Source organism: Sinomonas humi (assembly GCF_000802235.1).
GTDB lineage: Bacteria > Actinomycetota > Actinomycetes > Actinomycetales > Micrococcaceae > Sinomonas > Sinomonas humi.
In genome coordinates, this window is the sequence record NZ_JTDL01000002.1 from 1 (window position 1) to 57,503 (window position 57,503).

48 protein-coding genes and 2 pseudogenes (1 of these 50 running past the window's edge) are annotated in these 57,503 nt (G+C 68.8%); 14 read left to right on the top strand and 36 right to left on the bottom strand.

Features of this window, described 5'->3' with window-relative positions:
- A pseudogene (locus LK10_RS00170) lies at positions 1-227 on the bottom strand (FAD/NAD(P)-binding protein); the annotation flags it as partial.
- A 62-nt stretch (positions 228-289) separates the two neighbouring features.
- Here LK10_RS00170 and LK10_RS00175 point away from each other — a divergent pair.
- On the top strand, positions 290-1,039 hold the full coding sequence (locus LK10_RS00175) for an ABC transporter permease (RefSeq protein ID WP_043119214.1): 750 nt from the start codon (positions 290-292) through the stop codon (positions 1,037-1,039).
- A gap of 30 nt (positions 1,040-1,069) precedes the next feature.
- The gene (gene rarD / locus LK10_RS00180) at positions 1,070-2,119 is read left to right on the top strand and encodes an EamA family transporter RarD (RefSeq protein WP_197061818.1); all 1,050 of its coding nucleotides are present in this window, start codon (positions 1,070-1,072) and stop codon (positions 2,117-2,119) included.
- Between the two features lie 293 nt (positions 2,120-2,412).
- Here the strand turns inward: rarD and LK10_RS00185 are convergent, their stop codons facing one another.
- The 5 genes from LK10_RS00185 to LK10_RS00205 form a co-directional block, all read right to left on the bottom strand.
- Positions 2,413-3,378, bottom strand: a complete 966-nt coding sequence (locus LK10_RS00185) for a type IV toxin-antitoxin system AbiEi family antitoxin domain-containing protein (protein WP_081998166.1) — start codon at positions 3,376-3,378, stop codon at positions 2,413-2,415.
- 232 nt (positions 3,379-3,610) lie between these two features.
- A complete protein-coding gene (locus tag LK10_RS20645; RefSeq protein WP_052206755.1) occupies positions 3,611-4,087 on the bottom strand; it encodes an OsmC family protein in 477 nt (158 codons plus the stop codon).
- Positions 4,088-4,121: 34 nt separating this feature from the next.
- Positions 4,122-5,006 carry a universal stress protein gene (locus tag LK10_RS00195; protein ID WP_043119216.1) on the bottom strand — a complete coding sequence of 295 codons (885 nt, stop codon included), beginning with the start codon at positions 5,004-5,006 and terminating at the stop codon, positions 4,122-4,124.
- 98 nt (positions 5,007-5,104) lie between these two features.
- Positions 5,105-6,463 carry a 4-aminobutyrate--2-oxoglutarate transaminase gene (gabT, locus tag LK10_RS00200; RefSeq protein ID WP_043119217.1) on the bottom strand — a complete coding sequence of 453 codons (1,359 nt, stop codon included), beginning with the start codon at positions 6,461-6,463 and terminating at the stop codon, positions 5,105-5,107.
- A gap of 54 nt (positions 6,464-6,517) precedes the next feature.
- Positions 6,518-7,948: a gamma-aminobutyraldehyde dehydrogenase gene (locus LK10_RS00205; protein ID WP_043119218.1), complete on the bottom strand. Its 1,431-nt coding sequence runs from the start codon at positions 7,946-7,948 to the stop codon at positions 6,518-6,520.
- A gap of 150 nt (positions 7,949-8,098) precedes the next feature.
- Here LK10_RS00205 and LK10_RS00210 point away from each other — a divergent pair, with 150 nt between their 5' ends.
- Complete coding sequence (locus LK10_RS00210; RefSeq protein ID WP_043119219.1) at positions 8,099-9,532, top strand: PucR family transcriptional regulator; 1,434 nt, start codon at positions 8,099-8,101, stop codon at positions 9,530-9,532.
- A gap of 137 nt (positions 9,533-9,669) precedes the next feature.
- Here LK10_RS00210 and LK10_RS00215 read toward each other — a convergent pair whose 3' ends face one another.
- The 10 genes from LK10_RS00215 to LK10_RS00260 form a co-directional block, all read right to left on the bottom strand.
- Positions 9,670-11,145: an FAD-dependent oxidoreductase gene (locus LK10_RS00215; RefSeq protein ID WP_043119220.1), complete on the bottom strand. Its 1,476-nt coding sequence runs from the start codon at positions 11,143-11,145 to the stop codon at positions 9,670-9,672.
- Between the two features lie 26 nt (positions 11,146-11,171).
- Positions 11,172-12,440: a uroporphyrinogen-III C-methyltransferase gene (gene cobA, locus LK10_RS00220; RefSeq protein WP_043119222.1), complete on the bottom strand. Its 1,269-nt coding sequence runs from the start codon at positions 12,438-12,440 to the stop codon at positions 11,172-11,174.
- A complete protein-coding gene (locus LK10_RS00225; RefSeq protein ID WP_043119223.1) occupies positions 12,437-13,345 on the bottom strand; it encodes an ABC transporter permease in 909 nt (302 codons plus the stop codon). Before LK10_RS00225 ends, cobA begins: the two co-directional genes overlap by 4 nt.
- Entirely contained in the window at positions 13,335-14,060 is a 726-nt protein-coding gene (locus LK10_RS00230; protein WP_043119225.1) for an ABC transporter ATP-binding protein, read from the bottom strand. The genes LK10_RS00225 and LK10_RS00230 overlap by 11 nt, the downstream gene beginning before the upstream one ends.
- Before the next feature lie 9 nt (positions 14,061-14,069).
- The gene (locus tag LK10_RS00235; protein ID WP_052206757.1) at positions 14,070-15,266 is read right to left on the bottom strand and encodes an ABC transporter substrate-binding protein; all 1,197 of its coding nucleotides are present in this window, start codon (positions 15,264-15,266) and stop codon (positions 14,070-14,072) included.
- Positions 15,267-15,640: 374 nt separating this feature from the next.
- Complete coding sequence (locus LK10_RS00240; protein ID WP_043119226.1) at positions 15,641-17,011, bottom strand: sulfate adenylyltransferase subunit 1; 1,371 nt, start codon at positions 17,009-17,011, stop codon at positions 15,641-15,643.
- The gene (cysD, locus tag LK10_RS00245) at positions 17,011-17,955 is read right to left on the bottom strand and encodes a sulfate adenylyltransferase subunit CysD (RefSeq protein WP_043119227.1); all 945 of its coding nucleotides are present in this window, start codon (positions 17,953-17,955) and stop codon (positions 17,011-17,013) included. The genes LK10_RS00240 and cysD overlap by 1 nt, the downstream gene beginning before the upstream one ends.
- Positions 17,952-18,656 (bottom strand): phosphoadenylyl-sulfate reductase, encoded by a 705-nt coding sequence (locus tag LK10_RS00250; protein WP_043119228.1) that lies wholly within the window; start codon positions 18,654-18,656, stop codon positions 17,952-17,954. The genes cysD and LK10_RS00250 overlap by 4 nt, the downstream gene beginning before the upstream one ends.
- Positions 18,653-20,380, bottom strand: coding sequence for a nitrite/sulfite reductase (locus tag LK10_RS00255; protein WP_043119229.1), 1,728 nt, complete (start codon positions 20,378-20,380; stop codon positions 18,653-18,655). The genes LK10_RS00250 and LK10_RS00255 overlap by 4 nt, the downstream gene beginning before the upstream one ends.
- 85 nt (positions 20,381-20,465) lie before the next feature.
- A complete protein-coding gene (locus LK10_RS00260; protein WP_043119230.1) occupies positions 20,466-21,185 on the bottom strand; it encodes a sirohydrochlorin chelatase in 720 nt (239 codons plus the stop codon).
- 57 nt (positions 21,186-21,242) lie between these two features.
- Between LK10_RS00260 and LK10_RS00265 the strand changes: the two genes are divergently transcribed.
- A complete protein-coding gene (locus LK10_RS00265) occupies positions 21,243-21,683 on the top strand; it encodes a hypothetical protein (RefSeq protein WP_043119231.1) in 441 nt (146 codons plus the stop codon).
- A gap of 1,433 nt (positions 21,684-23,116) precedes the next feature.
- On the opposite strand, the gene LK10_RS00270 is transcribed toward LK10_RS00265, so the two are convergent.
- The 4 genes from LK10_RS00270 to LK10_RS00285 all read right to left on the bottom strand — a co-directional run bounded on the left by LK10_RS00270 (position 23,117) and on the right by LK10_RS00285 (position 27,377).
- Positions 23,117-24,217, bottom strand: a complete 1,101-nt coding sequence (locus LK10_RS00270; RefSeq protein ID WP_043119232.1) for a polyprenyl synthetase family protein — start codon at positions 24,215-24,217, stop codon at positions 23,117-23,119.
- 13 nt (positions 24,218-24,230) lie between these two features.
- Complete coding sequence (locus tag LK10_RS00275; protein WP_052206761.1) at positions 24,231-25,526, bottom strand: geranylgeranyl reductase family protein; 1,296 nt, start codon at positions 25,524-25,526, stop codon at positions 24,231-24,233.
- 7 nt (positions 25,527-25,533) lie between these two features.
- Positions 25,534-26,298, bottom strand: a complete 765-nt coding sequence (locus LK10_RS00280; protein ID WP_269429475.1) for a demethylmenaquinone methyltransferase — start codon at positions 26,296-26,298, stop codon at positions 25,534-25,536.
- Between the two features lie 62 nt (positions 26,299-26,360).
- Positions 26,361-27,377 carry an L-idonate 5-dehydrogenase gene (locus LK10_RS00285; RefSeq protein ID WP_043119234.1) on the bottom strand — a complete coding sequence of 339 codons (1,017 nt, stop codon included), beginning with the start codon at positions 27,375-27,377 and terminating at the stop codon, positions 26,361-26,363.
- Positions 27,378-27,490: 113 nt separating this feature from the next.
- Here LK10_RS00285 and LK10_RS00290 point away from each other — a divergent pair, with 113 nt between their 5' ends.
- From LK10_RS00290 to LK10_RS00310, 5 genes are all read left to right on the top strand, one after another.
- Positions 27,491-28,249 carry a GntR family transcriptional regulator gene (locus LK10_RS00290; RefSeq protein WP_052206763.1) on the top strand — a complete coding sequence of 253 codons (759 nt, stop codon included), beginning with the start codon at positions 27,491-27,493 and terminating at the stop codon, positions 28,247-28,249.
- Positions 28,246-29,547 (top strand): isochorismate synthase, encoded by a 1,302-nt coding sequence (locus tag LK10_RS00295; protein ID WP_043119235.1) that lies wholly within the window; start codon positions 28,246-28,248, stop codon positions 29,545-29,547. The genes LK10_RS00290 and LK10_RS00295 overlap by 4 nt, the downstream gene beginning before the upstream one ends.
- A 181-nt stretch (positions 29,548-29,728) precedes the next feature.
- Positions 29,729-30,670, top strand: a complete 942-nt coding sequence (locus tag LK10_RS00300) for an ABC transporter substrate-binding protein (protein WP_043119236.1) — start codon at positions 29,729-29,731, stop codon at positions 30,668-30,670.
- 5 nt (positions 30,671-30,675) lie between these two features.
- Complete coding sequence (locus LK10_RS00305; protein ID WP_156143964.1) at positions 30,676-31,695, top strand: amino acid ABC transporter permease; 1,020 nt, start codon at positions 30,676-30,678, stop codon at positions 31,693-31,695.
- A complete protein-coding gene (locus tag LK10_RS00310) occupies positions 31,692-32,519 on the top strand; it encodes an amino acid ABC transporter ATP-binding protein (protein WP_081998172.1) in 828 nt (275 codons plus the stop codon). The genes LK10_RS00305 and LK10_RS00310 overlap by 4 nt, the downstream gene beginning before the upstream one ends.
- 288 nt (positions 32,520-32,807) lie before the next feature.
- Here the strand turns inward: LK10_RS00310 and menD are convergent, their stop codons facing one another.
- Both menD and LK10_RS00320 read right to left on the bottom strand, forming a co-directional pair.
- On the bottom strand, positions 32,808-34,511 hold the full coding sequence (gene menD / locus LK10_RS00315) for a 2-succinyl-5-enolpyruvyl-6-hydroxy-3-cyclohexene-1-carboxylic-acid synthase (RefSeq protein ID WP_043119237.1): 1,704 nt from the start codon (positions 34,509-34,511) through the stop codon (positions 32,808-32,810).
- The gene (locus LK10_RS00320) at positions 34,508-35,092 is read right to left on the bottom strand and encodes a DUF488 domain-containing protein (protein WP_043119238.1); all 585 of its coding nucleotides are present in this window, start codon (positions 35,090-35,092) and stop codon (positions 34,508-34,510) included. The genes menD and LK10_RS00320 overlap by 4 nt, the downstream gene beginning before the upstream one ends.
- 27 nt (positions 35,093-35,119) lie before the next feature.
- On the opposite strand from LK10_RS00320, the gene LK10_RS00325 reads away from it, so the two are divergent.
- The gene (locus LK10_RS00325; protein ID WP_231567528.1) at positions 35,120-35,872 is read left to right on the top strand and encodes a uracil-DNA glycosylase; all 753 of its coding nucleotides are present in this window, start codon (positions 35,120-35,122) and stop codon (positions 35,870-35,872) included.
- A 9-nt stretch (positions 35,873-35,881) separates the two neighbouring features.
- Here LK10_RS00325 and LK10_RS00330 read toward each other — a convergent pair.
- Positions 35,882-37,997 (bottom strand): annotated as a pseudogene (locus tag LK10_RS00330) (PhoX family protein).
- A 103-nt stretch (positions 37,998-38,100) separates the two neighbouring features.
- On the opposite strand from LK10_RS00330, the gene LK10_RS00335 reads away from it, so the two are divergent.
- Positions 38,101-40,794: an MGH1-like glycoside hydrolase domain-containing protein gene (locus LK10_RS00335; RefSeq protein ID WP_043119286.1), complete on the top strand. Its 2,694-nt coding sequence runs from the start codon at positions 38,101-38,103 to the stop codon at positions 40,792-40,794.
- Between the two features lie 86 nt (positions 40,795-40,880).
- On the opposite strand, the gene LK10_RS00340 is transcribed toward LK10_RS00335, so the two are convergent.
- Entirely contained in the window at positions 40,881-41,894 is a 1,014-nt protein-coding gene (locus LK10_RS00340; protein ID WP_043119240.1) for an o-succinylbenzoate synthase, read from the bottom strand.
- Positions 41,891-42,607 (bottom strand): M50 family metallopeptidase, encoded by a 717-nt coding sequence (locus LK10_RS00345; protein ID WP_043119241.1) that lies wholly within the window; start codon positions 42,605-42,607, stop codon positions 41,891-41,893. The genes LK10_RS00340 and LK10_RS00345 overlap by 4 nt, the downstream gene beginning before the upstream one ends.
- A gap of 67 nt (positions 42,608-42,674) precedes the next feature.
- Between LK10_RS00345 and LK10_RS00350 the strand changes: the two genes are divergently transcribed.
- Positions 42,675-43,598, top strand: coding sequence for a phosphatase PAP2 family protein (locus LK10_RS00350; RefSeq protein ID WP_043119242.1), 924 nt, complete (start codon positions 42,675-42,677; stop codon positions 43,596-43,598).
- A gap of 175 nt (positions 43,599-43,773) precedes the next feature.
- Here the strand turns inward: LK10_RS00350 and LK10_RS22475 are convergent, their stop codons facing one another.
- The 5 genes from LK10_RS22475 to pdhA form a co-directional block, all read right to left on the bottom strand.
- A complete protein-coding gene (locus LK10_RS22475; protein WP_231567529.1) occupies positions 43,774-45,198 on the bottom strand; it encodes a MinD/ParA family ATP-binding protein in 1,425 nt (474 codons plus the stop codon).
- 33 nt (positions 45,199-45,231) lie between these two features.
- Positions 45,232-46,062, bottom strand: a complete 831-nt coding sequence (locus LK10_RS00365) for an MBL fold metallo-hydrolase (protein WP_052206764.1) — start codon at positions 46,060-46,062, stop codon at positions 45,232-45,234.
- Positions 46,063-46,143: 81 nt separating this feature from the next.
- Entirely contained in the window at positions 46,144-47,727 is a 1,584-nt protein-coding gene (locus LK10_RS00370; RefSeq protein ID WP_043119244.1) for a dihydrolipoamide acetyltransferase family protein, read from the bottom strand.
- Positions 47,727-48,815: an alpha-ketoacid dehydrogenase subunit beta gene (locus LK10_RS00375; RefSeq protein WP_043119245.1), complete on the bottom strand. Its 1,089-nt coding sequence runs from the start codon at positions 48,813-48,815 to the stop codon at positions 47,727-47,729. Before LK10_RS00375 ends, LK10_RS00370 begins: the two co-directional genes overlap by 1 nt.
- Positions 48,815-49,984: a pyruvate dehydrogenase (acetyl-transferring) E1 component subunit alpha gene (gene pdhA, locus LK10_RS00380; protein WP_043119246.1), complete on the bottom strand. Its 1,170-nt coding sequence runs from the start codon at positions 49,982-49,984 to the stop codon at positions 48,815-48,817. Before pdhA ends, LK10_RS00375 begins: the two co-directional genes overlap by 1 nt.
- 141 nt (positions 49,985-50,125) lie before the next feature.
- On the opposite strand from pdhA, the gene LK10_RS00385 reads away from it, so the two are divergent.
- Both LK10_RS00385 and LK10_RS22110 read left to right on the top strand, forming a co-directional pair.
- The gene (locus tag LK10_RS00385) at positions 50,126-50,578 is read left to right on the top strand and encodes an Lrp/AsnC family transcriptional regulator (RefSeq protein WP_043119247.1); all 453 of its coding nucleotides are present in this window, start codon (positions 50,126-50,128) and stop codon (positions 50,576-50,578) included.
- The gene (locus LK10_RS22110) at positions 50,575-50,772 is read left to right on the top strand and encodes a hypothetical protein (RefSeq protein WP_043119249.1); all 198 of its coding nucleotides are present in this window, start codon (positions 50,575-50,577) and stop codon (positions 50,770-50,772) included. Before LK10_RS00385 ends, LK10_RS22110 begins: the two co-directional genes overlap by 4 nt.
- On the opposite strand, the gene LK10_RS20650 is transcribed toward LK10_RS22110, so the two are convergent.
- The 6 genes from LK10_RS20650 to paaC form a co-directional block, all read right to left on the bottom strand.
- A complete protein-coding gene (locus LK10_RS20650; RefSeq protein ID WP_081998168.1) occupies positions 50,760-52,613 on the bottom strand; it encodes an HNH endonuclease signature motif containing protein in 1,854 nt (617 codons plus the stop codon). The genes LK10_RS22110 and LK10_RS20650 overlap by 13 nt on opposite strands.
- A gap of 106 nt (positions 52,614-52,719) precedes the next feature.
- Positions 52,720-54,138 (bottom strand): glutamate decarboxylase, encoded by a 1,419-nt coding sequence (locus LK10_RS00400; protein WP_043119251.1) that lies wholly within the window; start codon positions 54,136-54,138, stop codon positions 52,720-52,722.
- A 25-nt stretch (positions 54,139-54,163) separates the two neighbouring features.
- Complete coding sequence (locus tag LK10_RS00405) at positions 54,164-54,946, bottom strand: enoyl-CoA hydratase/isomerase family protein (protein ID WP_043119252.1); 783 nt, start codon at positions 54,944-54,946, stop codon at positions 54,164-54,166.
- A gap of 50 nt (positions 54,947-54,996) precedes the next feature.
- Positions 54,997-56,178 (bottom strand): 1,2-phenylacetyl-CoA epoxidase subunit PaaE, encoded by a 1,182-nt coding sequence (gene paaE / locus LK10_RS00410; protein ID WP_043119253.1) that lies wholly within the window; start codon positions 56,176-56,178, stop codon positions 54,997-54,999.
- A 20-nt stretch (positions 56,179-56,198) separates the two neighbouring features.
- Positions 56,199-56,684, bottom strand: coding sequence for a 1,2-phenylacetyl-CoA epoxidase subunit PaaD (gene paaD, locus LK10_RS00415; RefSeq protein ID WP_043119254.1), 486 nt, complete (start codon positions 56,682-56,684; stop codon positions 56,199-56,201).
- Positions 56,685-56,695: 11 nt separating this feature from the next.
- On the bottom strand, positions 56,696-57,503 hold the 3' portion of the coding sequence (paaC, locus tag LK10_RS00420; RefSeq protein ID WP_043119255.1) for a 1,2-phenylacetyl-CoA epoxidase subunit PaaC. It continues 62 nt past the right edge of the window; only the last 808 of its 870 coding nucleotides appear in the window; the start codon falls outside the window, past its right edge; it ends in the stop codon at positions 56,696-56,698.

Here is a 57,503-nt window from a genome sequence, read left to right on the forward strand (position 1 = left end):
ACCTTGTGCAGCGCGTTCACGATCCCCTTGATCCGCGGATGGTCCGGCGCCACCCCGTACCGGATCAGCCCGTACGGGGCCGGATACTGGTCGAACAGGTCGATGCTCACCACCAGCCCCGCATCCCTGACCTCATTCGACTTCGTCAGGATGTCCGCCGCATACACCCCCGCCGGCCCGGCACCGATCACAGCCACCCGCAGAGGACGGACAGAGGCGTTGGTCACGAGAGCATCCTTCCGGCAGCGAGCGCACCCGGATGGGCACGCAGCCTCTTATTGTAGTTCGGGTGCAGAGTTCGACGCTTCTAGGCCTCGGGCCCGGGGTCGTCGTCGCCGTCGTCCTCCTTACCGCCCTCGCCGCTGCAGTACACCATTGGGCACTCGGCGGCGGCTGGCGCCCACCCATCACGGCGAGCCTTCGCGCCGTCGGCCAGCTCGCCGTCGTCGCCCTCCTCGTCTCGCAGCTCGGCCGGAACCCGGTGCTCGCATTGGCCTTCGCGTTCGCGATGTTCGCTGTGGCTGTCGCGACCTCGGGAAGGCGAGTCGATCCCCACCGGTGGTGGTGGGCCGCCGTGCCAATTGCGGCGGGCGTCCTGCCCGCGGCGCTCATCCTGCTCGTGACGGGAGTGCTGCCGTTCGACGGGCTCGCGCTGATTGCCCTCCTCGGGCAGCAGGTCGGCGGCGCGATGACGACGACGAGCCTCGCTGGGCGGCGCATCTTGGCCGAGCTCGAGGTGCGGCGCGGAGAGGTCGAGGCAGCTGTCGCGCTCGGGTTCGAATGGCGGCCTGCGCGGCTGCTCGTCGCCCAGCACACGGCGAGGGAAGGGCTCCTGCCCATCCTGGACCAGACTCGGACGGTGGGCACTGTGACGCTTCCCGGCGCGTTCGTTGGGATGGTGCTGGGTGGGGCGAGCCCGGTGGAGGCCGCGATCGTGCAACTCGTGGTGCTCGTCTCGCTCGTTGCCGTGGGCGCGATCGCGGCTGCCGTCGCACTCCGCCTCTGCGCGGCCGGGGCTTGGGGGCGCCGGAATACCTGACAGGAGCAATGCCGTTGTACGGTCGTGACCGTGAAGCCGCCCGCCCAGAACGACGCAAGCCCCACGAACCCCTCTCGGGATAACCCTGCACACACTGACGGCCCTGCGCACACTGACGGCCCTGCGCACACTGACGCAGCCCAGGCTCGCCGGACTTCTACCGGTCTCCTGTACGGCCTCGGCGCCTACGGTCTTTGGGGTCTTCTGCCTCTGTACTTCGTCACCTTGGCTCCGGCAGGGCCCGTCGAGATCGTGTCCGACCGGGTCCTCTTCTCGGTTGTCGTCTGCCTCGTGCTCATCGCCGTGACGAAGGCTTGGGGATCGCTCGCCGCGGTGTTCCACTCCGGCCGCGGGTTCGGCATCCTGGCGATTGCCGCAGTCCTCATCGCCATCAACTGGCTCACCTACACGTACGCCGTCCTCAGCGGGCAGGCCATCGAAGCATCACTCGGCTACTTCATCAACCCGCTTGTGAGTGTGCTTCTGGGTGTCATCGTGCTCAAGGAGCGGCTGCGCCCACTCCAGTGGGCCGCGGTCGGCACCGGTTTCGTGGCCGTGCTCGTGCTCGCCTTCGCTTACGGTCGCGTGCCGTGGATCGCCCTCATCCTCGCGTTCAGCTTCGGCCTCTACGGCCTCGTCAAGAACCGCGTCGGCGCAACCGTCGACGCCGTGACGAGCCTGACCATCGAGACGGTCGTGCTCACGCCGCTCGCCCTTGCCGCCGTTACATGGCTCGGCTCGGTTGGCACGCTCACGCTCACGGGCAATGGAGCTGGCCACTTCTGGCTCTTGGCGGCGAGCGGCGTAGTCACGGCCACTCCCCTGCTGTTCTTCGGCGCTTCCGCCCGCCGCCTCCCCATGACGACGATCGGCATGCTCCAATACATGACCCCGCTGCTGCAGTTCATCATCGCGGTCACGATCCTCGGCGAACGGATGGGCCCCGAGCGATGGGCCGGGTTCGGGATCGTCTGGCTCGCTCTCGTGGTGCTCACCGTGGACATGCTCATCGCGGCTCGGCGCCGCCGCTCAGCCCGGGTGGCGCGAGCGCGGGGCGCTGCGGCGTCGCGCGCGGCCTAGCCAGCCGGGTCGCCGCCGCCCCTCGGAGGCACGGCCGCCCCTCGCAGGCACGGCCGCCTCACCTACACCACCGTCCCTCGGAGGCGCGCGGCCGCCTCACCTACACCGCCGTCCCTCACCCCAACAGTCGTCCCTCGGCTCCACAGTCGTCCCTCCGAGGCATAACCGTCCGGCATGCGCGGCGGTTATGCCTTGGAGGGACGGTCATGTCGCCACCGCACGGTCATGTCCACACCACACGGTCAGGTCCACACCGCACGATCGCCTTACCGCAGCACCGTCGAGACGATCAGTCAGGCGGCGAGCTTCCGCGCACGATCGAACGCCGCGAGGACTTTGGCAGGAATCGTCCCCGGAACCGACAACTCTGCCCAGCGCGCCCGGACAAGGGTCCAGCCTTCCGCGATCAGAGCGCTCTCACGACGACGTTCCTCGAGAAGCACTGCCGGAGTGGGGCGGTAGTCGAAGTACTTGGCCTCGCCGTCGAACTCAAGAATGACCATCACGTCCGGCCATGCGAAGTCGGCTCGAAAGAGACCCTCGGCCGTCGGGATCTCGAACTGGAGCTGTGGGGTCGGGAGGCCGGCGGCCGCCAGAGCTAGCCGAGTCCGCGTCTCGCCCGGCGACTCCGCGCGCGAATCGAGCAGCGGCAGTAGTCGCTCGATACGGCGGCTCCCGCGGACAGCGCCCGTACGCTCCGCGGCTGCTCGTATCCCCTCAACAGAAGCACCGATGCGGAGTGCATGGTCGCCGATCACCGCAGCCCGCTCGAGGTCGAGAATCCGGGCGCAGTCTGCAACGGTCCGATGGATGCTCGTTGTCCGCGCCCGGCGACCTGAACTGAGGGCAGCGTCGACGAGATCCCCCTCTGGAAGCACCAGGCGGTGAGGCTTGACGCCTGGGCTGTGACTGGATGTGGAGGCCGAATAGGAGACCGTGAGATGCACCTCCGACCCGCTGTCCCACACAGTGCAACCCAATAGGCGTGCCGCAGAGACATGGCTGTACACCGACCTGCCACCTGTTGCGAGCCAATGGGCTTCGACCTGGAGATGGTCGCGCTCCCACGAACTCATCCCCTGCCACACGTCGCGCCGCACATACACCCCGCGACGTACGCGTACGAGAATCCCGGCACGCACGGCAGCAGTCACCGCGCGATGGTCCAGACCCGCGACCTCTAGCTGAGTGTTCGACACAAGTTGTGGTCCGGGCCACCGGGCCGAAACCGTCCGGGCGAGATTCGTGGAGCTCGTCATGCAAAGAAGTCTCACCGAATGGTGGCTGCCCGCAGGGTGTTCGCGCACGCTATGTGGATAACGCAAACGAGGCCGAGGGGTTCCGTCGGCTTTTCGCGGAGGCACATGACCGTCCGTCAGCCCCTTGAGCGTCCTTCCGAGGCAAAACCGTCGCTGGTGCCCACCGATCGTGCCTCTAACGGACGGTTGTGCCGCTAAGCGACGGTCGTGCCGCTAACGGACGGTCGAGCCGCTAACCGACGGTCGAGCCACCAAGCGGCCTCGCCGCCGTCGTCGGAGGCGGCGTCGCCGTCGTCGTCCGAGTGACGATCTCGGCGATCTCGACGCTCGTGCCCCGCCGCAGGACGCACGCGACGGTAGAGACATCAAAGGTCTCGAGGACAAGCGTCCGCAGTTCGTCCGCGGCCGCCTCGCCGCTGATCTCCACCGACACCCGGATGCCGGTCGAGGCAGTCATGGTGTCGTCGAAGCCGCCGTCGGCACGCACGGAGACTGGACCGAGCCGCAGCCCCCGCTGGGCCGCGGCGGTGTGCAGGTCATTGAAGAGGCAGGTCGCCGCCGCCAGATGGAGCACGTGGCCACCCGTCGGCAGTCCGATGGAGACGTGGGCGGCGCCCGTCTTGTGATGTCGGATGAGGAGGCTTGAGGTCTCCGCGGGCGCACGGTCTCCGCCCGCTTCGGCCGTGGCGATACTGGCCGCGAAGTCCATGGAACTATCATGACGCGGCCCGCGTTCAAAAGCGCTACCCCAGCGGGCGGGACTCCGCACGCTCGTACTCGAGGGGCACGACGACGAGCGGCACCGGGAGCACCCGCAAGACCTTGTTCGCGATGGACCCCAGGAACAGCCGCCGCTTCTGGGCGAGCCGGCTCGAACCGATGATCACGAGTTCGCCCGGGAGCCAGTCGACGCTCTCGACCGCCTCCTCGAACGTGCGCCCGCGCACCACCTCGACGCTCGTTTCGTGGCCCTTGGGCAGGCGCCCCACCGCGTCGCCGAGGACCGTGTCCGCATGCCGATTGGCTGCGTCGACGCTCCGGCCATGGTCGCCCCGCTCGTCGAGCTCGACGAGGGAGACGAAGCGGAGGGGGACGTCGCGACGCGCCGAGGCGACGAGCGCGACGTCGACCGCGGCATCCGCGCCCGGCCCCTGGCCGATGAAGGCGGTGAGCCGCTCGATCGGATCGCTGCGCTTGTAGCCCCTCGGCGCGAGGGCGACAGGCACGGGGGACGCGTGGAGGAGCGCGTTAGCAACCGTGCCGACCGTGTAGCGCTTGAACAGGCCGTTGCTCGCTGCGCCGACGACGATGAGAGCCGCCTCGAACTCGACGGCGGTCTCGATGAGGACGGCTGCGGGGGAACTGCCCTCGCGTACGTGGAACTCGACCTCGACATCCTTGGGAACCAATGCGAGGGCCCTCTGCTGCGCCGTCAGGATCTGCCGCTCTTCGGCGTCGACGCGCCTTCCCGGATGATCCGCCTCGCTGCTCGGGCCCACATAAGGGGCGTCTTCCCCGAGGACGAGCATGATGTCGAGCTTGGCACCCTGAGCCCTCGCAATCGCGACGGCGACGGCGACGGCGTCCCCTCCGCGTTCGTCCGATTGGTAGCCGACCACATACCGCATGATTCCGACTCTATGCCATGAAAACGAAGGGCCGAGGTGGCGTCGTCGCCGCGCGCGTGGTCCTCGCGCGCGGCGACGACGGGTAGGGGGAGCTGCAGTCAGGAATTGGCTCGGATGGCGGCCTCGAGGACATCGAGACCGTCCGCCAGGAGCTCATCGCTGATCACGAGCGGCGGGAGCAGGCGGATCACATTGCCGTACGTGCCGCACGTCAGGATGATGACACCCTCATTGAGGCAGTACTCGGCGATCTTCTTCGTCACCTCGCCGTCGGGCTGCTTTGTGGTTGAAGCGCTGCCCTTCTTCACGAACTCGATCGCGAGCATCGCGCCACGGCCGCGGATGTCACCGATGATGCCGTCACCGAGCTCATCGCGCAGGTCCCCGAGGCGGCGCTTGACGGTCGTCTCGATCTGGTGCGCGCGGCCCCTGAGATCCTGGGCGTCCATTGTCTCGATGGCCGCGAGCGCGGCCGCGCACGCAACGGGGTTGCCGCCATAGGTGCCGCCGAGGCCTCCCCCGTGCACGGCGTCGAGCAGCTCGGCGCGGCCCGTCACAGCGGAGAGGGGCATGCCGCCCGCGATGCCCTTCGCCGTCGTAATGAGGTCCGGCACGACGCCCTCGTGCTGCACCGCGAACCACTCGCCCGTGCGGCAGAAGCCCGACTGGACCTCGTCAGCGATGAAGACGATCCGGTTCTCCTTCGCGAACTCGGCAATGCGCGGAAGGAACCCGTCCGCGGGGACGATGAACCCGCCCTCGCCCTGGATGGGCTCGATGATGATCGCCGCGACCTGGTCGGCGCCGATCTGCTTCTGGATCATGAGGATGGCGCGCTCGGCGGCCTCCTTGCCCGTGATCTGCGGGTTCTCCTCACGGAACGGGTAGCTCATCGGCGCGCGGTAGATCTCGCCGGCGAACGGACCGAAGCCGGTCTTGTAAGGCATGGCCTTCGCGGTGAGGCCCATCGTGAGGTTCGTGCGGCCGTGGTAGGCGTGGTCGAAGGCGACGACGGCGTTGCGGCCCGTGGCGACGCGGGCGATCTTGACAGCGTTCTCGACCGCCTCCGCGCCGGAGTTGAACAGGACCGTCCGCTTCTCGTGCTCGCCCGGCGTCAGCTGGTTGAGCTTCTCGGCGACGGCCACGTAGCCCTCATACGGGGAGACCATGAAGCACGTGTGCGTGAAATGCTCCACCTGCTCCTTGACAGCGCCGACGACGGCGGGATCCGAGGCTCCTACGGTCGTCACCGCGATGCCCGAGCCGAGATCGATGAACGAGTTGCCGTCGACGTCGTGGATCACTCCGCCGTCGGCGTCGGCGACGTAAACGGGCACGGAGGAGGCGACGCCCTTCGCGACGCTCGCGGCGCGGCGGGCGGCAAGCTCGAGGGACTTGGGGCCGGGGAACTCCCCGAGGACCTTGCGCTTCTGCTCGAGGCGGTAGGTGATGTCCATTGAATTGTTCCTTTCTAAAAGCGTGGTGCGTCCCGACGGTGAGGTGGGCCGGCCTTACGCGTCCAGGTTGCTCATGACGTGCTTGACGCGCGTGTAGTCCTCGACGGAGTACATCGAGAGGTCCTTGCCGTAGCCGGACTGCTTGAAGCCTCCGTGGGGCATTTCAGCGGTGAGCAGGATGTGGGTGTTGATCCAGACGGCGCCGAAGTCGAGGTCGCGGGCAAGTCGCATCGCGCGGCCGTGGTTGGACGTCCACACGCTCGAGGCGAGCGCGTACTCGACGTCGTTCGCGAGTTCGACCGCCTCGGCCTCGGTCGTGAACTTCTGCACGGTGAGGACCGGCCCGAAGGTCTCCTTCTGGACCACGTCGTCGTCTTGGTGCACGCCCGTGACGATGGTGGGCTCGAAGAAGAAGCCCTTCTCCCCTGCCCGGTGGCCGCCAGTCTCGACGCGCGCGTACTCGGGCAGCGACTCAACTACCCGGCTCACCGCATTGAAGTGGTTGACGTTGTTGAGCGGGCCGAAGTAGTTCTCTTCGTCGTTCTCGTGCCCGGTCTCAAGCGTCTTCGTGTGCTCGACCATGAGCCGCACGAACTCGTCGTGTGCCTCGTCCTCGACCAGCACGCGCGTGATGGCCGTGCAGTCCTGGCCCGCGTTGAAGAAGGCGAACTCCGCGATCGCGGCCGCGGACTTCTTCAGGTCCGCATCCGCGAAGACGACGGCGGGCGCCTTGCCGCCCAGCTCGAGGTGCGAGCGCTTGAGGCCCTTCGCCGCCCCGGTCGCGACCGCGACGCCGGCCCGGACCGAGCCAGTGATGGAGACGAGGCCGGGGACCGGGTGCTCGACCATGAGCGAGCCCGTGGCCGCGTTGCCGAGGACGACGTTGACGACGCCGGCCGGGAAGATGCCCTGGATGAGCTTGGCGAGGACGAGCGTCGACTCGGGAGTGGTGTCCGAGGGCTTGAGGACGACCGTGTTCCCCGCCGCGAGGGCGGGCCCGATCTTCCAGATGGCCATGAGGAACGGGTAGTTCCAGGGCGCGACCTGGGCGACGACGCCGATCGGCTCGCGGCGGACGAACGAGGTGTGCCCTTCGAAGTACTCCCCCGCGGACTTGCCCTCGAGCAGCCGTGCCGCACCCGCGAAGAACCGCAGCTGGTCCGCCCCGGCCGCGACCTCCTCCGACGCGATGAGCGAACGCACCTGGCCTGTGTTGCGGTGCTGCGCCTCGACGAGCTCCTCGCTCGCGGCCTCGACCGCATCCGCAAGGCGGAGCAGGAGGCGCTGGCGCTCACCCGGCGTCGTGCGCTTCCACGTCCGGAAGGCCTGCTCCGCCGCGGACATCGCGGAATCGACGTCCTCCTTCACGGAGACGGGCGCCTGTGCGACGACTTCCCCGTTCGCGGGGTTGACGATGTCGAGCACCTCGGTGCCCGCAGGCGCGACGAACTCGCCGCCGATGAAGTTCTGCAAGGTCTGGACCACGGTGTCTTTCCTCGTTCGCTGGGATTCTCGAAGCCCTTTGGCTACCCAACGAGACTAGGCGACCTACGCCACAGCGAGTATGGCCGATTGCACTGGGCAGGAGGTCGATCGTCGTGCAAAAGACCAGCGCTCTACGCCTATAGTTATCGCATGGCTCTGACCCTCTCAGCACTGCTCGACGCCCGCGGCCTGGGGCTCACTCTCGTGGGCTCGGCGACGTCGACCCTGCACCGTGAGATCGCATGGGTCGCGGTCACCGAGCAGGAGAATCCGTCGATGTTCCTGAGCGGCGGGGAGCTCGTGCTCACCACTGGGGTCCGCCAGCGATCAGCCGAGGAGCAGCGCCGCTTCGTCCGCGTCCTGCAACGCGCGGGCGCCGTGGGCATTGGGTTCGGAGTCGGCCTCGGACACGACGACGTCCCGCCGGCCCTCGTCGCGGAGGCGAACCGCTGGGGCCTGCCCGTCCTCGAGGTCCCCTACAGGACACCGTTCATGGCGATCAGCCGCCTCGTCGCGGACTCCCACTCCGCCGACCACTACGCCAAGCTCGAGAAGCTCATCGGGGACCATCAGGTCCTCGCGCGTTCGCTCCTGACCGGGGGCGGACTGGCCGAGCTCCTCAAACACCTCGGCGGGATGCTCGGCACGGACCTCGTGCTGACCCAGTTCACGGCCGAGCTCTATTCGAGCAGCAAGGACGCCGGGGCGCCCACCATGGACCGCTGGGTCCCGTTCCCCGTGCCGACCGGTCGTCGCGACGCCTGCACGCTCTGGGCGAGAAAGCCGTTCGACGACACGGGCATCATCGGCTACGCGCAGAACCTCATCAGTGTCGAGCTCAACAACCTCACGAAGCAGCGCCAGGCCCAGCGAGCGCTGGCCGGGCAGGTGATGGCCGACGTCGTCCGTGGTTCCCTCGACACCGATGAGGCTTCGCGCCGCCTCGCCGGGGTGGGGGTCAACTCGACCAGGCGGAACGTCGTCCTGCTCGCCGAGTCGGCGGCGCACCACAAGAACCTCCGCGGCACCACGCTGCCGGCCGCGCTCGACAGAGCGGTGAGCGCGATAGTCGACCGTGACCTCGTCATCGTGATCGAGGACGACGGCGCCGGCGCGCCGAAGCTTGCGAGGAGCCTTGCCGACCATCTCCTCGAGGCAGGCATCCACGCGACGATCGGCATCGGCGGCAGCTACACGAAACCCAACGGGCTCCGATGGAGCTACTTCGAAGCCAAGGAGGCCGCGGCGCGCGGGCTCGAGGTCAACGAGCCCGAGCGGCTGAGCCTGACCTCGCTCCTGCTCTCCAGTGAGGACGTCCCGCTTGCAGACATGGCAGGCGAGGCGATCGGGCCGCTCGTGCGCTTCGACAAGCAGCACGGTTCGGAACTCGTGCACACACTCGAGACCTACCTCAACCTCAACGGGTCGGTCGCCTCAGTGGCGGACGATCTCAACCTCCACAGGAACACCGTCCGGTACCGGCTCGCGCAGATCGCGGAGCTCACCGGCTACGACCCGGCCGTCACCGCCGACCGCGTGCAGCTCTACCTCGCGCTCGCGGTGCGACGGGTCGCCCGCGCCTGAGCCCGGCCCCCACCCATCCAAGGGTCACCTAACGACGGTGCGCACCCCTCCAAGCGTCACCTAACGACGGTGCGCACCCATCCAAGGGTCACCTAACGACGGTGCGACCCGCAGAAGGTGACCATCAAACGGGGGGATCACCTCGCGGTGACGGGGGCGCCGTCGCGGGAGATCCCCACCATCTCCTCGCGGGCCACGACCTTCACGCGCTCGCGCGCGACCGGCCCCTTGTGGGTGGGCGCGTGATCGGCGGCTTCGCCGAGCGAACGCTCGTGCGCGTCGAGCGCGAGCCAGCCTTCCCACGTCGTGTACTCGATTCCGCGCCTGTCGAGGAGTTCGACGACGGCGGTCTCCGCCGGCTCGGCGGCGACGGGAAGGTCCTCGCGGGCGTCGAGCAGGTGCCCGATCGTCTCGAGGGCATCGCCCTTCGTGTGCCCGATGAGCCCGACGGGCCCCCGCTTGATCCAGCCGGTCGTGTAGACCCCCGGCACGAAGGCGCCGCGGGCATCGAGGACGCGGCCGCCGTCGTTCGGGATGACGCCGCGGCGGTGGTCGAACTCGACGTCCGGAAGGAGCGAGCCGAAGTAGCCGATCGCCCGGTACACGGCCTGGACCGGGTACTCGAGGATCTCGCCGGTGCCGCGGGCGTTGCCCGTTCCGTCGAGCTCAGTGCGCTCGAACCGGATCCCTGCGACCTTGCCCGGCGTCTCGGCCGAATCGACGATCTCGACCGGGCTGTGCAGGAAGTGCAGGTGCAGACGGCGCGAGGCCGTGAGCTCGGAGAGGTCCTCGGGCTGCTCGGCGATCCAGTTCGTCAGCGTGCCGACCATGGTCTTGACCTGGTTGTTCGTCTGGATCTCGCGGTCCGAAGCCTCGTCGAACTCGAAGTCCTCGGGGTACAGGACGATGTCGACGTCGTGCGAGTGCGAGAGCTCACGGAGCTCGAGCGGCGTGAACTTGACCTGCGCGGGCCCGCGGCGGCCGAACACGTGGACGTCCGTGACCGGGGATTCCTTGAGGATGCGGTAGACGTTGTCGGGGATCTCTGTGACGAGCAGCTCGTCAGCGTGCTTGGACAGCACCCGCGCGACGTCGAGGGCGACGTTGCCGTTGCCGATGACCGCGATCTCCTTGGCCTCGAGCGGCCACTCGCGCGGCACGTCCGGGTGGCCGTCGTACCACGAGACGAAGTCGGCTGCGCCGAACGAGCCCTCGAGCTCGATGCCCGGGATGTTGAGGTCGGCGTCCTTGATCGCGCCCGTCGCGAAGATCACGGCGTCGTAGTGGCGCTGGAGGTCCTCGAGTGTGAGGTCAGTGCCGTACTCGACGTTGCCGAAGAAACGGATGTCGCCCCGATCCAAGACCTTGTGGAGCGCATTCACAATCCCCTTGATACGCGGGTGGTCCGGGGCGACGCCGTAGCGGATGAGGCCGTACGGCGCCGGGTAGCGGTCAAAGAGGTCGATGCTCAGCGCAAGCTCGCCCGAGGCGACGGGAGCGCTCTTCGTCAGCAGGTCGGCGGCGTAGACGCCGGCGGGGCCTGAACCGACGACGGCGACACGCAGCGCACGGTCAGCGGTGCCGCGGGCGGGAGCGGGGTTGGTGTTCGACACTAGGTGTTCCTTCTGGCTTGGATGGGTCAGGGGGTCGGGTGGACAGCTTCCGCACTTTGCGGAAGGCCAGTCACAGAGCTTCGAAAGGACGACGGCGCATACGGGCTCACGCGCACGACGTCGCCCACCACGATCACTGCCGGGTTCGCGACCCCGACGTGCTCGGCCTGCGCCACGATCGTCTCGAGAGTGCCGATCGTGACACGCTGACGATCGGTCCAGCCGCTCTCGACGATCGCCACGGGAGTTCCCGCAGGGAGCCCGTGGGCGCGGAGATGCTGGACCGAATACGCGAGGCGGCGGACGCCCATGAGCAGCACGATGGTGTGATCCGGCCGAGCAGGGAGCTCGTCGAGCTCATCGTGCCCGGTCACGACGCTGAAGCCGGTCGCGAGGCCTCGGTGTGTCACGGGGATGCCGGCGGCGGCGGGAACGGAGATAGCGCTCGTCACCCCGGGCACCACCTCGACGTCGATGCCGTGCTCGCGGCAGAACTCGGCCTCCTCGCCGCCGCGCCCGAGGACGTACGGGTCGCCGCCCTTGAGCCGCACCACGATGTGGCCAGCGCGGGCCTCATCGACGAGGATGCGATTGATCTCGTCCTGGGTCGCGGTGTGGGCACCGGGAGCCTTGCCGACCTCGATGATCCGGGGACCGCCTGCGGCAGAATCCGGGAGCTCGTCAAGGAGACCGCGGGGTCCGAGCCGGTCCGCGACGACGACATCGGCCTCCGCAAGGAGCTGCCGTCCGCGCACGGTGATAAGGCCGGCGTCGCCCGGACCTCCGCCGACGAGTGCCACGCGCCCCGTCCCGGCCCGATGCCTCCGCAGCGGAAGTCGGCCTGTCTTGAGCGCGAGGACGATGGCGTCCTTGAGCGCCTTCGCGCGCCGTGGGTCTCCCCCGGCGTTCACGGCGACGGTGACGTCATCGACGCGGGCAGAGGCAGGCGTCCACGCGGCCGAGGCCTCATGATCGCTCGCATTGACACACCAGACCCGGCGTTCCTCGGCCTCTTCCGCAACGCGCGAGTCCACGGAAACAACCCCCGTCGCGGTCTGAGCGAACCAGACGCCGTCGAGGTCCCCCGTCTCGTAACCGCGGCGCACCCACGTGACGAGTCCCGCCTCGGCCAGCTGGGCGACGTCGTCCGCCGCCTCCGGAGCGACGACGGTGACGAGCGCCCCCGCGTCGAGCAGCGCCCGCGCACGGCGGCCCGCGACGCGCCCGCCGCCGACAACGAGAACCGGCTTCCCAAGGAGCCGGAGCGAGGTGGGGAAGAGGTCGCGGCCGCTCATCGCGTCGCCCCCGCGAGGAGCCCGCGGCGGCGCAGGAGCCGCCGCTCGACCGGCCCGAAGACGAGCAGCTCGATGAGGATGCCCACGGCAAGAATCGCGATGATCGCCCCCATGACAATGCCCATATCGCTCAGCGTACGGCCCTGATCGAGGAGCGAACCCAGGCCGAAGCCGAGGCTTCCGCCCACGGCGATGATCTCGGCGGCCATGAGGGATCGCCACGAGAACGCCCAGCCCTGCTTGAGGCCCGCGACGTAGCCGGGCAACGCGGCGGGGAGCACGACCTGGAGCGCGAGCTCGAACCGCGACGCCCCGAGGACCTTCGCGACCGAACGGTAGTGCGGCGGGATCTGGTCGACGCCGGCGATGAGTCCGTTGACGATCGACGGGATCGCGCCCATGAGCACCACGAAGTAGACGGTGGCGTCCGTGAGGCCGAACCAGATGATCGCGGCCGGGACCCACGCGACGGAAGGCAAGACCTGGAGGCCCGAGATGAGCGGGCCGAACGCCCGGCGGAGCGGCCGAACCTGCGCGAGCAGGAGGCCAAGCGGCGTGCCGACGACAATCGATACCGCGAAGCCGAGCAGCCCGCGGGTGAGCGACGTGACGATCGCCTGCTGGACCTGGCCCCCCTGCCACAGCTGGCCGAGGCTCGCGGCGACGTCGAGCGGCCCGGGCATGAGATCCTGCCGCTTGAGCCCGAGCGAGGCAACAATCTGCCACACAAGGAGGACGACGACGACGGCGCCCAGCGGGAGCGCGACCCGCCCCCAATCGCGGCGCCGGTGGGAAGCCTCCGACTGAAGCTCGTCGAGGCCAGCCTCGAGGGCCCGGAGTTCTTCGGTCTCGTTCTCGGTTTCCAGGGCTGGCCCCGGGTCGAGCGCTGTCACGTTACTTGCCATGGCGGCGGATCTCCTCGCGCAGGCGGGCGGTGATGTCGGCCGTCAGGGCGGCGGCAGCTGCGGCGTCGTCCTTCACGGCGACGGGCACGTCCCACTCGCTCACCACGCGGCCCGGGCGGGAGGAGAGGAGCAGGACGCGCTGGCCGAGGCGGACCGCCTCGCGCACGTTGTGGGTGACGAAGATGATGGTTCGGCCGGTCTCACGCCAGATCCGGGTGAGCTCTTCGTGGAGGAGGTCGCGCGTGATCGCGTCGAGCGCTGCGAACGGCTCATCCATGAGGAGGACCTCGCGGTCCTGGCTCAGCGCGCGGGCCAGAGCCACTCGCTGCCGCATGCCGCCGGAAAGCTCATGCGGACGCTTGTCTGCGGCCTCGCCGAGGTGGACGAGCTCGAGCAGCTCTGTTGCGCGGGCCCTGCGCTCCGCCTTTCCGACACCGCGCAGCTTGAGCGCGAGCTCGATGTTCCCGCGGGCGGTAAGCCACGGATAGAGGGCGGCGTCCTGGAACATGAACGCCGCGCCGTCCGCCGGGACCTCGAGCGCGCCCGAGGTGGGGCGCTCGAGGCCGGCGATGATGTTGAGCAGGGTCGACTTGCCGCAGCCCGAGGCGCCCAACAGGGCCACGAACTCACCCGCGCCGATGCTGGCATTCACGCCCTCGAGGATGGGGCCGCCGTCGCCGAAGCGCTTGCCGAGGTTCTCGAGCAGTACGGACATTTCTCGCTCCTACTCCTGGCCGAGTCCGGCCGCGCTGACCTTGGCCGCGCCGGAGACCCGGTTGAGGATGCTCAGGTCGAAGAGGCCGTGCAGATCCGCCGTCTTCGCAACGCCCGCGTTGACGCCGTCTTGGAGCAGCTTCGGGTAGGCCCCGGCGAGCGGGTCGGTGGTGAATGTGATGTTGCTGAGGGCGCGTTGGACGACGTTCGTGGGGAGGGCCTGCCCCGCGGCGGCCTTGAGCCCGTCGTTGACGGCCTGGACCTTTTCGCTCTCGCCGGCCTTGCTGAGCCAGTCGATCGCCGAGGCGTCCCCCTTGACGAGGGCCTCGACCGTCTGCGGGTGGTCGGCGGCGAACTGCTTGTTCACCACGAGCACGGTGGTCGGGAACAGCCCGGGCTTGCCAGTCTGCGAGCCGTCCCACAGCGTCTTCTCGTCCACGAGGACGTGCCCGCCGGCCTGGAGCACGAGGCGGGACGCCCAGGGCTCGGGCAGCCACGCGCCGTCGAGCTTGCCTGCCTGGAAGAGCTTGAGGGTCTGGGCGTTGTCGGTCGGGTCGATCGTGACGTCGCCGGAGCCGTTCGGCGTCGTCTTGTAGCCCTGCTTGGCGAGCCACGCGCGGAGCGCGACGTCCTGGGTGTTGCCGAGCTGCGGGGTCGCGAGAGTCTTGCCCTCGAGGTCGGCCGCCGAGTTGATGCCCGGCCGTACGACAAGCTGCGCCCCGCCCGCCGCGACGCCCGCCACCACGACGAGGGCCTGGCCCTTGCTCTGGGCAAAGGAGTTGATCGCTGGGTTCGGCCCGACGTACGCGGCGTCGATTGCGCCCGCGTTGAGCGCCTCGATCTCGGCGGGGCCTGCGTTGAAGACCTGCGTCGTGAGGCTGTTTGTGCCCGCCGCCTTGAGGGCGTCGGCGATGATCCCCTGCTGGACGCCGACGACAGCCGGGGCGTGCGTGACGTTCGCGAAGTAGCCGAGACGCAGCTGCGGTGCAGGGGTCCCAACCGGGGCGATCGCGGACTGGCTCGCCCGGCTCGCCGTCTGGCTGGCGTTCGCGGTCGCGAAGGCCGCCCCGACGCCGAGGAGGAGGACGACGGCAGCTCCGATGCCGACCGTGAGGCCACGGCCTCGCTTGGCCCGGGTCGTGTCAGTCTCGGCGGTTATCCGGATGCGCTGGGGGGTCTCTGTGTCTGGGGTAGGGCTCTTGGTCATGGTGAGTCCTTGGGTCTCGCTTGAAAAAGGGTCGGAAGGTCGGGTGGGGCCTAGCGACGAGCCCGACATCGGGGCATTCGCCCGGCGGTGACGAGGCGGGAGGTGCGGACCATGCTTTCCAGCGTAGGGAGGGCTTACGGGCGGCCAAAGGGGGCGGTCACGCTCGTTCACCGAACGTCATAGGGCGTCACAGAGGTGCGGCGGGGGGAGCGAGCGGGTGCGGCTGCGCTCCAGCCCGTTTCTCAGGCGTCCGTCCCGTGCCGTGCCTGCGACACGCCGTGTTCTCACCGGTTCGCCCCATCAGAAACGGGCTGGAACGCGACGGCGCCCGCCACCAGGAAGGTGACGGGCGCCGTCTGAGCTTGGAAAGCGGGCTAGATCCAGTACCGCTCGTCCTCAGTGTCGCCCGGGTGCTGGCGCACCATGCCGGCGGCGAGGGTTGCACCGTCCTGCGGGTCGATCACGAGGAAGGCACCCGTGCGGCGATGTGCCGCGTACGGCTCTAACGGGAGCGGCGCAGCAAGCCGGAGCTGAGCCTCGCCGATGTCGTTGAGTTCTAGGCCGGAGGCGGGGGTCACCTCGAAGGTGTCGAGGTCCAGCTTGCCCGTCACCGAGCGCACGAGCGCACGCACGGTCGACGTCCCATGCTTCACAAGAACCTTCGCGCCCTCGCGCAACGGCTTCGTCGAGAGCCAGCACAGCGAGCCGTAGAGGTCTGCGGTGCTCTCGGGCAGCGTGCCAGCCGCCGCGATCGTGTCACCACGCGCAACGTCGAACTCGTCCGCGAGCCGCAGTGCCACCGAAAGCGGCGCTGCGGCCTCCTCGAGCAAGCGACCGGCGAGGTCGATCGCCACCACGGTCGTCTCGCGCGCAGATTGGCCAGGGGTCACCACGGAGACGCGGTCGCCCACGCGCACAATGCCCTCCGTGACCTGACCCGCGTAGGCCCGGTAGTCGCGGAACTCGTCGTCGGAGAGCCCGGGTGCAAGGGCACCCTGCGGCCGGATCACGGTCTGGACGGGGAATCGGAAAGCCTCTTGAGCGTCATCGAGCTCGTCAGTGCTCGGCAGCCCCTCGAGCAGCTCGAGCAGCGTCGGCCCCGCGTACCACGGGGTGCGGCCCGAGCGGTCAACGACGTTGTCGCCGTCGAGCGCCGACACCGGCACGGCGACCGCCTCGCGCAGGCCGAGGTCCGCGGCAACCCGCGCAACATCCGCCGAGATGGAGGAGAACACCGGCTCGGAGAAGTCCACGAGGTCGATCTTGTTGACCGCGACCACGACGTGCGGCACCCGCAGCAGCGCGGCGACCGAGAGGTGCCGGCGCGTCTGCTCGAGCACGCCCTTTCGTGCGTCGATGAGAAGGACGACGGCGTCGGCCGTCGAGGCGCCCGTCACCGTGTTCTTCGTGTACTGCACGTGGCCGGGGCAGTCCGCGAGGATGAAGGTGCGGCGGTCGGTCGCGAAGTAGCGGTAGGCAACGTCGATCGTGATGCCCTGCTCACGCTCGGCGCGGAGGCCGTCCGTGAGGAGCGCGAGGTCGAGGCCGCCCTTTTCGCCGCCGAACCCGCGCGCCTCGGAAGTCCGCGCGACGGCGTCCAGCTGGTCGGCGAGGATCGCCTTCGAATCGTGGAGGAGGCGGCCCACCAAAGTGGACTTGCCGTCGTCCACCGATCCAGCAGTGGCGAACCGGAAGAGCGTCCCCTGTTCGAGGGTGGGCTGGGCGAGAGTTGCTTCAGCAGTCATCAGAAGTACCCGTCCTTCTTGCGGTCTTCCATCGCCGCTTCGGAAATCCTGTCGTCGGCGCGGGTCGCCCCGCGCTCGGTGAGGGTCGACGCCGCGACCTCGCGGACGACGTCGGCCACCGTGAAGGCGTCGGAGAGCACGGCGCCCGTGCAGGACATATCACCGACCGTGCGGTACCGGACGGTGCGGACGACGACGTCCTCCCCCTCGCGGGGCAGGCTCACCTCGCCGACGGCGCGCCACATGCCGTCGCGCTGGAACACGTCACGCTCGTGCGCGTAGTAGATGCTCGGCAGCTCGATGCCCTCGCGCTCGATGTACCGCCAGATGTCGAGCTCAGTCCAGTTGCTGATCGGGAACGCCCGAACGTGCTGGCCCACGGTGTGGCGGCCGTTGTAGAGGTTCCACAGCTCCGGGCGCTGATTGCGGGGATCCCACTGGCCGAACTCGTCGCGCAGGGAGAGGATCCGCTCCTTCGCGCGGGCCTTGTCCTCGTCGCGGCGGCCGCCGCCGAACACGGCGTCGAACTTGTTGGCCGCGATCGTGTCGAGGAGCGGCACGGTCTGAAGCGGGTTGCGGGTGCCGTCGACACGCTCCTGGAGCTCGCCGCGGTCGATGTACTCCTGCACGGAGCCGACCACGAGCTTGAGGCCAAGCCGCGCGACGGTCCGGTCACGGAAGTCCAGCACCTCGGGGAAGTTGTGGCCGGTGTCCACGTGCAGCACGGGGAACGGGATCTTCCCCGGCCAGAACGCCTTCGCGGCGAGGTGCAGCATGACCACGGAGTCCTTGCCGCCCGAGAACAGCATCGCCGGACGCTCGAACTCGGCGACGACCTCGCGGATGATGTGGATCGACTCGGCCTCGAGTGCGTCGAGGAGGCCGAGGGTGCCGGGCGCCGGGACGACGGCGGGTGCAGGGCTCAGGTCAGTGGGAGCGCTCATACGTGGAGTCCGCATTCTGTCTTGTCAGTGCCGGACCAGCGGCCGGCTCGGGGGTCTTCTCCTGGGGCTACTGCGCGGGTACAGGGCGAGCAGCCGATCGAGAGGAACCCCTGGGCAAGGAGGGGGTTGACGGGCAGGAGGTTGTCTTCGGAGTACTGCACGAGCTCGTCGAACGACCATGGTGCGACGGGGTTGACCTTGACGAGTCCGTTCTTCTCGTCGAACGTCACGAGCGGCGTGTTGGTCCGAGTGGGCGCCTCGTCGCGGCGCACGCCGGTGAACCACAGCTCGTAGCCCTCGAGGGAGCGGTGCAGGGGCTCGACCTTGCGCAGGGCGCAGCATCGGGCAGGATCGCGAGCGAAGAGGTCCTTGCCCTCGGAAGCGTCCTGCTCGGCAACGGTCTGCTCCGGCAGCACGTCGACCATGTTGACGCGAAGGTTCTCTGCGACCTCGTTCCTCGTCTTGTACGTCTCAGGGAAGTGGTAGCCCGTGTCGAGGAACAGGACGTCGACTCCTGGCAGTTGGTCAGCGACGAGCGCGGGCAGTACCGCGTCCGCCATCGAACAGGCGACGGCGGTCGCCTCCGTGGCAAAGTTCCTCGCCACCCAGCCGATCACCTCGTTTGCGGACGCTTCCCAGCCGAGCTCGGCGGCGCCAGCCTCGGCGAGGGCGCGGAGTTCCTCGACAGATCGCTTGCTCACTGGAGCGCCTCTTCCTCGGCCGCGAGGGCCCACTCGGCGAAGCTCTGGTTCTCGTCGGCGCGCTCGGCGAGGTACCGCCGGGTGACCCGCTCCACGTAGTCGGGAAGATCATCAGTGGTGACCTTGAGGCCCCGAACGGTCCGACCGGTACCGGCCTCTTCCCGCGTCTCGGAGGCAAGGCCGCCACCGAGGTGCACCTGGAAACCGGGGGTCTGGCCGCCGTTGCCGTCGGGCAGAAGCTGGCCCTTGAGCCCGATGTCCGCCGTCTGAATGCGAGCGCACGAGTTCGGGCAGCCGTTGATGTGGAGCGTGAGCGGCTTGAGCAGTTCGTTTGCGCCCCCCTTCTCGCCCGCAAACCGCTTCTCGAGCTCGGCGATCGCGTCCGTTGCGGTGTCCTTCGTGTCCACGATGGCGAGCTTGCAGAACTCGATGCCGGTGCATGCGATCGTCGAGCGGCGCCACGGGCTGGGGTTCGCGTAGAGGCCGAGTTCCTCGAGGCCTGCGACGAGTGAGTCGACGCGGTCCTCCTCTACGTCGAGGACGACGACCTTCTGGTGCGGCGTGGTGCGGAGCCTCTGCGAGCCGTGCGCCTCGATGAGGTCGGCGAGCTGCAGCAGGACCTCGCCGGAGACGCGGCCCACGGTGGGCGTCGCGCCGATGTAGAAGCGGCCGTCCTTCTGGCGGTGCACGCCCACATGGTCGCCCGGCGTCGTCGGCTTCTCGGCAGCTGGGCCGTCGGGAAGCGGCGACGCGAGGTACTCGGTCTCGAGGATGTGCCGGAACTTCTCGGCGCCCCAGTCCGCCACGAGGTACTTGAGGCGAGCGCGGTTGCGCAGGCGACGGTAGCCGTAGTCGCGGAAGATGCTGGTCACGCCGACCCAGACCTCGGCGGCCCGTGACGGCTCCACAAACGTGCCGAGACGCACTGCGATATGCGCCGACGTCGACAGCCCGCCGCCGACCCACAGGTCGTAGCCTGGGCCGAGCTCGGGATGGACCACGCCGACGAGCGCGAAGTCGTTGATCTCGTGGACCACGTCTTGGCTCGGATGTCCGGTGATCGCCGTCTTGTACTTGCGCGGAAGATTCGCGAAGCTCTCGTCGCCGATGTAGCGGTCGGCGATCTCGCGGATCTGCGGCGTGGGGTCGAGGATCTCGTCGGCCGCGATGCCGGCCACGGGCGAGCCGAGGATGACGCGCGGCACGTCGCCGCAGGCCTCGGTCGTGCGGAGGCCCACGCCCTCGAGGCGGCGCCAGATCTCGGGCACGTTCTCAATCTCGACCCAGTGCAGCTGGATGTTCTGACGGTCCGTGATGTCGGCCGTGCCGCGGGCGAAGTCGCGCGAGATGCCGCCGATGACGCGCAGCTGCTCGGTCGTGAGCGCACCGCCGTCGATCCGGACGCGCATCATGAAGTAGCGGTCCTCAAGCTCTTCTGGTTGCAGCGTCGCGGTCTTGCCGCCGTCGATCCCGGGCTTGCGCTGGGTGTAGAGGCCCCACCACCGGAAGCGGCCGTGGAGATCCGTGGGATCGATGGAGTCGAACCCGCCCTTGGCGTAGATGGTCTCGATCCGCTCGCGGACGCTGAGCCCGCCGTCTTGCTGCTTCCAGACCTCATTGCCGTTGAGCGGCTCGGTTCCGTCGACCTTCCACTGCCCATTGGGCTTGGAGGAACGAGGCCGGGCCGGGCGTTCGGTGCGCGCGGCGAGGGCTGTGTCAGTCATGATTCGAGGGTACGGATCGCCCCCGGCGTGTCCCCAGAGGGGTGCAACGCGATGTCACCGGGGGACACATTTCTTCGTATTCGCGTCACGACCCTTGACCGGGCCAGTCCCCTCCCGACTTCAGTGCTTCGAGGGCCGCGTCGAAACGATCGACCGCGATCCGGGCGACCTCCGGGGCCGGAAGCAGGGGCGGGGCCACGGCATCGGCGCCGGCCTTCGCGAGCTGGTCATGGAAGTAGCCCGGCGCGAGCAGGTAGCTCGCGACGACGATCCGGCTCACCTCCTCCGCGCGGAGTTCCGCGACGGCGGCAGGCACGCTTGGCTCGGCGCTCGCGCCGTAGGCCGGCAGGATCCGGTTCGGAATGAGGTGACGGAGCATGTCGGCGAGGCGCTCGACATCGTCCGCCGCCGCCGGATTGGACGAGCCCGCCGCCGCGAGCACGACGGCGTCGTCCGGGCCAAGGCCCGTCTGGGCGAGCCGCGCGGCGAGCACCTGCGCAAGCCGGGGATCGGGGCCGAGGGGCGCGGCCGCCGTCGTCCGCTCCCGCGACTTGACCGCCCTGCCGATGTCCACCTTCACGTGGTAGCCCACGCTCAGGAGGAGAGGGACGACGACGGCCGGCGCCTCCGTGGGGAGTCCAGCGACGACCTCGGGAAGCTCCGGGCCGTGGACGTCGACGTAGGCGTCGAGAACCGTGAGGTCCGGTCGGGCGGCACGGATCTCCTCGACGACCCCGAGGATCGCGGCCTTGCCCTCGGGGTTGCTGGTTCCGTGGGCGCACGCGACGAGGATCGGCCGGGTCATAGGTGGAGCCTACCGGGGCGACCGTCCGTGTCGGGACCGACTGGCTAGGATAAAGGCATGAGCGACATGTTCTTGGATAAGTTCCGCGCGCTTGTCCCCAAGTACCTCGGCGATCCCTGGAAGCCGAGTGACGGGATCTCCGAGGACGAGCTCGACGAGGCCCTTGAGGAGCACGCCTTCACGGTTCCGCTTGTGCTGCGCGAGTTCTACCTCGCCCTCGGCAACTCAGAGCTCATGGAGGCGTACCACTACTTCTGGGATCCGGAGGAGCTCGAGATCGACGAGGAGGGCTTCCTCATGTTCCTCGAGGACGAGGACGAGCAGTTCACGTGGGGTCTCCGCTCCGGGGATCTGCGAGTGCCGGACCCGATTGTCTACCGGAAGAACAATGCCCGGGGCGAGTGGGTGTCCGAGGACGGAACGTTCTCCGAGTTCACGTTCGACATGTTCGAGTGGGTCTTCTCAACCGCCGAAGACGACGAAGAGGAGCACGTCTAGGCGGTTCGTTCCCGAGCCGCGAAAAAGTATTGACGGCTAGGGGCTAGACATATGACAGATCTGTCATAAGCTTGTTAGTGGATCCACTTCAGCCTCCAGTGGATCCGGGTGCGAACGGAAACGGGCCCTGGGAAGCGACATCTGCCGCCACCCAGGGCCCAATCCGTTAAGGCGGGCTCCAGCGCGGACCGTTTGGTGGTGGCCTCTAGCGCTGACCGTTTCGCGGTGGCCCTTTAGCGGCGGCCGTTTCGCGGTGCCTCTAGCGCCGGCCGTTTCGGGGTGCCTCTAGCGCCGGCCGTTTCGCGCGGACCCTTTCGCGCAGCCGCGCCATTTTGACCCACCGTTCTGCGACGCCCTCCTTCGCCGAAACCCCGGACAACCGCCGAGACCCTAGCTCTTTACCACCGGTTTCGGCGCTAAGGGGCGTTCGCGAGGCGGGGGGGGGGCGCGAGGCGCCAGCCACTTTCCCAAGGCCCAGCCACTTCCCACGAACACGCGCTCCCGCCAGAGTCCCGCACCACTCCCTCGCGCGAAACCCCGGACAACTGCCGAGACCCTAGGTCTTTACCGCCGGTCTCGGCGCAAGCCCGGGGTTTCGGCGCTAAGGGGCGTTCGCGAGGCGGGGGGGTCGAAGGCGCCAGCCACTTGCCCAAGGCCCAGCCACTTCCCGCAAACACGTGCTCCCGCAAAAGTCCCGTACCACTCCTTCGCCGAAACCCCGGACAACTGCCGAGACCCTAGCTCTTTACCGCCGGTTTCGGCGCAAGCCCGGGGTTTCGGCGCTAAGGGGCGTTCGCGAGGCGGGGGGTTCGAAGGCGCCAGCCACTTCCCCAAGGCCCAGCCACTTCCCGCGAACACGCGCTCCCGCCGAGTCCCGCACCACTCCTTCGCCGAAACCCTGGACAACTGCCGAGACCCTAGCTCTTTACCGCCGGTTTCGGCGCTAGGCAGGGGTTTCGGAGCTAAGGGGCGTTCGCGAGCCGGGGTTTCGGCGCAGGGCGGGGTTCGCGAGGCGGGGTTTCGGCGCAAGCCCGGGGTTTCGGCGCAGGGCGGGGTTCGCGCGGCGGGGTTTCGGCGCTAGCCCGGGGTTTCGGCGCTAGGCAGGGGTTTCGGCGCTAAGGGGCGTTCGCGAGGCGGGGTTTCGGCGCAGGGCGGGGTTCGCGAGGCGGGGTTTCGGCGCAAGCCCGGGGTTTCGGCGGTAAGGGGCGTTCGCGAGGCGGGGTTTCGGCGCAGGGCGGGGGTTTCGGCGCAGGGCGAAGGCCCCGAAGGGCGCAGCCGCTTCCCCGAGGGCCGCAGCCGCTCCCCCACCGAAGGCCAGCTCGAGCGGGTGTTGAACGAGAACGTACCTTCGCGCCAAGAGCGAACCTTTGCGCGCGCTAAAACCTACGCCTTCGCAACAGACATCCGCCCTCGGCGTCGAGCCAGGCACGGAACTAAGCCTCGCGGTCCACCACAGCGTCCGCGAACGCCGAGAGCGACTGCTTCACCACGCCCTCGGGCAGCGGGGCGAGCGCCGACTTCGCCGCCGCGGCCCACTCGCGTGCCGCGTCCCACGACTCCATGGTCACCGGATGCGCGCTCAGCGCCTCGACGGCCTCGGCGAGCGCCTCATCGCTTGAGAGGTCGCCGTCGATGAGCCGCAGCACATCGCGCGCCGACTCGTCGCCGCCTTCTGCCGCCCTGCGGAGGAGCAGCACCGGCAAGGTGGGCACGCCCTCCCTCAGGTCGGTCCCCGCCGATTTGCCGGACGTCCCCTTCCCGCCCGTCACGTCGATCACGTCATCGGCAAGCTGGAACGCGACGCCGACGCTCTCGCCGTACTTGACCAGTACGTCCTCGTACTCGTCAGGCGCACCCGAGAAAATCGCACCCAGCTGCCCAGAGGCCGCGATGAGCGAGCCGGTCTTGTCGGCGAGCACCGATAGGTAGTGCTCAACGGGATCCTGGTCCTCGCGCGGGCCCACGGTTTCGTGGAGCTGGCCGAGGCACAGGCGCTCGAACGTCCGAGCCTGGATCGAGAGGGCCCGCCCGCCCAGCTCGGAGACGAGGATCGAGGCACGCGCGAAGATGAGGTCCCCGGTGAGGATAGCCACCGTGTTGCCCCACACCTCGTGCGCGGTAGGGGCCCCGCGGCGGTAAGGGGCGGAGTCCATCACGTCGTCGTGATACAGGGTCGCGAGGTGCGTGAGCTCGACGACGGCGGCCGCCTGGAGGACCTCGGGCCGAGTCCAGTCGCCGAGGTGCGAGCAGAGGAGCGTGAGCAGCGGCCGGATCCGCTTCCCGCCAGCCTCGACGAGGTGCCGACTCGTCGCGTCCGCGAGGGGATCGGAGTTCGAGATGGCCTCGCGCAGCCGCTTCTCGACCCGGGCCATGCTCGTCATGATCGCGGAACCGAGGTCGGCATCGTCCGCAATTGCGGCGAATCCGGCGGGCAGCTGGATCCCGGCGGCGATGGCCGTCGTGGTCGGGGCGGGCTCGGCGCTCTCGCGCCTGCCATGCCCCGCCTGGGTCCAGCTGTGTTCAGTGTTGGTCACGGGTCAAGCCTAACTATTGCGAGTTCTTGGTTGCGGGCGTCAGGGACTCGAGCACGCGGATGGCGCGGTCCTCGAGCCCTCCTCCGCGCGGTTCGGTGAGGTTCGCGAGCAGACGGACGACGACGCGCATGAGCGCCGGGATGGGCATCCCCGTGCGGAGCGCGAGACGCATGACGGCGGGGCGACCGATGAGCGCCGCGAATGTGCGGCCGAGGGTGAAGTGGCTTCCCCACTCCTCGCGCACCTGGTCCGCATAGGCCTGGAGGCGACGGTCGACGTCGTCCTCCGCCGGCCGCGCGCGGCCCGCCGAACGCTGAGCTGCCGCGGCGTCGACAAGGAATTGCGCCGCGTAGCGGCCGGACTCCATGGCGTAGCTGATGCCTTCCCCGTTGAACGGGCTCACCATGCCGCCCGCGTCGCCGAGGAGAGCCATGCCGGGAACCACGTGAGGCGTGCGGTTGAAGCCCATCGGCAGCGCGGCACCCCGGACGGGCCCGGCCTGGTTCTCCTCGGTGAAGCCCCATTCCCCGGGCATCGAGGCGGTCCAGTCGCGGAGCACCTGCCGATAGTCGAGCTTGCCGAATTCCTTGGACGAGTTCAGGATGCCGAGCCCGACATTGGATGTCCCGTCGCCGACCCCGAAGACCCAGCCGTACCCGGGCAGGGGCTTGCCGTCGCGGCCGGGGAGCTCGAGCCAGCCCTCCATCCAGTCGTCTTCATGACGTGGGCTGCGGAAGTATGTGCGGTAGGCAACGCCGAGTGGCCGATCGTCACGCTTCGCGAGGCCGCGCGAAACAGCCGCGCGGGTCGAGTTGCCGTCGGCGGCGAGGACGACGTCGGCCCGGAAGTCGCGCGTCTGACCCGTCTTCTTGCCCTCCTCGTCGAGGAGTTGCGCGCGGACACCCACGACGCGCCCGCCGTCGTCCCTGAGCACCTCGGTGACGCTGTGCCCCTCGAGGAGCATCGCACCCGCTGATTCGGCGTGGCGTGCGAGCTCCTCGTCGAACCCGAGCCGAGTGCGGATGAGGCCGTAGTCCGGGAATTCCCCGCCCGCCGGCCAAGGCAGTTCGACCGTTCGGCCGCCGGCAATAAGCCGCAGCCCGCGGTTGCGACGCCACCCGTCCGCCTCGCTGTGGGGCAGGCCGAGCAGCTGGATCTCGCGCACGGCGCGCGGGGTGAGACCGTCGCCGCATACCTTCTCGCGAGGGAAACGCGTCTTCTCGAGCACGGTGACGCCGACGCCGGAACGCGCAAGGTAGTGCGCGGCGGTCGAGCCGGCGGGGCCGGCACCGACGATCAGGACCTCCATGCGCCCCTCAGCCCGCCGCGCGCCGCGCGCGCCGGATCTTCTCGACCGGACCCGACTGGGCCGCAGCGGGGAGAGGCTTGGTTGCGCGATGCACGGCGACGATGCCGCCGGAGAGGTTCCGGTACTCGACGTTCTCCCAGCCGTCCTCGCCGATCCACTCTGCGAGGTGGTCCTGATCGGGCCAAGCCCGGATCGACTCGGCAAGGTACACGTAGGCATCGGGGTTCGAGGAGGCCTTGCGCGCAATCGGGGGAAGCGCCCGCATGAGGTACTCGATGTACATGGTGCGCCACAGCGGGTTCACCGGCGAGGAGAACTCCGCCACCACGAGCTTGCCTCCCGGCTTCGTGACACGCAGCATCTCCTGGAGAGCCCGATGCGGGTCACTCACGTTGCGCAGGCCGAACGAGATCGTGACGGCGTCGAACGAGTTGTCGGCGAACGGCAACCGCGTCGCATCCCCCGCGATGAAGTCGATGTCGGGGCGCCTGCGCTTGCCCACCCGGAGCATGCCGAGCGAGAAATCGCACGCGACAACCTCGATTCCCGCGTCGGCGTAGGGTTCTGCGGACGTCCCCGTGCCGGCCGCGAGGTCGAGGACCCGCTGTCCCGGCTTCGCCGCCACGGCGTCGAAGACTACCTTGCGCCAGCGGCGCGTCTGGCCGAGCGAGAGCAGATCATTGACGACGTCGTAGCGGGGCGCCACATCGTCGAACATGCTCGCCACGTCGCCGGGAACCTTCTGAAGCGATGCCCTCTTGCCTGTGCTCACCCCGCCCATTCTGCCAAACTTCGAGCCACCCTCCGCACGCTGCCGCCCAGAGCCCCCCGCGCTCAAAAGCGCAGGAGCACCTTCGAGGAACCCGTGCTCCTGTCCCCAGCGACTCGGAAGGCCTCGATTGCCTCCTCGACCGGGAATTCGTGGGTGAGCATCGGTTCGACGTCCAGGCCCTCGCCGAGGTACGCGAGCGCGGTGGAGATCTCGTCCACGAAACGGAACGATCCGCGGTAGTCGATCTCGCGGAAGACGAGCTCGGCGAGCGAGACCGCAAGCTCCCCGGCGGGAAGGTTCCCGACTTGGACCACGATCCCGCCGCGCTTGACGGCGCGGAGGACGCTCGTCACAGCTGCGGGGGCGCCCGAAGCCTCGAAGACGACGTCGGTCGCCGGGAGCGTACCGCCCTCGGCGAGGTTGACGACGTCGTCCGCCCCCATGCGGCGGGCGATGGCGAGGGATCCCGCAGCGAGATCGCTCGCAATGACCCGACCGGCACCAGCCTTCCGCGCGGCCGCGATGACGAGGGCACCGATGGGCCCGGCGCCGTTGACGAGGACGGTCTTGCCTTCGATCGAGCCCGCGCGCCGCACGGCGTGGATGGCGACGCCGAGCGGTTCCGCGACGGCAGCCTGGCGCGTGCTCACGCCGTCGGGCACTGCGCGGAGCTGGGACGCGGGAACCGCGGTGAGGGCGGCGAAGGCGCCTTCGGTGTGCGGGTAGTAGGCGGCCGAGCCGAGGTGATGGACGTTGCCGCAGAGGTTCCGGCGCCCTGACGTGCAGAATTCGCACTCGCCGCACGCGATCGCGGGATGGATCGCCACCGCCTGGCCTACCTCGAAGCCGGTCACCTCCGAGCCGAGGGCTGCGACGCGCCCGGCCACCTCGTGGCCGAGGACCATGGGGTCTTTGAGGATGCTCAGGCCGGCGGCGCCGTGCTTGACGTAGTGGAGGTCGCTCCCGCAGATCCCGCCGTACTCGATCGCCACGAGCGCCTCGTGGGGGCCGGGTTCGCGCGGTTCGACGGGGTCGAGTCGCAGATCACCGGCTGCGTGGACGACGACGGCCAGACTCATGGGGTTCCTCCTGAGGGCGGTGGCTTGGCTTCCCTCCATTCAATCACTGCCATACCAGTCCTGTCGATCATGGCGTAGCTCGAGACGGCTGCGCCCCCGCCTAATGTTGGACCATGGCCCCGTCCCTCACCGGCGCGTCGGCGGCGTCGGCCACGCGCCCGCCGTCGAACCGCGACCTCGCCTACGAGCACATCCGCGGGCTCATCGTGCGCGGCGACGAACCCCCTGGTGCCCTGCTGAGCGAGAACGACCTCGCTCTCCGGCTCGAGCTCAGCCGCACCCCGGTGCGCGAGGCGCTCCTCCTGCTCGCCCAAGAAGGGCTCGTCGACATCCGTCCCCAGCGCGGAAGCTACGTCTCGCTCATCGATCCCGACATGGTCCGGCAGGCACAGTTCATCCGCGAAGCCATCGAGGTTGCCTCGCTCGAGGCATGCATCGAGAACTGGGGGGCCGAGCGGGCCGCCGAGGTCGAGGACCTCCTCGACGCGCAGGCTTCGTGCACGACGAGGGAGGAGTTCTACCCCCTCGACGAGCAGTTCCACCGGACGCTCCTCGCGATCGCCGGGCACGAATTCGCCTGGATGGCAGTGCAGAGCGCGAAGGGCCACCTCGATCGGGCCCGGTACCTGGGGCTGAGCGGATATCGGCCCATCAGCGAGTACGCCGCGGACCACCGGCGTGTGCGCGAGGCCATCGCCGAGGGCAATCTCGAGGCCGCCCGCGACGAACTCCGCGCCCACCTACGCTTCGTCCTCGACGATCTCGAGCAGATTCAGGCTGCCCGCCCCGAGCTCTTCCGGGCACCTGCCGGGCCGGAGCGGCGCCCTGCACGGCCGGCGCGCAGGCCAGCGCGTACGCTTGACCCATCATGAGCTCCCCTTTGCGCGCCCTCACGGTCGATCTGGGCCCTGTAGAAGCGGGCGGCACTTTCGACGACCTCGCGAGCGCGCTCAACAGAGCGGAGGCCCTGTGCTGGGTCCGACGCGGCGAGGGACATCTCGGGTTCGGCGAGGCGGCGCGCTTCACCACGAGAGGCCCGGATCGCTTCATCGAGGCCGAAGCCTGGTGGAAGCAGTTCACGCTCGACGCCGACGTCGAGGATCCGCTGCAGCATCCCGGAACCGGCCCGCTCGCCTTCGGCTCGTTCGCATTCTCGAAGACGTCCGAGTACGCCTCGCGGCTCGTGGTGCCCGAGATCGTCGTCGGCATCCGGGCCGGCCGCGCGTGGGCCACCCAGCTCACGGCCGACGGCCGGCGCCCGTCCGAGCGGGAGCTGCGGGCCGCCGTCGGACGTTGGACCGCCAAGCCCGAGCCGGCGGCCTCGAACGGCGCGCACCTCAGGGTGCGGCCCGGGCGGCTCGGTGAGCAGCGCTGGATGGGCGCGGTTGCGTCCGGGGTTCGGCACATCCGCGCGGGCGAGCTCGAGAAGCTCGTGCTCGCCCGGGACGTCCTCGTGGAGGACGACGGCGGGATCCCCCGCGAGCGCGTGCTGCGGCGCCTCGCGTCGGCGTACCGGGACTGCTGGGTGTACGGCGTGGACGGGCTTGTCGGCGCGACGCCCGAGATGTTGATCCAGGTCGAGGGGCGCACGGCGCAGGCGCGCGTGCTCGCCGGGACGCTCGACCGGCGCGACGCCGACGGCGCGGGGCCCGGCTACGCGGAGCGCGTCCTCGCCGGCTCGCCCAAGCAGCGCCACGAGCACCAGATCGCGATCGAGTCGCTCACGACCGCCCTCGAACCGTTCTCGGAGGCGCTCAACGCGCATGACGAGCCGTTCATCCTCGAGTTGCCGAACGTCTTCCATCTCGCCTCGGACGTCAAGGCCGAGCTCGCCGAGATCGAGGGGCATGTTCCGACTCCCCTCGCGCTCGTCAACGCCTTGCACCCAACCGCGGCCGTGTGCGGGACGCCCACGAAGGTCGCGGGAGACCTCATCTTGGAGCTCGAGGAGCTCGATCGGGGCCCGTACGCGGGGCCCGTCGGGTGGCTCGACGGCGCGGGCAACGGCGAGTTCGGCATCGCGCTTCGAGGCGGCGTCCTCGAGGGCACGACGGCGGCGCGGCTGTACGCGGGCTGCGGGATCGTGGAGGGGTCGCTGCCCGAGGCCGAGCTCGCGGAGACCTGGGCGAAGTTCCGCCCGATGCTGGAGGCGCTCGGCGTCGAACGCTGAGACGCGCATGTCCGGGGTCCCAGAAGCTTCCCTCGTCAACAGGGTTGCGCCGGAGGCCCATCCGTTGTCCAATTGGGAAACGAAAGTTGCATGTGATGCACATCTCAGCTCCGCCGAAAGGCGGTAGGATGGACGTCGCTCTAGCACCTGACTGCCAGTACCTCCAAGTAAGGGAAGACATATGACTTTCTCCGCGAAGCTCGCCGCCAAGGGCGCGGTGGTCCTCGCTGTAAGCGCCCTAGCGCTGACGGCCTGCACCAACGCATCCGAACAAGGCGCGGGCGCCCAGCCCAGCAGCTCGGGCTCGGCCGCCACCAGCTTCGACCCCACCACGGTGCAGAAGGACGACTCGCTGGCGTCGCAGGTGCCCGCCGCGATCAAGTCGAAGGGCACGCTCACAGTCGGTTCTGACACGACGTACGCTCCCGCCGAGTTCCTCGGTGGTTCGGACAACCACACTCCGATGGGCTACGACGTCGACTTCGCAAAGGCGATCGCCGCGACGCTCGGCCTCAAGGCCGACGTCCAGACCGCCGACTTCACGGGCATCCTCCCGGCGCTCGGCCCGAAGTACGATCTGGGCATCAGCTCGTTCACGATCACGAACGAACGCCTCAAGGCGGTCAACTTCGTGAGCTACTTCAACGCGGGTGTCGCGTGGGCCGTCCAGAAGGGCAACCCGAAGAACTTCTCGACCAGCGACGTGTGCGGGAAGACCATCGGCGTCCAGACCGGCACCACCGAGGCTGACGAGGTGAAGACCCTCAGCGACAAGTGCACCTCCTCGGGCAAGCAGGCGATCAACATCGTCTCCCTCGCGGCGCAGACGGACCTCAACACCCGCCTCGTCAACGGAGCCCTCGACGCCATGTCCGCCGATTCGCCGGTGATCAGCTACGCGATCCAGCAGACCAACGGCGCGCTCGAGAAGGTCGGCGACACGACCGAGATGGCGCCTGAAGGCATCGCCGTTGCCAAGAGCGACACTGCGCTTGCCGATCTCGTCCAGAAGGTGATGACGAAGCTCATCTCCGATGGCACCTACAAGAAGATCCTCGACACTTGGAACAACGCCGACGGCGCCGTCACCAAGTCCGAGGTCAACCCGTCCGTCTCCTCGTGACTGTCATGACTGCTCGTCAGGTGGAGACCACCGAAGCCACGAAAGGTGGCGCCCCGGAACTGATCAAGGCAGTTCCGGTGCGCCACCCGGGCCGGTGGGTCGCAGCCGCCATCATCCTCATCCTCGCAGCGCTGGCCATCCAGAGCCTCGCGACCAACCCCCGCTTCGGCTGGGGCACCGTGGCCGCCTACATCATGGACGTCAACGTGGTCCGCGGCGTCGGCTGGACGCTGCTGCTGACCGTCCTGTCGATGCTCCTGGCGATCATCCTCGCCATCGTGCTCGCCTTCATGCGCCAGTCGGACAACCCGATCCTGCGCTGGTCGAGCTGGTTCTGGGTCTGGTTCTTCCGCGGAACTCCCATCTACACCCAGCTGATCTTCTGGGGCCTGGTAACCGTGCTCTACCCGAGCATCTCGCTCGGGATCCCGTTCGGCCCCCAGCTGGCCACGTACATCCTCAGCGACCCGTCCAAGGGCTTCGTTCCCGCCGTGCTGGGCCTGGGCCTCAACGAGTCCGCGTACCTTGCGGAGATCTTCCGGGCCGGCCTCAAGTCGGTGGACAAGGGCCAGGTCGAGGCTGCTGAGGCCCTTGGCATGCGGGGAACCAAGATCATGTGGCGCATCGTCCTCCCGCAGGCCATGCGAGTCATCGTGCCCCCGACCGGGAACGAGACGATCGGCATGCTCAAGACGACCTCACTCGTGCTGGCCGTGCCGTTCACCCTCGATCTGACGTTCGTCACGAATGCTCTGGCCAACCGCACGTACCAGCCAATCCCGCTGCTGATCGTGGCGGCGGCCTGGTACCTGCTCGTCACGAGCATCCTCATGGTCGGCCAGCACTACATCGAGAAGTACTACGGGAGGGGCGTGGACAACCTCGTCGCCGCCGCTACCGTGAATCCGGCGGCGGCCAAGGCCGCGGCGGCCGGTACCGCAGCCGGCTCCGATACGGGCACCGGAAACACGATCCCTGGCGGCCCGACGACGGCCGGACCCACGATCGAGGAGAGCGGACGATGAGCGCCTCAGCCCAAACGACGCCGAACAACCAGCCCCTTGCCGCCGCGTCGTCCCTGCAGGGCGCAAAGGACCTCGTCCGGATCGAGGGCGTGCACAAATACTTCGGCGAGCACCACGTGCTGCGTGGGATCGATATGACCGTCAAGCAGGGCGAGGTCTCGGTCCTCATCGGCCCCTCCGGCTCAGGCAAGTCCACCCTCCTGCGCTGCGTCAACCACCTCGAGACGATCAGCGCGGGGCGCATCTGGGTCAAGGACGAGCTCATCGGCTACCGCGAGAAGGGCGGCAAGCTGCACGAGCTGCACGTCAAGGAGATCGCGCAGCAGCGCCGCAACATCGGCATGGTCTTCCAGCGCTTCAACCTCTTCGGCCACAAGACGGCACTCGAGAACGTCATGGAGGCGCCCGTCCAGGTCAAGGGCCAGGACAAGGGAGCCGCCAGGCGGCGGGCCCTCGAACTCCTCGACCGGGTGGGCCTCTCCGACCGGGCCAAGCACTACCCGGCCCAGCTCTCCGGCGGTCAGCAGCAGCGCGTGGCTATCGCGCGGGCGCTGGCCATGGATCCTGAGCTCATGCTCTTCGATGAGCCCACGTCCGCCCTCGACCCCGAACTCGTCGGCGATGTGCTCAACGTCATGAAAGACCTCGCGAAGTCCGGCATGACAATGGTCGTCGTGACGCACGAGATCGGCTTCGCCCGCGAGGTCGGCGACACCCTGACCTTCATGGACGGCGGCGTCGTCGTCGAATCCGGGAACCCGCGCGAGGTTATCGCCAACGCTCAGCAGGAGCGAACGAGGAGCTTCCTCAGCAAGGTCCTCTGACCACCGTCAGGAAGTGACCACTCGTGCACCGAGATCTGGCCCCTCGTTGGGAAACCCCCCGACGAGGGGCCAGATCTCTTCCCACGAGCGGGCACACCTCTCACACCGCCGGGCAGCAAAGACGGCCTCTCGCCGGGGAGACGTCTTCAGTGCGTCTCATCCGCTGCAAGGCGTCTCTCGGCGACAAGGGGGTCAGAGGGCGTACCGGCAACGCTCCAAGCCGACGGTATCCGTACCCGAGACGCCTCACGCCGACGATATCCGTACCCGAAACGCCCAGAGAGGCGATTATCTGTACCCGTAACGGTGTTGGGGGGAGACCGATTCCGTCACCGCTGCACGGAGCCGTTCGTGCAGCCCCCGCAGGCCCGAGCGGTCCACGCGGGCCTCGATGATCTCCCGTCCCCCCGACCGCGGTGCGGCGAGCGCGGCGGTCGCCTCCGCCGTCGTGCGCACGGCGGTGTGCCGGACGCCGTAAGCCGCGGCGAGCGCGCGCAAGTCGGCCTTGTGCGGGGTTCCGAAGAGGCGCTCGACGGCGGCGCGAGCGCCCGGGCGGCTCTCATCGCCGCCCACGCGGCCGTGCTCGAGCAGCCCGAAGATCGCCCCGCCCGCGTCGTTGAGCACGACGATGCGCAGCGAGGGCTCGGCCTCACCGACGCCGAGCAGCAGGCCGCCCGCGTCGTGGAGAAAGGTGAGGTCCCCGAGGAAGAGCGTGGTCTCGACGCGGTTGCCGAGCCAGAGGCCGGTCGCGCTCGAGACGGTCCCGTCGATGCCGGAGAGGCCGCGGTTGGCGAAGACGCGCGCGCGGGGCTCGGGGCATGGCGGCGCGGCGAGGTCCACGTCCCGGATACCGTTCGAGGAGCCGAGCATGAGCTGCCCCCGCGCGTGCTGCCACACGAGCTGCCCGAGCTTCGGCCCTGAGAGCGGGGAACTTGCGAGGAGCCGGTCGACCGCCTCCTGAGCACTCGCGCCCGCAAGGAGCCACGTGTCGAGCCACCCGTCGGCCCCGCGGCCGGCGAACTCGGAGAGCTCGTCGAGGTCGGCCACGAGCCGCTCGCGCCGGCGCCCCTCCTCGAACCAGGCCACTGGCCGCGGGTGGTACAGCGCCGTCTCGACGCCCTCCCGGGCCAGCAGGGCCGTCACCGGGCGGCTGAGGGTCGGCCGGCCGAACAGCACCACGCGCTCGATCCCATCCCCCGGGTGCGCGTCGAGGAGCACGCGGTACGGCCCGACGGCGTGCGAGCCGAAGCGAGCGTTCGACGACGGCTCGGCCAGGAGGGGGAGCCCGTGCGCGGCGGCAAAGGCCTCGGCCAGCGGGCCGGCTCCGTGGCCCGCGAGGACCACTGTCCGTCGCGGCGGAAGGCCCCCGAGCGCCGCGACGGCCGGTCGGCGGTACGCGAAACCCTCGGTCGGCGGTTGCTGCCACCCCGCGGCCGCCGGCTCCCACTCCCCCGCGGGAACGAGCGGATCCCGGAAGCATACGTTGACCTGGACAGGGCCCGAGGGCACGCCCGGCAGAAGTCCGGAGGCGGCGCTGAGCGCGGTCCGAACGGCCGACGACGGCGATTCCCCCGCCGTGACCGAGGTTGCGAAGCGCACGTGCTCGCCGAAGAGGTCGAGCTGCTCTGTGGTCTGGTTCGCTCCCGTGCCGTGGAGCTCTGCGGGCCGGTCCGCCGAGAGGACGACGAGCGGCACCTCGGCATGGTTAGCTTCCATCACCGCCGGCAGGAGATTGCCCGCTGCGGTGCCGCTCGTGGTGACCACCGCCGTCGGACGTCCCGAAGAAAGGGCGGCGCCAAGCGCGGTGAAGCCGCCGGCACGCTCGTCGATGCGGACGACGAGCTCGAGCAGGCCCCGGCCCTCGGCCTCGGCGAGCGCGTAGGCGAGCGGCGCGCTCCGCGACCCAGGGCAGACCACCACGCGACGGACGCCGCCCGCGAGGAGTCCGGAGACCACTTCGCGGGCGGCATCGAGGGAGCCGAGAGAAGTCACAGGTCCATCGTAGGCTCGCGAGGCGGTTGCGCGCGGTCGTAGACGAGCAGCCCGTCATCGCGCAGTCGGGCGCCTGCCGTGGGGTGGTGCTCGGCGAGGCGGCCGTCGTGTCCCAGATGGAGCACGCGCGCCTGGCGTGCAAGGACGGCGAAGTCGGCGATGATCCGCCGGTGGCATCGCCACCAGACGGACTCGCTGCACATGACGGCGGTCGGCATCGCGGCCGCTTGGGGAAGCAGTTCGTCCATGGCCGCGAGGAAGTCGGGGCTCCGCGTATAGCCCGCGTACCCACGGAAGGAGAGGTTCTCCCAGAACGTGTCGGGCGAGTCCGCAGCCACCTTCCGGAACCCGCCGAGCCGCCGTTCCCAGCGGTACCCGATCCCCTCTTCCGGCAGCCAGCCCTGCAGCGCCTCACGGCCGACGTCCGGATTCCGGCGGCTCCCGGGGGCCGTCCGCACGTCGACTACGGCCTCGACACCCGCGCCGTGCAGCAACCCCGCGAGTTCTTCGCGCCCGGCGGTGCCGTGACCGAAGGTCAGAAGAGTAACGGGGGTCGTACTCCGTACGGGGTCATACTCCATGGTGTGAGTATGCGTGGCGAGAGGCCGATGACCGAAGCGAGCGGCTTCCCCGCGGTGACCGCGCCGGAGGCGATGACGATCTCGGCGCTGGACGCCGCCGTGACCACCTGCCGTGCCTGCCCAAGGCTCGTGGCGTGGCGCGAAGAGGCTGGGCGGATCAAGCGCGCTGCCTTCCGGGACTGGGACTACTGGGCGCGGCCCATCCCGGGCTTCGGCCCGCCCGATGCCCGGCTCGCCATTGTCGGGCTCGCGCCCGCCGCCCATGGCGGGAATCGGACGGGCCGCGCCTTCACGGGCGATCCGTCCGGCGACGCCCTGTACAGGGCGCTCTACGACCTCGGGCTTGCCTCACAGCCCACCTCAACCCATGCGGGCGACGGGCTGGAACTGTACGGCGTGCGCATCACCATGCCGGTCCACTGCGCCCCGCCGGACAATCGCCCCAGCACCGCGGAACGCGACACCTGCCGCCCATGGCTCACGCGCGAGCTGGAGCTCCTGCGGCCTGGCCTGCGAGCGATCGTGGTCCTCGGCGGGTTCGGCTGGCAGGCGCTGCTGCCACTCCTGGCCGACGCCGGGTGGCGGGTGCCCCGGCCCCGGCCGGCTTTCGGGCACGGCGTCGAAGCGCTCATTCCCACCGGGGAGGGCGAACAGGAGGTTCACGTGATCGGCTGCTACCACCCGAGCCAGCGGAACATGTTCACCCGAACCCTGACCCCGGCCATGCTCCATGAGGTGCTTGGCCGGGGCGCCGAGGTGGCCGGGCTTCGGGCGGGCTGACGCTGCGGGCTACTTCTTTGCGTGCTGGGCGGGGAGCACCTGCACGATGGCAGGCCGAGGCGCGCGCAGGGCACCGGCAGGGACGGCCTTCCCGGCCGCGTCAAGCGCCGGGACGTAATCCGGGAAGTACGAGTGGGGCGCCTCGAATGTGCCCTCCTCGCCCGGATGCTGGACTGCCACGAAGACGTGCCGGTCGGCGTCGCGCACCACCGGGCCACAGGTCTCGGCATCCCGCGGGACGGACAGGAACTGCTCGACCTTGCCGCGCTCCGGCCCTTCGAGGGTCACGCGGAAGAGGCCGTCGTTGTAGCCGATAGAGCTGGGGGCGCCGTCGGTGGCCAGCCACATGAAGCCGGACGAGTCGAACGCGACGTTGTCCGGGCAGGAGATGGGCGAGACCTTGTCCGCTGGATAGCCGGCGAAGTAGGCCGACTTGTTGGTGGCCGGGTCGCCGCACACGAGCAGGAGGTTCCACGAGAAGGCCGTTGCCGTCTGGTCTCCGCCGTCCTCGGTGATTTCCACAATGTGGCCGTCGCGGTTCTGGCGGCGCGGGTTCGCCTCGTCCACGGGCGGGTTTGCGCCGACTCCGCGGTTCGAGTTGTTCGTGCAGACCACGTAGACCTTGCCGGTCACCGGATGCGGCTCGACGTCCTCACAGCGGTCCATCTTGGTCGCGCCTGCCTCGTCGGCTGCGAGGCGGGTGTAGACGAGCACTTGCTCGACGCTCATTCCGGGCACCGCGGACTTGCCGTCGACTACGAGCGGGAGCCACTCGCCCCGCCCGTCGAACGCCCCGTCCGAGGGCAGCTTCCCGCTTCCGTCGATCTCGGACGACGGCGAGTTCCCGGCGAAGCGGGCGACGTACAGGTTGCCGTCTGCGAGGAGCGTCTTGTTGTGCTCGCGGTCAGCCTTGCCGGAGCCTGCGCGGTATGTCCCCTTCGAGACGAACTTGTAGAGGTAGTCGAAACGCTCGTCGTCGCCCGAGTAGGCGACGACGCGGCCGTTCGCGGCGATTCGGACGTTCGCACCCTCGTGCTTGAAGCGTCCGAGCGCTGTGTGCTTCTTTGGCGTCGACGTGGGGTCCATCGGATCGATCTCGACGATCCAGCCGAAGCGGTTGGACTCGTTCGCATAGTCGGGGTTCCGCGTGTCGAAGCGGGCGTCGTCGAGCTCCCAACGTCGGCTCGTGGGCTTGTCGGCGAACCCGTAGCGCTTGTCCTCCTTCGAGACGCCGGGCGTCCTGAAGTAGCCGTTGAAGTTCTCCTCGCCCGAAAGGACGGTGCCCCACGGCGTCGTGCCTCCCGCGCAGTTGCCGAGCGTCCCCCTCACGGTGCGGCCCGCCCGGCCGTTGGGGTCACCGGCGTTGGCGAGGAGAGCCGAGCCCGCGGCCGGCCCCCGTGAACTCGAACACCGTATCCGTGAGGTAGCGGCGGTTGAGCGGGGCTCCCTTGACGTAGCGCCAGGCCTGGTTCTTGTTCTGCCGCTCGAGCTCCACGACGCTCATGCCGTGAGCTGCACGGGCGACGGCGCGCGTGCCGGCGGCGTCGGATGCAACCTGGGCATCGGAGAACATGATCCCCTCGTTCGTGTACTCGTGGTTCGTGACGAGCACCGCGCGTTTCCCCGCTGAGCCCGCGAGCTCGAGGATGTCCGTGTAGTCGTTGTTGTAGCCGAACTGGCGCGCCTGCGCGGCGGCTGTCTGCGACTCGAGCTTGAAGTCCGGGCTGTCATGGAAGAGGCCGTCGCCCCACCGGATGATCGGCCGCCACGCGTAGCCCTGGGGCACGGTCAGCTCGTCGACGAGCTTGTCGACAGGCCGGATGGGGGTGAAGTCGAGCTTGGACTGCGGCAGCTTGGCGGCGGGAGCGAACGACGACGATGCCTCCGCGCGCCCAGCGGGCTGACCGCCTGTGAAGGCAAGCGTGAGGGCGCCCGCGAGGCCGAGGCCGAGGGCAGAACGGCGTGAGAGCTCGCTCGAGACGACGTCGCGGAAGTAGCTGTTGGACGAGGTGTTGCAGACCTCGCCGAGGCACGCGTTGTCGCACTTGAGCGCGCACGTGACGGCACTGCGCTTTCCGCGGACGTGGTCGAGCATGGGCAGGAGGAGGCGGCGGGGATCACTCATGCCCCCATCTCAGCGGTCACACTGAAAACCCAGCTGATTTTCAGGTTAATTTCAGGAAAACATGCTTGTCAGAACTGTCGGGCCTGCATGGCAGACTGGCGCCATGCCGGATACCGCCGAACACCGCCGCCTCTCCGAGTCGCCCGAGGACTCGGATCCATGGCGCCTCTGGGGCCCCTACCTTGCGGGCCGGCAGTGGGGCACGGTCCGGGAGGACTATTCCGGCGACGGAAACGCGTGGGACTTCTTCCCTTTCGACCACGCCCACCGCCGCGCGTACCGCTGGGGTGAGGACGGGATCGGGGGGCTGTGCGACCGCTTCGGTTTCCTCAACCTCGGCGTTGCCCTGTGGAACGGGCAGGACGACCGTCTCAAGGAGCGCTACTTCGGGCTGACCAATGGCCAGGGGAACCACGGCGAGGACGTCAAGGAGCACTGGTGGCACCTCGACGCGACCCCGACGCATTCGTGGGCCAAGACGCTGTACCGCTACCCGCACGCCGCCTACCCCTACGAGGAACTCGTCCGCATCAACGGCTCGCGCTCCCGAGACGAGCCAGAGTACGAGCTCGCTGACACGGGGGTCCTCGCGGAGGACCGGTTCTTCGATATCGAGACGGTGCATGCCAAAGCCTCGCCTGACGACATCTGCATAACCATCTCGGCCACGAACCACGGGCCAGAGTCCGCACCCCTCGACCTCGTCGCGCAGCTGTGGTTCCGGAACACGTGGGCGTGGGGCCGCGACGACCGCCGCCCCCACATCCGGCGCCTCCGCGCGCCGGAACTCTCGCCCGGCGGCGTCGTGGCCGTCGAGGCGACCCACGGGTTCCTCGGCAGGTACGTGCTCGCTGCGGGGGCCGCCGGCTCCTCTTCCGGCGCACCAACACCCGAGGTGCTGTTCTGCGACAACGAAAGCAACGATGTCGAGCTCTTCGGGGCGCCTTCGAACCCGTCGCCGCATCCTAAGAACGCGATCGACGCCGCGATCGTCCGAGGCGACCGCTCGTTGCTCAACCCCTCGGAGGAGGGCACGAAGGCAGCCATCCGCTGGCACTTCCCGGCCATCGCCGCGGGAGCGAGCGTAAGGGTTCGGCTGCGGCTCACGGGCGAATCGCTCCCCCTCGACCCGTTCGGCATAGGGTTCGACGACGTGCTCGAGGACCGCGAGCGCGAGGCGGACGAGTTCTATGCAGCGGTTGTTCCCCAAGGTCCCGAGCCGACGGCGAGCCAGGACGCGATCGTGGCCCGCCGCGCGTTTGCCGGGCTCCTGTGGGGCAAACAGCATTACCGCTACTCGGTCCGGGAGTGGCTCAAGGGAGACCCGGCCTTCCCCGCTCCCCCCGTCGACCGAGAGTCGGTCTGGGGCCGCAACAGCGGCTGGGCCCACCTCGCCCTCGCTGACGTCATCTCAATGCCGGACGAGTGGGAGTACCCCTGGTTCGCGTCGTGGGACCTCGCGTTCCACTGCGTGGCGCTAGCGCACGTCGATCCGGACTTCGCGAAGAATCAGCTCGTGCTGCTGTGCCGTGAGTGGGCGATGCACCCCGACGGGCAGCTCCCCGCGTACGAGTGGGCGTTCGGGGACGTCAATCCTCCCGTCCACGCATGGGCCGCGTGGCAGGTCTACTGCATCGACGGCTCCCGGGACAAGCACTTCCTCACGAGGGTGTTCGCGAAGCTGCTGCTGAACTTCTCGTGGTGGGTCAACCGCAAGGACGCGGACGGCTCCAACCTGTTCGAGGGCGGCTTCCTGGGCATGGACAACATCGGGGCCTTCGACCGGTCGAAGGGCCTCCCGCCCGGGCATCGGCTCGAGCAGTCGGACGCAACGAGCTGGATGGGCTTCTACTGCCTCACGATGATGCGCATCGCCCTCGAACTGGCTCGTGACGACCGCGTCTGGGACGACCTCGCCACGAAGTTCCTCGAGCATTTCCTTGCGATCGCGCGGGCGATGAACACGTTCGGAAGCGGAGGCGTTTCCCTGTGGGACGAACAGGACGGCTTCTTCTATGACGTCCTGTTGGGCGACGAGGGATGTCAGGAGCGGCTCCCGATCCGCAGCATGGTCGGCCTCCTTCCGCTCCTCGCCGTCGCCGTGACGCCCGATTGGGCTCTCAAGCAGCTTCCGGACTTCGCCCAGAACCTGCATTGGCTCCAGCGCCACCGGGAAGACGAGATGGGCGCGCTTGTCCGCGCGACGGACGGCAGCGCGACGGACGGAGCGGATCCGACCCGCGTCACGCTCGCGGTCCTGCACGACGAACGGTTGGTGCGGGTGCTTGCGCGCCTCCTCGATGAGGCCGAGTTCCTCTCGCCCTATGGCCTCCGCTCCCTCTCGGCGGCGTACCGCGACCCGTTCACGGTCGACGTCGCGGGCCAGCCCATGAGCATCACGTATCTCCCGGCCGAGTCCGACTCGGGGCTGTTCGGCGGCAACTCCAACTGGCGCGGTCCAGTGTGGTTCCCGGTGAACGTCCTCGTCGCGGACGCCCTCGCGGTCTACGCAGAAGGCTCGGGTGCCGACGTCGCAGTCGAGTTCCCGACGGGATCGGGAGTGAAGCTGCCGCTCGGGGATGTCGCTCGGGAGCTCGAGGCGCGGCTCATAGGCCTCTTCCGCCCCGACGCGAACGGTCGGCGTCCCAGCACCCCGAGGCATCACCCTTCGGGTCCCCTGTGGGATGCCCACCCGACCTTCAGCGAGTACTTCCACGGAGACACGGGTGCGGGGATCGGGGCATCGCATCAAACCGGGTGGACAGCCCTCGTAGCGCACCTCATCTGCCGCCGCTAGCCCGCGAGAACCGCGAGCCCTCTAGCCCGCGAGGACCGCGAGCCCTCTAGCCCGCGACCCCTCTAGCCCGCGAGCCCGCGAGCCCTCTAGCCCGCAAGGACCGCGTAACACCGACGCAGCCGCTCGAGCCACCATGTACGGCGGTCGCCCGGCGCGGCGTGCTCGGCGAGAAGCGCCGGGTCCGGCACGACCTCGCCCGCCGCCACCGGGGCGACCGGCAGGACGCCGCCGCGGGGCACCAAGGGCGAGCGCGCGACGTCGTACGCAAACAGTGCCCCGGTGCCGAGACCGCACGCGTGCGGAAGCTCCGGGAGCGCGGCAGCGAGCGCAACGCCGGCGGCGAGTCCCACGGAAGTATCGAGCGCCGAGCTGACGACGGCGGGGAGTCCCGCCTCGCGGACGATCTCAAGCGCGCGGCGCACGCCTCCGAGCGGGGCGGCCTTGACGATTATGAGATCGGCGGCGCCAGCTCTGGCGACGCGCAACGGGTCCTCGGCCTTGCGCACGCTCTCGTCGGCGGCAATGGGCACGCGCAGCCCCGAGGCACGAAGCCGGGACCGGACCTCGGCCAGTCCTTCGATCCCTGCCGTTGGCTGCTCGGCGTATTCGAGGCCGAACGGCGCGAGGGCGGTCAGGGCCTCCACAGCCTCATCCACGGTCCAGGCCGCATTCGCGTCGACTCGCACATCGGCATGTGGCAGCGCTTCGCGCACGGCGGCAACACGTGCGAGATCGTCCGCGAGCGTCTGCCCGCGCTCGGCAACCTTGACCTTGACTGCAGAGACGGCGCCGTACTTGGCAAGGATCTCTGGCACTCGTTCGGCACCCACGGCCGGCACTGTCCCGTTCACTGGGACGGCTTCCCGGACGGGCGCGGGAAAGCCCTCCCACGCCGCCTCGATCGCCGAGGCGAGCCAGCGCGAGGATTCGACGTCGTCGTACTCGAGAAAGGGCGCGAACTCGCCCCAGCCAGCTGGCCCCTGCACGAGGAGAGCCTCGCGCTCGAGTACTCCGCGGAACTTGACGGTCAGGGGAAGGCGGACGACGGCGGCGCTCGCTTCGAGCTCGGCAAGCGGTGGGAGCTGGGACGCGGGGCTCATGCGGCCACCCTCAGGACGAGCCATGCTCCGGCCCCACTGAGCCCGATGACTGCGGCGAACAGCAGGAGCCACACCGCGGCAGGAACCCCGGTCTTCCGGGAGAGGATGAACGCGTCGGAGCTCCCGAGCTCCCGGCGCCGGCTCGTGTGGACCGACACGAGATTCCACCAGTCACGCACGGCGCCGAGCACAAGGGCCACCCCAGCGCCGAGGGCGAGCTGACCCTGGAGACCCGGCGGGACTGCGACGACAAGCAAGCAGGCCACGACGATGGCGCCGAGCAGGATGAGCGCGCCCTGGAGGTTCCGGATGAAGAGGAAGGTGAGCAAGAGCACGACGACGGCGGCCGACAGGGCTGCGCGACCCCAACCTTGGGACGAAGCCCACACGAGACCCGCCCCGACGACGGCCGGCGTGGGGTAGCCCCAGAAGCCGAACCAGACGGCACGGCCCCGTCCCATCCCGAGCGTCGTCCCACCCTGATCCATCCTGAGCGTGATCCCGGTGACACGCATGCCGGTCGTGAGGCCGGCGAACGCGTGGCCGAGCTCGTGCACGATGGTCACGAAGCGTCCGAAGAACCGCCAGAGGACCGGAACGATGCACAGGGCGGCCGCTCCTGCGAGAAGCCACAGAAGCTCCGTGCCCGAGACCGTGAGCGGGGCCGTGCGCGTGAAGCCGTTGACGAAGTCCGTCCACCATTCCTGAAGCACGCCCTCGACCCTATCGGAGGCGGCTGGGCTTCAGGCCATCCTCAGGGGCGTGTGCAACCCTAGGGGCATGGTTTCCACTCACGAGAGCTCCGGCACGTCTGCCTCGGCACGGCACGCTGCCTCATTCCGTGAGGTCGTGGCGGGCCCGGGTCTCTTCCTGGCCGCGTCTCTTGCCTCCGCGATCGGCGTGGTGGGAACCTACTGGTTCTTCGTCCGCACCGTGACGGGCCAGTACATCGACGAATCCGCCCTCGATGAGGCCGTCGCGGTCTACGGCAAGGCAACGAAGGCCGCGCTGGGCTTCCTCGACGCGCTGCCGACCATCGCCGTCGTCGTCGGATTTGGGGGGCTCCTCTACGCCGCGCTCGTCAAGCGAAGGTGGCAGGGTGCGCTCATCGCTTTGGCTGGGGCGGGACTCGCCAACATCCTGACCCAGGTGCTCAAGATCTACGTCTTCACGCGCCCGTTCCGGGGCATCCAGACGATTATGGAGAATTCGCTGCCGTCGGGGCACACGACGGCGGCGGCCTCCGCAGCTGCTGCCGTCTTCCTCGTGTCCTCGCCGGCGAAGCGTCCTTTCGTCGCCTTCGCCGGGACAACGTTCGCCGTTGCGGCCGGGGCGGCAACCCTCGTCAACCAGTGGCATCGGCCCGCAGACGTCATCGCCGCGTTCCTCGTTGTCTCGGCCTGCATGGCTCCGGCCGGTTGGCTCGTGCTGAGGACCGGGACGCGGTGGAACGCGTGGGACGGCTTCGGCAGTACGTGGGCGTCGTCTCGGGTGTGGCTCACCATTCCCCTGCTCGTGGGCCTCGCGGCAACGGCTCTCGGGGTCGTGATGCTGGTCCGCATCGCGCCCGGTTCCGGGGTCGTCAGCACGACGCATTATTTCTGGACCGGGCTCTCGCTCATAGTCATCAGCGGGTACCTTCTCGGCGTCGCTGCGACGTGGCTGTTCGCGGTCGCCGTCCGTCGGAATCCTACTGTGGCGTAACGAAGACTTCGCAACGCGTGAGGGCGTTGCGCTTGCTGGCGCGGAAAGCTAGCCTTCACTCATCCAGTCATTGGATAAATCCTGATTTGGATCAATGGTTTGGATCGAGCCGAGGCAACACGGCTGCTATTGGGGGCAGCCGTGCTGCCTGTCGGGCCAAGTGCTGCCTGTCGGGTCAGCGGTAACCGTCGACGATCGCGGCCGCGATCTCCTTGTAGGCCCGACGAGTCTCGGGGCGGACCGCCTCGAGAGACACAAGATCGCCGTCCGCCACAGCCTTGTCGTGGGGGACACTGATGAGCATGCGGCACATCCCCGCGAGGGCGGCCTCGATCGCGGCCTTGTCGACGCGCGCCGAGACGTCGTCCTTGTCGGTCACGACGACGATCGCCTCCTTTGCGAGGCGCTCGAAGCCGTGTGCCGACAGCCAGAGGAGTGTGTCACGCGCCCGCTTTGCTCCGCTCACCGCGAAGCCGGCGGCGACGACGATGTTGTCCGCGTGCTCGAGGATCCCGCGCATGGCTGGGCGGCTCACCCCGGTTCCGCAGTCGGTGAGCGTCACGCCGTAGTGCCGGGAGACGAGCGAATAGACCCGCTCGTAATCCTCGGCGCGGAGGGAGTCGGAGAGGTCTGGGTCCTGCTCGCCGGCCAGCAGTCTCAGGCTCCGGACTTCGTGCAGGTAGGCATCGAGCGCGACGCGTGAATCGTTGTCGCCGAGTTCGCGGAGCAGTCTCGTGATCGTGAGCTGGCGCTCCGATTCGTATGCGCCCTCGCCGAGGGCCCGCTCGATGAGATCGCCGGCGTCGGGGTTCGCGTCAATCGCGCACACGCTTCCCGAGCGAACGCTCGCGAGGGTGAGACCGACCCCGACCGTCGTCGATGTCTTCCCGACGCCGCCCTTCATCGAGAGCAGCGCGGTGTTGCGGCTGCCGTCGAGACGACGGCGGATACGCCGGTTGAGCTCCGCCTCTTCGCGTTCGGCGGGCGACGGACCAAGGTTCAAGGCGCCACCCGTGAGACGGTAAAGCCAGCCGCGGAAGCCGCCGCGGGGCGGAGCAGCCTGGGAGGGCTTGATGAAGCCCGCAGGCTGCTCTGTCTGAGACGGCGTTGGACGGGTCGGCGTTGGAGGGGCCGGCGCGGGCTCGGGCGCGATCTCGGGCTCGCGCGCGGCCTCAACCAGCGCGGGCTCGCTCACAACCGGCTCGGGCTCAACTGGCTCAGGCTCACGCACAACTCGCTCGGGCTCAACTGGCTCAGGCTCACGCACAACTCGCTCGGGCTCAACTGGCTCGGGCTCGGGCTCAACTGGCTCAGGCTCAACCCGTGCGGGTCCAGGCTCACGCTCAACCGGCTCACGCTCAACCACCGGGGGCTCGAACAGTGCAGGCTCAGGCTCGAACAGCACAGAGCCAGTCAGGCTGCCTCCCGTTTGGGCAAGCCTGGGCTCTGCAGATTCGGCCCTCGCTGGAGATTCGGCCCTCGCAGCCTCCTCGGCTTCCCGCAGGCGGCGCAGCTCTCGCCGCGTCAGGGGCACGGGCGGGGCCGAGGGGGCGGAAGCACCGCCGTCGTCTGTGCGCTGCTGCGTTCCGTCGTCGGCCATCCCGCCCCTTTCGTACCTGCCCCGCAGGCCACTCTAGTGCAGGCTGCTGGCCGCCTTGAGTCGGCTGATGAACAGTCGGGACTGCTCCGGGCCATAGGGAAGGATCGGGATTGCCTTGGTGGCGTCGTTCGGCGACTCGCGCGTGGCCTGCCGCGCGGAGCGGACGGCGGTCGCCATCGTCTCGGCCATCGTGCGCACCGCGACATCGGTGCAGAGCCCGCCGTGGCCCGGCACGAGGTGCTCGTAGCGGTGGCGCAGGGCGGAAATGTGCCGCAGCACGTCGGCCCACTCCTCGGGGTACGCGTCGCCGAATTCAGGGTAGGAGCCCTCTTCGACGAGATCCCCCGTGAACAGCGTCGTGGAGGTCCCGACGAGCAGGTCGCCGTCCGTGTGGCCGCGGCCGAGATAGAACAGCGTGACGGACTGGCCGCCGAGGTCAACGAGCACGGGCTGATCGCGCACGATCGCCTGAGGCACGACGATCTCCGTGTGTTCCCCCTGCCCCTCAGCCATCTCAGGCTCCCGCCCGCCGGCCTCGGCCCTGGCTACCTCGGCGCGGCCTTCCTCCCCGTGCGTCGCGATCGTGAAGGCTGCGTTTTCATGTGCCCAGAACTCTGTGACCCCTGCGGCCGCGAACACGGCGTTGCCGAAGTAGTGGTCGTAGTGGGCATGGGTGTTGACGACGACGAGCGGCAGCTCCGTCTTCTCACGCACCGCGTCAAGAATCTGGCGCGCTTGCCGCGGCCCCTCCCCCGTGTCCACCACGAGAGCCCGCTCGGTGCCGATGACGAGGCCGATGTTCAGTCGAAGGGGCTCGAGGCTAAGCCAGTAGGTCCCGCCGCCGAGATCGCGCCAGGGAGCCATAGGAGACTGTTCATCCATACGCCGTACGTCCTTACTTCTACGCTGTTCGGGCAGATCGTGCGTTCGATTCTGCCATGACGCTCAGAGGTCGGCGAGAATGCTTCCCGGATGTTCGACGGCGTCGGCCACGAAACGCAAGAAGCCTCCGGCGGTTCCTCCGTCGCATACCCGGTGGTCGAACACGAGCGTCAGCTGGACGATCTTCCGCACGGCAAGCTGGCCTTCCACGGCCCAGGGCCGGTCGAGGATCCGGCCCACACCGAGGATCGCGGCCTCTGGATAGTTGATGATCGCAGCGCTGCCGTCCACGCCGAAGACCCCGTAGTTGTTGAGCGTGAAGGTGCTCCCCGAGAGGTCAGCCGGGGCGGCCTTGCCCTCTCGCGCGAGCTCCGCAAGCCGACGGAGCTCGGCGTCGAAGCTCCTGGCGCTCATGCTGTGGGCGGCCCGGATGTTCGGCACGACGAGGCCGCGCTGGGTCTGGGCCGCAAAGCCCAGGTTCACGCCGTCGAACGCGACGATCTCCTGACTCCCGTCCTCGGCGGTCTCGATCCTGGTATTGAGCTCTGGGTACCTCGCGAGCCCGGCGAGGACGAAGCGCGCGATGAAGGCAAGAAGGCTCGGCGTGCGCTCAGGCTCTCGCCGCTTGAGGTCTTCTCGCAGCGCCACGAGCTCGGTTGCGTCGACGTCGACCCACACTGTTGCCTCTGGGATTTCGCTGCGGCTGCGGGACATGGCTTGGGCAACTGCCTTGCGGACGCCACGGACCGGGGTCCGGGACGCGATCGGGAGGCCAGTGGCTGGGTCCGAGGGGGCGGAAGGCGCGGCTGCTTGCGGAACCTCCCCGACTTGAGGCTGCGGGTGCGGAGCCTCCCCGGCTTGGGCGAACAGGTTCACGTCGCGGCGCATGATGAGTCCGTCGGGGCCCGATCCCTTCACCGCGTGGAGGTCGACGCCGAGCTCCCGTGCGAGTCTGCGCACGATCGGCGAGACGACTCTGAGTGCCTCCCTCGGCGCGCTTGGTGAGACTGGGGCGCTCGGCGGGACTGGGGCGCTCCGTGGAACCAGGGCGCTCCGTGGAACCGGGGCGCTCGCTGGAACCGGGGCGCTCGCTGGAACCGGAGCACCGGAAGAGACGGAGGCAGTGTGAGCCGACGCCGAGCCGGAGCCCTTTCGGCGCCGCTTCCGGGTGCCGGCCGACGTCGCCGAGGTCCCGTAGCCGATCAGGACGTTCCCCGACCCCGAGCTGGGTGCCGAAGAGAGCGTGGAAGCAGGCGCCGGGGCCCCCGCCATCGCCGCCACCTTGGCCCCAGCCTGCTCTTCGGCGCGGTATGCCTCCAAGGCGTCCTCCCCGGCATTGGCTGCACCGGCCGCGCCATTGGCTGCACCGGTTATCCCATGGACCGCACCGGTTACCCCTTCACCGGTGTCGTCGATGCTGATGAGCGGCCGGCCGACGTCGACCGTCTGCCCGGGCTCCCCGTGCAGCATGGCGACCACTCCCGCAAAGGGCGAGGGCACCTCGACCACGGCCTTCGCGGTCTCGACTTCGACAACAGGCTGGTCGACGGCGACGGAATCGCCGACCTCCACGAGCCAACGGACTAGTTCGGCCTCGGTGAGACCCTCCCCGAGATCGGGCAGCAGGAATTCGCGCGTCATGGTCATCAGTCCTCCCACTGGAGATCGTCGAGGGCGTCGAGGATTCGGTCGACGCTCGGCAGGTACCAGTGCTCGAGCTTTGGCGGCGGGAACGGGATGTCGAAGCCGGCCACGCGGCGCACGGGCGCGGCAAGCGAGTGGAAACAACGCTCTTGCACCCGCGCGACGATCTCGGACGCCACCGACGCGAAGCTCTGCGCTTCGGCCACGACCACGGCGCGCCCGGTCTTGCGCACAGACGCGACGAGGGTCTCGTCGTCGAACGGGACGATGGTGCGCAGGTCGATGACCTCGACCGAACGACCCTCCGCGGCCGCGGCGTCGGCGGCAGCAAGCGCGGGCGGGACTGCGGGGCCGTAGGCGATGAGGGTTGCGTCAGTGCCCGGGCGAACGACGACGGCGCGCCCCTCAGCCTTGTTCGCGCGCTCAGGCCGGTTGGCGTCGGAGACCGTTTCGAAGTCCCTTCGCAGGGCGGCGAGGTCCACGGCTTCCTTCGACCAGTACAGCTTCTTGGGCTCCATGAAGACGACCGGGTCGTCGCTCGCGATGGCTTCGCGGAGTAGCCGGTAGGCGTCCGCGACGGTCGCGGGGGTGAAGACCTTGAGGCCTGGCGTATGCGCGTAGTAAGCCTCGGAAGAGTCACAGTGGTGCTCGACGCCACCGATCCCTCCCGCATACGGGACACGGATGACCATCGGCAACCGGACGCGCCCTCGAGTCCGGTTGTGCATCTTCGCCACGTGGCTCGCGATCTGCTCGAAGGCAGGGTAGGCGAAGGCGTCGAACTGCATCTCCACGATGGGACGCATCCCATTCATGGCCATCCCGAGAGCCATCCCGACGATCCCGGACTCGGCGAGCGGCGTGTCGAAGCAGCGCTTCTCACCGAATTCAGCCATGAGCCCGTCCGTGATTCGGAAGACGCCCCCCAGCTTGGCGACGTCCTCGCCGAAGACGACGACGGCGTCGTCCGCTCGCATGGCGTCCGCCATTGCTGTGGTGAGGGCTTTCGCGAAGGTGACGGTCTCGGGTCCTACACCTTCTTGGGTGTTCGCCCCCGCTCGTGCGGCGGCAGCCTCGGCGACCGTGCTCATCAGTGCTCCTCCTGCGGCTCGTCGTCGCGCGCCAGCTCATCTGCCAGGAAGGCGGCCTGCTCGCGCAACTGGGGGGTTGGTTCCGTGAAGACATTGCGGAACAGCTCTTGCGGGTCGAGGCTCACCTCGGCACTGAGTCCGTCGCGGAGCTGCTGTGCAACGTCCTCGGCGTCCCCCGCGAAGGCTGACTCGACGTCGTCGGTCAGCACACCGGTTGATCGAAGGTATTGGCGCATCCGGTTGAGTGGGTCCTTCGCGGCCCAGGCCTGGACCTCGGCCTCTTGGCGGTACCGGGTCGCGTCGTCGGCGTTGGTGTGCGCCTGCATGCGATACGTGTTGGCTTCGACGAGGAGAGGTCCCGAACCCGCCCGGGCGAGGGCCACGGCACGGTCGAGGACTGCGAGGAGGGCGACCATGTCGTTGCCGTCGACCCTCTCCCCCGCCATGCCATATCCGACGGCCTTGTGAGCGAGCGACGGGGCGACGGTCTGGTGAGCGAGCGGCACCGAGATCGCGTACTGGTTGTTCTGGACGAAGAACACCACCGGAAGATGGAAGACCGCAGCGAAGTTGAGTGCCTCGTGAAAGTCACCTTCGCTTGTCGCGCCGTCGCCGCACATCGCGAGCACCACGGTGTCCTCTCCGCGCAGCTTCGCCGCATGGGCGACGCCGACCGCGTGGAGGAGCTGCGTAGTCAGGGGCGTGCTCTGGATGCCCACGTTGTGCTCGTGAGGGTCATAGCCGCCGTGCCAGTCGCCTCGGAAGAGGGTCATGGCCTCGACCGGGTCGATCCCTCGGGTCATGACAGCGACGGCATCCCTATAGGTCGGGAACATCCAATCTCCCTCGCGGAGGCAGAGGGCCGCAGCGACTTGGCAGGCCTCCTGACCATGACTCGACGGGTAGACGGCCAGCCGCCCCTGACGGACCAGCGCCGAGTTCTGGTCGTTCACCCTGCGCCCGACGACTAGCCGGCGATACGCCTCGAGCAGCTCGGTGTCGCTCGGGACGGGATATTGGTGACCGGGACTCGAGCCGCGCTGATCGTCCGGGAGGATAGTCCCGTCCTCGGAGAGGATCTGGATCTGACCGTGCACCGGGAGCATGTAGTCCTCGATGCTGATCCCGAAGCGCTTGATGGCCTCCTCGGCCTCAGCGGGAATCGTCATGATGCCTCCTCGCAGCATGTCCTGTTCTGATCAGGCTTGTTGCCACAAGTATCCACTCGGCTGCTGTTTCGTATCCACAAGTCGCCGAAACCTTGGAAAGTTGGAAGCAGAATCGGCTAATCTGTAGACAAAAGCGCGACCATGACGCGGATCACAGGAGGTCACGTGGACGAAGTGGATCGGTCGATCCTCGCCCAGCTCACCGAGGACGCCCGACGCTCGGTCACCACGATCGCCGAGAACGTACACATTTCTCGGGCCCACGCCTACAACCGGGTCGCCAGGCTTCAGGAGCAGGGGATCATCACGAAGTACACAGCACTCGTGGATCCGCTCAAAGCTGGGCTCCGCTCGAGCGCCTACGTGACCCTCAAGGTGCGGCAGCACTCATGGCGCGAGCTCCGCGAGCAGCTCAAGGCGATTCCCGAGGTACACCACATCGCCCTCGTGGGAGGTGACTTCGACGTCATCTTGCTCGTGCGCGCTGTCGACAACACTGACCTCCGCCGCGTCGTCTTCGACCAGCTCCAGAACATGCCAGGGGTCCTCGACACGCAGACGTTCCTCGTGTTCGAGGATCTCGATACGAGATGAGGAGGGCGGACTGGCGCGGGATCGTCTGGCAGGAGCCAGCGTGGGACGAGCCCGGCCCGACGCAGCGTCGGCCGGCGCGGCGTCCCGAGGCTCAGCAGGTGCAGGACGAGCCGGGCCGGAGCCACCCGGCGCAGCGTCACCCGGCGCAGCGTCACCCGGCGCAGCGTCACCCGGCGCGGCGTCAGCCGGCGTAGCGCTCCTCTCGTCCACTTTCGTGTTTTTGCATGTGTCCCGGATCGGTCCCCTGACTGCTCGAGCCCGGCAACGTCGGCGGAGGCGAGAAGTATTCATGGCCGGTGGGAGTGACGGTAACGATGTCCCCGCGGGTATCGTCTGGCCCCTCACTCCCGACCACATCCCGGCCCCAGCCCACCGATTCCTTCGCGTGATTGCACGCCTCGCACAGGCCTTGGCCGTTCTCGACGCTCGTCTCCCCGCCGGACGCGACCGGCGTCACATGGTCGATGTGCCGAATCGGAGCCTCGCAGTAGGGTGTCCTGCAGACTTGGTCGCGGATCTCGATGAACTCGGCGAGCGCCCGAGGGAACCGTCGCAACTTGGAATCCATCGCAGCCAGTTCCCCGGTGCTCGGATCAAGGTACAGGCGGCGGAGCCAAGCCCCTGCCAGGGAGGCAGCACCGGGAGTCGAGGCAGCACCGGGAGACACGGCAGCACCGGGAGCCGACCGCGCACCGGGAGACACGGCAGTACCGGGAGCCGACCGCGCACCGGGAGACACGGCAGCACCGGGAGCCGACCGCGCACCGGGAGACACGGCAGTACCGGGAGCCGACCGCGCACCGGGAGACACGGCAGCACCGGGAGCCGACCGCGCACCGGGAGACACGGCAGCACCGGGAGCCGACCGCGCACCGGGAGACACGGCAGCACCGGGAGACATGCTGGCTGGCTGCAACGCGGTACCTGAGCAGCTCGTTCCCTCGCCGTCCTCGCCGCCCTCCCCGGCCCCGCTTCCTGCTGCCTTGGACATCGAACCGGCAGCCGCGACAACCGTCGCTCTGGCCTGGCCAGCGGGGATCGTCCCGTACCCCTGAAGCAACGCAGGTTCACGCGCGCCTCCGAAGAGGGCGGAATCTGTCATCACCAGACCCACTCGCAGCGGCACGGCATCAGCTGTGGCCTGGCCTGTGACGCGCTCAACGAGAGTATCGGCTGCGATCTGCCCCGCTGTCCGCCGGTCCCCCGCCGTCCGCCGGTCCCCCGCAGCCCTCGCGGTCGCCCCGGCCGCCCTCAGGGCACCAGCCACGGCCGCCGCCTGCGCCACGGGAAGAATGGCGGTGAGTTGCGCCATGGAATCGGGAAGGCGTCGAACGGTGACCCTACGCTCCCCCTCGGCTTTGCGCACGCGGGCGAGGGCTGCGTCGTCGTCGATCGCATCCACAGCGGCACGAACCGCGTTCTGGATGCCCCTATCCCCCAAGCCTTCGAGACGGCGCGGATGGCTGGCGAGGTCCTCGTCAACGACGGACCGAGCACTCGGTGAGAGCACCTCGACGCCCTCGGCCACGAAGATTGCCCGCTCCTCATTGAGCTGGCCCGCCGCCAGCGCACGGAAGGTGTACGGCATCTCGCCCACAAGGCGCTTCGACATAGCAAGAAGTCGCGCCCCGCGCGCTGGCGACACTTTGCGGGCGAGGGCAACCTGAGCCGATGCGGAGCGCTCGCGCGTCCTCGCGACGCCTCGCCCCGTAGTGGACTCCAAAGCTGCGGCGCGAGGATCCATCCCCGCCTCGCACAATTCAGCGAAGACCACTTGCACCCTCGCCTGCTCAGCAGCGGCAGCCGCCTTCAACCGCTCGAGTGCGTCAAGGCGATCTATGAGATCTGGACCCGTCAGATGGTCCGACGCTACGCCGAGACCCAGGCGCGCCAGAAAAGAATTGATGTCCCTCGTCGATGGACCTTCCGCCCTGTGCAAGAGGCCGCCGAGCGCAGCCCGCCAATCCTCGCGCGGCTGCCCGGCTTCGCGCGAGCCGACTTCAGCTAGACCAGCTGCATCCCCCATGCCCTCCATGGTCAGAGCCTATCGAATATGTGTTCGAAAAACAAACAAGCAATCAAATAAGTATTCGACAAGCAGGCGGGTGAGCATAGGGAACAGGACCGGCGGAAGCGGAAGCCTAGTGATGGAAGGCCGGTGCATGTCCCGGGTCAGGGAACGGGGCATCGGCCGAATCGAGGAACTCGACCGCGTTGCGCAAGTCTTCGAGGAAGCTCGCCGCGAGATCCCGCGTAAAGCCATTGCGCACGACAATCCGCTGCACGGTCAGACCCTCGAGCCCGGCTGGCATGGGATACGCCGGTACGAGCCACCCCTCCATGCGAAGACGATCCGAGAGGTGGTGCAGGTTCCACTTGTCCGTGTGTCCCTCGCGCAGGCTCCAGGCGAAGACTGGGATATCGGAACCGTCATTCCACAGCTCGAACGGCTCCATGGCCCCGATCTCCCGAGCCAAGTACTCAGCGACGTCACGGCACGCTGCGTGAACGGCCCGATACCCCTCGACCCCCAGCCGCAGGAACAGGTAGTACTGCAGGAGCACCTGGGCGCCCGGCCGGGAGAAGTTGAGAGCGAACGTGGGCATGTCGCCGCCGAGGTAGCTCACGTGGAACACAAGGTCCTCGGGCAATGCCTTTGTCTCCCGCCATACGACCCAACCGAGTCCCGGGTATACGAGCCCGTACTTGTGCCCCGAGGTGTTGATCGAGGCGACCCGCGGCAGCCGGAAGTCCCAGACGAGGTCGGGCTGGAGGAACGGAGCGATCATCGCCCCCGAGGCGCCGTCGACATGGATCGGAACGTCGAGCCCAGTTGAGGCCTGAATCGCGTCGAGAGCCTCGGAGATCTTCTGCACGGGCTCGTACATTCCGGTGTACGTCACGCCCATGATCGCAACGACGCCGATCGTGTTCTCATCGACGTAGTCTTCGAGGCCGTGCCCGTCGAGCACGCGGTGCTCCTCGGAAATCGGCACGTAGCGCGCTTCGACCTCGAAGTAGTTGCAGAACTTCTCCCAGCACACCTGAACAGCGGAGCTCATGATGAGGTTTGGCCGCTCGGTCGGCTTCCCCGCTGCGCGCCGGGCCTGCTGCCAGCGGCGCTTGAGCGCAAGGCCCGCGAGCATGCACGCCTCGGAGGAACCGACCGTGGACGTGCCGATCGTGTCCCCGGGATCCGGTGCGTTCCAGAGGTCCGCGAGCATACGCCAGCAGCGGTGCTCGATCTCCGCCGTCTTCGGGTACTCGTCGCGGTCGATCATGTTCTTGTCGACCGTCTCGGCATACAGCTTGCCGGCCTCGGGCTCCATCCAGGTCCCCACGAAGGTCGCGAGGTTGAGCCGAGCATTGCCGTCGAGCATCGCGTCGTCGTGGACGATCTGGTATGCCGTCGAGGGCAGGGACTCGCCCTCCGGAACCGTGAAGCGTGGGAACACCGAAGCCTCGCCGGGCCGGCTGAACAGCGGGTTCAGCTCGACGTTGACCGACGTGTCGTTGTGAGAGGCGGGGGAATGGTGAGAAGCTCTGCTAGAGGCGGTCACGCGGCCACCCTACTCCCCCACCCGGTCACCTCCCTGAGAACAGCGGCTTCCGCTTCTCCTGGAATGCCTTGAACCCCTCCCGGTAGTCCGCCGAGTCGCACAGCGCGGCCTGCGCCTTGTTCTCGGCGTCCATCGACTCCCACAGCCCCAAGCGACGGTCGCGGATCTGCGCGACGAGCTCCTTGGACGCCATGTACGCGCCCGTGGCACCCCGGGCCACCCGGCGCACAGTCTCCCGCGTCCGCTCGAGGAGTTCGTCGGACGGGAAGGCCCGGCTGAACAGCCCCGACCGCACCGCCTCGGCGCCGCTCATGAGGTCGCCCGTGTAGATGAGGTCGAGCGTGCGATGAAGGCCGAGCCGTTCGGTGAAGTACCAGTGGCCCCCCGAGTCGAGGGTCGCACCCAGATTGGCGAACGGCGAGCCGATCTTCGCGTTCTCGGCCACGTAGACGACGTCGGTCGCAAGCAGGAGCCCGAGTCCCACCCCGAGCGTGGCCCCCTGGGCGGCCGCGAAGGTCGGGGCAGGGAACGCTGCCATCTTATGCATGAGCGGCGTGACGAGCCCGCCGAGGTATCCGAGCACGTCGTCGTCCGCGGGGTCGACGCCGGAGATGTCCCGTCCCGCGCAGAAGGCGCGGCCCTCGCCGCGCAGGAGCAGCGCCCGCACCTCGCCGCGCGAGGCGGCGGCAGCGGCGTCGTCGTACGCCTGGGTGAGCTCGGCGAGCGCCTCGGGGTCGACGGCGTTGAGCTTCCCGGGTGCGTCGAGCACCACTTCGGCGATGTCGTCGGCGATGGTGAGCGAGATCAAGGATGGCTCCTCGTAGGGTCAGGCGTCATTTGGGTCAGGGCGTCATTGGGTCAGGCGTCGAAGTCGACAGACACGGCGTCCGAGGTGGGCCGGGACTGGCACGTCAGGACGTACCCGCGCTCAAGCTCGTCGGGTTCGAGGGCGTAGTTCTCGGCCATGTCGACGGTGCCCTTGACGAGTTTGGCACGGCACGTGCCGCACACGCCGCCGGCACACGCGAACGGGACATCCGGGCGCACACGCAAGGCCGCGTTGAGGATCGTCTCGTTCGCCGCGGCCGGGCTCTTGACGACCCCGGACAGGCCATCGAGACGGAACTCGATGTCGAAGTTCTTGCCCGATTCGTCCTCCACGATGGGGCGCCCGATGTTCCCCTCGAGGTTGGTCGGCGTGCCCGTCGTGAAGAGCTCGAAGCGCACCTTCTCCGGCTCGACGCCCCGTGCCGCCAGCGTGTCCCGCACGAGCTGGACGAGTTCGAACGGCCCGCAGAGGAACCACTCGTCGACGTCGTCGGCGTGGATCACCGTGTTGAGCAGCGTGGTGAGCTTCTCGGCGTCGACCCGGCCCGAGAGCAGAGGCGAGATGCGCTGCTCTCGCGAGAGGACGTGGTGAAGCGCGAACCGCGAGGGGTACTTGTCCTTGAGGTCGGCGAGCTCCTCGACGAACATGACGTCCATCGCCGCCTTGTTCGCGTAGACCAAGTCGAAGCGGACGTTCTCGTTCGCCGCGAGGACCGTCTTCGCGATCGCGATGACCGGCGTGATCCCCGAGCCCGCCGCGACCGCGACGAACGTGTGCTCGCGCTCGGTGTCGATGCTCGTCGGGTCGTTGAGGCCGGTCATCTTGTGCTTCGAGATGAAGGCACCGGCCGGGCTCATGACGTCGAGCGTGTCCCCTGGCGCGAGGTGCTCGTTGGCCCACGTCGAGAACACGCCACCGAGGTCCTTCTTGATCGCGACCCGGATCTCGCTGCTGCCGTCCTCGAAACGCTGCGGGACCGCGCAGATCGAGTAGCTCCGGCGGACCTCCGCGTCGCTGCCCGGCAGCTGGGCGCGCAGCGCGACGTACTGCCCAGGGATGTAGTCGTACTCGTCGGCGAGCGCGGGCGGGACGGCGAACGTCACCTCGATCGCGTCATTCGTGAGACGCCGCACCTCGCTCACCTCGAGTGGGTGGAAGGACGCACGACGGCGCCCGGTCGCCTCGGCGCCCTCGGTCAGCTGGTCTGTCATAGGGAGCACCTCGAAGTCATTTACAGCACCTTGAAGTAGTCGAAGGGTTCGTGGCAGTCCTGGCACACGTAGAGCGCCTTGCAGGACGTCGAGCCGAAGCGGGAGAGCTCGCGGGTGTTGAGCGAGTGGCAGCGGGGGCACTTGACGGCTAGGCCGAGCCGGATGGGACCGGCGGCAGCGTGACCCGTCGGAGGCGCGATCCCGTACTCCTCGAGCTTGGCCTTGCCCTCCTCGGTCATCCAGTCAGTGGTCCACGCTGGAGAGAGGACGAGATCGACCACGACCTTCTCGTACCCGGCGTCGTGGAAGACGCGCTGAAGGTCGTCGCGGATCGCGTCCATCGCAGGGCAGCCCGAATAGGTCGGGGTGATGGTGAGGCGGACGGTGCCGTCGGCGTCAACGCGCCCGTCCCGGAGGATCCCGAGGTCCCGGATGCTCAGCACGGGAATCTCGGGGTCGTTCACGGTCGCGGCGAGGGCGACGACGTCGTCATCGGTCCTGATCACGGAAGGCTCCTCTACCAGGTTGCGCCCGGGTGCTTGCGGGCGAGCACCTGCATCTCGGCGAGCAGGTAGCCGAGGTGCTCGGTGTGCTCGCCCCGGCGGCCGCCGCCGCTTGCGCGGGGAACTGCGGGCAAGGCGAGCGTTGCCTCATCGAGGACGGCACGGATCTCGGCGTCGAACTCGCCGCGGAGCGTTGAGGGGCGCACGCCGGCATCTCCGACCCGCTCGGTCAGCTCGTCGTCGTCGAACAGCTCATCCACGTAAGGCCACATGAGCTCGATCGCCGCCTGCATGCGGCGGTGGGATTCGTCGGTGCCGTCGCCGAGGCGGAGCGTCCACTGGATCGCGTGGTCCCGGTGGTAGTCGACCTCTTTGAGCGCCTTCGCCGCGATCGCGGCGATCGTGCTGTCGGCCGATTCCACGAGCCGCGAATAGAGCAGACGCTGGTAGATGGCGACGACGAGCTGCCGCGCGATCGTCACCCCGAAATCGCCGTTCGGCTGCTCGAAGATCCATGCGGAACGGAACTCGTCCTCCTCGCGCCAGTACGCGAGGTCGTCCTCGGTCTTGCCCCACGCGTGGCCCGCGTAGGTGAGGAACGAGCGGGCGTGGCCGAGGAGGTCGAGCGCGATGTTGCCGAGAGCGATGTCCTCCTCGATCTCCGGCCCGCGCGAGATCCAATGGCCGAGCCGCTGCGCGAGGATGAGCGAATCGTCCCCGAGTCGCAGCGCGTACTGCGCGACGTCCTCGCTGGGGCGCACCGTCTGGATCGCGATGTCCTCAGGGCGAAGCGCATTGCCGGGGGTCACCCGAGTGGCCGAC

Bases quoted from the DNA above. Each gene is read 5' to 3' on its own strand.
- LK10_RS20645 (WP_052206755.1), bottom strand. From the start codon at position 4,087: ATGGACTTCGCGGCCAGTATCGCCACGGCCGAAGCGGGCGGAGACCGT.
- cobA (WP_043119222.1), bottom strand. From the start codon at position 12,440: ATGAGCGGCCGCGACCTCTTCCCCACCTCGCTCCGGCTCCTTGGGAAG.
- LK10_RS22110 (WP_043119249.1), top strand. From the start codon at position 50,575: ATGAGGAGGGCGGACTGGCGCGGGATCGTCTGGCAGGAGCCAGCGTGG.
- LK10_RS00300 (WP_043119236.1), top strand. From the start codon at position 29,729: ATGACTTTCTCCGCGAAGCTCGCCGCCAAGGGCGCGGTGGTCCTCGCT.
- LK10_RS00235 (WP_052206757.1), bottom strand. From the start codon at position 15,266: ATGACCAAGAGCCCTACCCCAGACACAGAGACCCCCCAGCGCATCCGG.
- cysD (WP_043119227.1), bottom strand. From the start codon at position 17,955: ATGAGCGCTCCCACTGACCTGAGCCCTGCACCCGCCGTCGTCCCGGCG.
- LK10_RS00240 (WP_043119226.1), bottom strand. From the start codon at position 17,011: ATGACTGCTGAAGCAACTCTCGCCCAGCCCACCCTCGAACAGGGGACG.
- LK10_RS00260 (WP_043119230.1), bottom strand. From the start codon at position 21,185: ATGACCCGGCCGATCCTCGTCGCGTGCGCCCACGGAACCAGCAACCCC.
- LK10_RS00310 (WP_081998172.1), top strand. From the start codon at position 31,692: ATGAGCGCCTCAGCCCAAACGACGCCGAACAACCAGCCCCTTGCCGCC.
- LK10_RS00230 (WP_043119225.1), bottom strand. From the start codon at position 14,060: ATGTCCGTACTGCTCGAGAACCTCGGCAAGCGCTTCGGCGACGGCGGC.
- LK10_RS00255 (WP_043119229.1), bottom strand. From the start codon at position 20,380: ATGACTGACACAGCCCTCGCCGCGCGCACCGAACGCCCGGCCCGGCCT.
- LK10_RS00295 (WP_043119235.1), top strand. From the start codon at position 28,246: ATGAGCTCCCCTTTGCGCGCCCTCACGGTCGATCTGGGCCCTGTAGAA.
- LK10_RS00285 (WP_043119234.1), bottom strand. From the start codon at position 27,377: ATGAGTCTGGCCGTCGTCGTCCACGCAGCCGGTGATCTGCGACTCGAC.
- LK10_RS00210 (WP_043119219.1), top strand. From the start codon at position 8,099: ATGGCTCTGACCCTCTCAGCACTGCTCGACGCCCGCGGCCTGGGGCTC.
- LK10_RS00370 (WP_043119244.1), bottom strand. From the start codon at position 47,727: ATGACCATGACGCGCGAATTCCTGCTGCCCGATCTCGGGGAGGGTCTC.
- LK10_RS00375 (WP_043119245.1), bottom strand. From the start codon at position 48,815: ATGAGCACGGTCGCCGAGGCTGCCGCCGCACGAGCGGGGGCGAACACC.
- LK10_RS00275 (WP_052206761.1), bottom strand. From the start codon at position 25,526: ATGGAGGTCCTGATCGTCGGTGCCGGCCCCGCCGGCTCGACCGCCGCG.
- pdhA (WP_043119246.1), bottom strand. From the start codon at position 49,984: ATGACGATTCCCGCTGAGGCCGAGGAGGCCATCAAGCGCTTCGGGATC.
- LK10_RS00385 (WP_043119247.1), top strand. From the start codon at position 50,126: ATGACGCGGATCACAGGAGGTCACGTGGACGAAGTGGATCGGTCGATC.
- LK10_RS20650 (WP_081998168.1), bottom strand. From the start codon at position 52,613: ATGGAGGGCATGGGGGATGCAGCTGGTCTAGCTGAAGTCGGCTCGCGC.
- paaE (WP_043119253.1), bottom strand. From the start codon at position 56,178: ATGACAGACCAGCTGACCGAGGGCGCCGAGGCGACCGGGCGCCGTCGT.
- LK10_RS00225 (WP_043119223.1), bottom strand. From the start codon at position 13,345: ATGGCAAGTAACGTGACAGCGCTCGACCCGGGGCCAGCCCTGGAAACC.
- LK10_RS00365 (WP_052206764.1), bottom strand. From the start codon at position 46,062: ATGGCTCCCTGGCGCGATCTCGGCGGCGGGACCTACTGGCTTAGCCTC.
- LK10_RS00185 (WP_081998166.1), bottom strand. From the start codon at position 3,378: ATGACGAGCTCCACGAATCTCGCCCGGACGGTTTCGGCCCGGTGGCCC.
- LK10_RS22475 (WP_231567529.1), bottom strand. From the start codon at position 45,198: ATGGCCGACGACGGAACGCAGCAGCGCACAGACGACGGCGGTGCTTCC.
- LK10_RS00325 (WP_231567528.1), top strand. From the start codon at position 35,120: ATGACCGAAGCGAGCGGCTTCCCCGCGGTGACCGCGCCGGAGGCGATG.
- LK10_RS00320 (WP_043119238.1), bottom strand. From the start codon at position 35,092: ATGGAGTATGACCCCGTACGGAGTACGACCCCCGTTACTCTTCTGACC.
- LK10_RS00335 (WP_043119286.1), top strand. From the start codon at position 38,101: ATGCCGGATACCGCCGAACACCGCCGCCTCTCCGAGTCGCCCGAGGAC.
- LK10_RS00340 (WP_043119240.1), bottom strand. From the start codon at position 41,894: ATGAGCCCCGCGTCCCAGCTCCCACCGCTTGCCGAGCTCGAAGCGAGC.
- gabT (WP_043119217.1), bottom strand. From the start codon at position 6,463: ATGGACATCACCTACCGCCTCGAGCAGAAGCGCAAGGTCCTCGGGGAG.
- LK10_RS00265 (WP_043119231.1), top strand. From the start codon at position 21,243: ATGAGCGACATGTTCTTGGATAAGTTCCGCGCGCTTGTCCCCAAGTAC.
- LK10_RS00350 (WP_043119242.1), top strand. From the start codon at position 42,675: ATGGTTTCCACTCACGAGAGCTCCGGCACGTCTGCCTCGGCACGGCAC.
- LK10_RS00305 (WP_156143964.1), top strand. From the start codon at position 30,676: ATGACTGCTCGTCAGGTGGAGACCACCGAAGCCACGAAAGGTGGCGCC.
- LK10_RS00290 (WP_052206763.1), top strand. From the start codon at position 27,491: ATGGCCCCGTCCCTCACCGGCGCGTCGGCGGCGTCGGCCACGCGCCCG.
- LK10_RS00195 (WP_043119216.1), bottom strand. From the start codon at position 5,006: ATGCGGTATGTGGTCGGCTACCAATCGGACGAACGCGGAGGGGACGCC.